We start from the raw sequence: 56,562 nt of genomic DNA on the forward strand, positions 1-56,562 counted from the left end.
GTCGTCAAACAGGCCCTTCAGGTCATCCTCGCTGGCGGTCCCGACCGCGGACGCCTCGATGTTATGGAACACCCGTTCTAACGTCTCGTTGAGGTTTTCGTCGTCCTTGGCCCGCTTCCGGACATTTGAGAACAGTTCCGACGGCAGGATGTAGAAGCCCTTTTCCCTGACGGTCTCCCGGCGGGCCCCCTCGGCCTGATCGTCGCTGAGGGCGGCGTAGTCGAAGGGCTGTCCCGTGGCCTTGCGCTCCTGGGTGTCGATGTAGGCGGTCAGGTTTTCGGAGACGAACCGGTAGAAGAGCATGCCGAGCACATAGGCTTTGAAGTCCCAGCCGTCGACCGCGCCGCGGAGGTCGTTGGCGATCCGCCAGATGGTCTTGTGGAGCTCGGCGCGTTGGGCCTCGCTGGTGCTTGGGGGCATCAGGCGACCCCTTTCCCGAAAGCTCGTCGTTTCATCCCGGTTCCCGCGGGGGCGGCGGCGCCCCCGGCAAGGATTCTGGCAGACGAGGGGCGCGGTTCGTGCGCGGGGGGGTTGGGGGGGATAGGACGGATAGGACGGATAGGACGAGATAGGACGGATAGGGAGAGGGGAGGGAGAGCACCAGGGGCGGGAGAGCCCGGGGCGGGATGCCCCGGAAGGGGAGAGCCCCAGGGGCGGGAGGGCCCCCGGGGAGGGTCAGGCGGCCTTTTTCGGTGCTTTGCCGAGGCCGGGTTGGACGGCGAGGGCGACGGTGACGACGACGGGCAGGGTCTGGAGGGGCGAGGCTTGTCCGGTGGCGGTCTTGACGAAGCGGTAGGCGGCGGCGTAGTGGCCGGGGGGGACGGTGACGTTTTTGAGGCCGGTGTTGGTGAAGACGTGGAAGGCCTTGGTGCGGTAGCCCTTGGCGTTGGGGGTGCGGTTGGGCGATTTGAGGGATTGGAGGAGGAGTTCGGTGGTCACGCCGGCGGCGTTGGGGCCGCTGGAGGCGAAGGTGACGGTGACGGCGGCGGAGCTGGTGGCGGTGACGGTGACGCTGTCGCCGAGGAAGGCCCCGGCGGGGGGGTCGAGGGGGACGGTGCCGTTGGGGCTGACCTGGAGGAACTTGGCGGCGAGGGCCATGAAGGCGGTGTTGGCGGTGGGGTGGTAGACGCGGCCGTCGACGGGGTTGGTCTTGACGACGGTCTGGGCGTAGGCCTGCCACTCGTCGACCTGGGCGGGGGTGAGGTTCCGGTAGTTTTGGGCGGCCTTGGCGAGGGCGTAGCGGACGGACTGTTGGGGGGCGGTGCGGGGGTTTTTGCCGCTGACGCGGGGTTTGACGACGAGGCCGCTGCGGCCCTTGGTGACGACGACGGAGCCGGCTTTGCCGCGCATGTCTTCGAACGCGATGGAGAGCGAGGTCTTCATACCCCTAGTTTCGGGCCGTCGCGGGGGTTCCGCAGGGGGGTGTGAGCGAGGGGTGGGCGAACGGCTGGCCCGGGCTCTTAGGCGAGGATGCCTTTGACGACCTCGCCATGGACGTCCGTCAGACGGTAATTGCGGCCGTTGTGGAAATACGTCAGCTTGGTGTGGTCGACGCCGAGAAGATAGAGCATCGTGGCGTGGAGGTCGTGCACGTGGACCTTGTCTTGGACGGCGAAGAAGCCGTAGTCATCGGTGGCGCCGTGCTTGTGCCCGGCCTTGACGCCGCCACCGGCGAGGATTGTCGTGAAGCCGTGGGGGTTGTGGTCGCGCCCGTCGTCGCCCTGGGCGACGGGGGTCCGGCCGAACTCACCGCTGATCATGACGAGCGTGTCCTGCAGCATTCCGCGGGCCTTGAGGTCGGTGATGAGCCCGGCGATGGGTTTGTCGACCTCCATGGCGTTGCTGGCGTGGTCACGTCGGAGGTCGGTGTGCTGGTCCCACTTGTAGGAGTGGGTGACTTGGACGAACCGCACGCCTTTCTCGGAGAACCGGCGGGCGAGGAGGCACTGGTGGCCGAAGTTCTTGGTCTTGGGTTCGTCGATGCCGTAGAGCCTCTTGGTCTCTTCGCTCTCGCCGGTGATCTCTTGGAGTTCGGGGGCGGCCATCTGCATGCGGAAGGCGAGTTCGAAGGAAGTGAGGCGCCCTTCGAGGGCCGGGTCAGGCCCGAGGTGGCGGAGTTGTTCCTGGCTGAGTTTCTGGAGGAGTTCGATCTCGAGCTGCTGGGCGGCGCGGGGGGTCTCCTTGTTTTGGATGAAAGGGATTTTGGCGTTGCCGGCGGGGATGCTGGCGTTGCCGACGGGGGTGCCCTGGGTGTAGGCGGGGAGGAAGGCGGAGCTCCAGTTGTTGACGCCGCCGTGGCTGAGGGTCGGGCAGATGGTGACGAACCCGGGCATGTCCTGGTTTTCGGTGCCGAGGCCGTAGGTGACCCATGACCCCATGGAGGGCCGGACAAAGGTGTCGCTGCCGGTGTGGAGTTCGAGGAGGGCTCCGCCGTGGCGGGAGTTGGAGGCGTGCATCGAGTTGATGAAGCACAGGTCGTCGACGCAGGCGCCGACGTGGGGGAAGAGGTCGCTGACCTGGATGCCGCTCTGGCCGTAGTGCTTGAACTCCCAGGGGCTGCGGAGGAGGTTGCCGGTGGGGCTACTGACGATGCGGGGCATTTCGCCGGTGAAAGGTTTGCCGTGGTCGCGGGTGAGCAGGGGTTTTGGGTCGAAGGTGTCGACCTGGCTGGGGCCGCCGTGAAGGAAGACGAAGATGACGCGTTTGGCCCGGGCGGGGAACATGGGGGCCTTGGGGGCGAGGGGGTTGGTGGGGTCGGTCACGGCGAGGCCGCGTTCGGCCATCAGGCTGAGAAAGGCGAGGTTGCCGAAGCCCATGGCGCTGGCGCGAAGCAGGTCGCGGCGGGAGAGGAAGGAGCTATTCGACATAGATGAACTCATTGGCGGCAAGGAGGGCTTTGCAGAGACTCTGCCAAGCGCTGTGCCGGGGGTCGGGGGCCAGGGTGTAGGCGGCCTGGAACCGGGCGAGGTAGAGCTGGGCGTTGGAGACTTCCCAGTCGGTGGCGGGGCGTCCGTAACAGGTCAGGTAGAGGGAGCGGACGCGCTGGGCGTCGGTGGCGTCCTTTTCCGAAAGGGCGTGGGACGCGAGGGACTGGGCGGCTTTTGTGACGATGGGGCCGTTGAGCATGAAGAGGGCCTGGGGGGCGATCGTCGTGCTGGGGCGGTCGCCGTTCATGACGGTGGGGTCGCCAAAGTCGAAGGCCTGGTAGACGTCGTAGACGGCGGCCCTGACGACGGGCAGGTAGATGGCCCGGCGGGGGCTGTCGTATTTGATGGAGTCCGCGCTGTTGGTGTCGGTCACGTAGGAGCGGGGTTTCAGGTTGAGCATCGTGCCGCCCATCGTGCGGTCGAGCAGGCCGGAGACGGCCATGATGCTGTCGCGGATCTCCTCCGCTTCGAGGCGTCGGCGGGGGAACCGCCAGAGGAGGCGGTTGTCGCCGTCGGCCTTGGCGGCAGGCTCGCTGTACCCGCCGGACATCTGGTAGGTCGCGCTCAACATCATCCGGCGCTGCAGCTTCTTGAGGCTCCAGTGGTCGTCATCGACGAACGTCGTGGCGAGCCAGTCGAGCAACGCGGGGTTGCTCGGTTGTTCGCCCAGCATGCCGAAATTGTCGACGGAGCCGACGATGCCGCGGCCGAACCGCCAGCGCCAGACGCGGTTGACGAAGACGCGGGCGGTCAGGGCGTTCTGCGGCGAGGTGATCCAGCGGGCCAGCTCGAGGCGGCCGCTGTGGCCGGAGGGGATGGCCGGCAGTCCGGGCCCCGAGACGCAGGTCGGGAACCGCCGGGGGGCCGGCTCACCAAGGGTCAGATAGTTGCCGCGGACGCTGACCCTGAGGTCGGTCGGCGTCCCCTCCTCGACCGCCATCGCGAGGGGGAGGTCGGGCTTTTCCTTGGCGAGGGCGGCCATCTCGTCACCCAGCCGCTTCAGCCGGTCGGCGACCGGTTTGGGGAGCAACCGGTCGGGGTTCTCGGGGAGTCCGATGCTCACGGGGGCCTTGGCCTTGACCTGGTCGGCCACGGCGCGCAGGACATCGGGAAGGAGCTGGTGCCGGGCGGCGACCGCCCCAAGGCTCTCGGTCGGGGCGGCGCCGGGGCGCGGGACGAGCAAGAACTTGTCGATGTGGGGGAAGTAGGAGTCCCTTTCGAACTGGACGGTGTTGCTCCCGGCCCGGAGGACGACGACACCTTCGGCCGACCACCGTTGCTGGGCGGGATAGAACCCACCGGTGACCTGGCCGGCGGCGCTGGACAAGGCGAGTCCGCCGTTCACGAGGACCCGCACCGGCCGGGGGTCGCCGGAGGCGTAGCGGACGTCGAGCTGGTAGGGGCCTGCCGTCGGTACGGTGACGGAGTACTCCGCTTGGTTCGGAAAGGTGCCGACGTTGTAGACGACGCCGACGCCCTTGCCGTAGCCGGTCGTGTCCTTGCCGACGTTGCCGCGGACAAAGTCCTCCGCCTCGCTGACGACAGCGTCCTTCGGGGCCGCGCCGTCCGGTGTGGCGACCACGGGGTGAAGGACGGGCCGGGCCGCGTCGGCGGCCAGCAGTTCTCGGGCGGCGGCCTCGTAGGCCGCGGTCTTGGGCTTCAGTTCAGCGAGGAGCTTGTCGCCGGCTTCCTTCCGGAGGTCGTCGGCCTCTTTCTTCTTGGCGACCAGGGCCTTCTGGACCGCGGCCAACTTGGCCTTCTGTCCGGGCGTGCCCATGGGCCGCTCGTTCCACTCGGCGACGACCTTAAAGTTCTCCATCGTCTTGGTCGACTTGAAGATGCCGGCCATGGCGTAGTAGTCCTTCGTCGGGACCGGGTCGAACTTGTGGTCGTGGCACCGGGCGCAACCGACGGTCAGACCAAGGAAAGCCTTGCTGACCACGTCGACCTGCTCGTCGATGATGTCCATCTCCTGCTTGACGGGGTCGTCTTCGGCCAGCGTCTTGCCGCCGAGGGCGAGGAACCCGGTGGCGACCATGCCGTCGTCGCCGGCCCCGGGCAAGATGTCGCCGGCGAGCTGCTCCTGGATAAACCGGTCGACCGGCATGTCGGCGTTGAACGCCCCGACCACCCAGTCGCGGTAGCGCCAGGCGTTGGGAAAGACAAGGTTCTCATCAAGGCCGTTCGAGTCGGCGTACCGCGCCACGTCCAGCCAATGCCGACCCCACCGCTCACCATAGGCGGGCGAGGCGAGCAGGCGGTCGACGACCTTTTCGAAGGCACCGGGGCCCTTGTCATTGACGAAGTCTTCGACCTCTCGGGCGGTCGGCGGCAGCCCGGTGAGGTCGAACGTCGCCCGCCTGACCAGGGTGCGCCGGTCGGCCGGCGGTGCGGGCCGCAAGCCTTCTGCTTCGAGCCCGGCCAAGACAAAGAGGTCGAGCGGACCCTTGGCCCAAGCCTTGTCCTTGACTTCTGGAAGCGGCGGGCGCCGCGGCGCGACGAAGGCCCACCACTTGCCCTTTGGCTTGGCCGGCGCAGCCGCCGGCCACGGCGCACCGGCCTTGGCCCAGGCGGTCAGGGCGGCGACTTGGTCGGCGGGAAGCTTCCCCGAGGGCGGCATCTTCAGGTCGGTCTCGTAGGAGACCGCCTCGGCGAGCAACTTGGCCTGCACCGCCGTGATCGGTCTGTCCAGACGCAGGTCGCCGGACTGGAGTCGGGGTCCGTGGCAACCCACGCAGGTCGTCTCAAAGACCGGCCGCACCTTGGACTCGAACAGGGCCACCTGTCCGGGTGACGCCGTTTGCGTCTGGCCCTGGACCGGCGCGGCCTGCGCGCCGAAGACAACCAGGCCCAATCCGACGGTGAACAGGGCCGCGGTGACACGGGCTTTCACCCCGTTCCTCCGGGTCGGCGACCAGACAGACATCCCCAAGAGTATACAAAGGAACTCGGCTTCAAACATCCCCTGCTCACGGGGATTGGCGACCCATCCGCCGCATGGGTGCGGCGCACGGAGCCGGCTTTGCCGCGCATGTCTTCGGGCGCGACGTAAATCGAGGTCTTCATGCCCCTTGTTTTGATGGGCCGCGGGGGGTCCCGCAGGGGGGGTGTGAGCGAAAGGTGAGCGAAAGGTAAGCGAAAGGGTGGCATGGGTGGGCCGGGGGGCGGTTTTTGGCCGGTCGAAAGGCGGGGAAAACGGGTGGTGTCCGCGGGGGCCGGGGGAAACCTGTCAGAATGGGGGGACCATGCGCCTTCTCTGACCCTGTCGCCTCCCCACCGAGGGGGCGAGCCTGGACCGACCAGGCAGACGACCACCCGTCCCGCGCGGGGCCGTCAGGTCAGACCGTTGCTGTCCGCAGCACTTTCTCTCCCTTGGCCCGCGGGCACCCCGACGAACTGGAGAAACATCAAGGAAGGCTGTATGGCCGCACAAATCAACAACGAGACACCGAAAGAGAGGCTTTTCCTCGTGTATGTGAACGAGGACGAGTCGGAAGACCTGTATTGCGAGCAAGAGTTGGAGGGCCTGGTGGAGGCGGCGGGGGGCGAGGTGGCGGGCTCGACCCGGCAGCGTCTGGGCCGTCCGCACAAGGCGACGTGCGTGGGGAGCGGCAAGGTGGAGGAGGTGAAGGCCTACGCGGCGGAGACGCAGGCGGACGTCGTGGTCTTTGACTGCGAGCTGACGGGCATCCACATCCGGAACCTGGAGGAGCGTCTGGAGCGTCGGGTGATCGACCGGACGCAGTTGATCCTGGACATCTTCGCCCGCCGGGCGCGGACTCGGGAGGGCATGTTGCAGGTTGAGCTGGCGCAGTTGAGTTATTCGCTGCCTCGGCTGATGAGCGTCTACACGAAGTTCGAGCGTCAGCGGGGCGGCATCGGCATGCGGGGCCCGGGCGAGACGAAGCTGGAGAGCGACCGCCGTCTGGTGCGTGACAAGATCGCGAAGCTGAACGTGGAGATCGACGAGGTGCAGAAGCACCGCGAGCTTCAGCGGGCGGGGCGCCGGGACCAGCCGTACGCCTCGGTGGCGATCGTCGGCTACACGAGCGCGGGCAAATCGACGTTGATGAACCGGTTGTGCGACACCGACCTGCTGGCGGACGCGATGCCCTTTGCGACGTTGGACCCGACGACGCGGAAGGTGCAGCTGGCGGACGGGCACTCGTTCTTCCTGAGCGACACGGTCGGGTTCATCCGGAAGCTGCCGACAATGCTGGTGGCGGCGTTCCGGGCGACGTTGGAGGAGTTGTTGCACGCGGACTTGCTGTTGCATGTCGTGGACGTGAGCCACCCGGAGTGGGAGACGCAGATGGACGCGGTGACGGAGACGGTGGCGGCGTTGGGCGGGGCGGACATCCCGGTGCTGACGGTGTTCAACAAGGTGGACGCCCTGGCGGACGCGGGGGTGGCGACGGGACTGGTGGCGCAGTGGCCGGACTCGGTGGCGATCAGCGCCCTGACGGGTCTGGGTATGGCGGACCTGGCCGACGCGGTGGTGCGGATGGTGCGCGACCGGTTCGGTCTGGTGCGGGCGCTGGTGCCCTACGACCAGGCCCAGTTGGCGGAGAGCGCGTACCGGTTCGGGCGGGTGGTGCACAAGGAGTACCGTGACGACGGTATCTACCTGGAGGCCGAGGTCGTGGCGGAGATGCGGGGGAGACTGGCCCCTTACGCGGTGACATGACGGAGGGCCGGGTCTCTCTGGGCGCTTGGCTGACGAAGGCCGAGTACCGTCTGGCCCAGGCGGGGGTGGAGAGCCCCCGTCTGGAAGCCCAGGTGCTGGCCGCTCACGCGCTGGGGGAGAGCCGGTCGTGGGTGGTCACCCACACCGAGGAGCTCGTCGACCCGTGGGTGTTCGGGTGGTCGCTGTGGCGGAGGGCGGGCCGGGAGCCGCTGGCGTACATTGTCGGCGAGCGGGAGTTCTACGGGCGTCCGTTCGCGGTGGACCGGAACACTTTGGTCCCCCGGGCGGACACGGAGGTGGTCTTGGAGGAGGCGGTCGACGTCGCCGACACCATCGCCACGGGGCAGGGCGACTTGGCGGTCGACGTGCTCGACGTCGGCACGGGTAGCGGTGTGCTGGCGGTGTCGCTGAAGCTGGAGCGGCCGTGGCTCCAGGTCACGGGTTGCGACGTGTCGGCGGGCGCCCTCACGGTGGCGTGGGTGAACGGCGAGCTACTCGGGGCCGAGGTGGCCTGGGTCGAGTCGGACATGTTCGCGAACATCGACGGGGAGTTCGACCTGATCGTCTCCAACCCGCCCTACGTCGCCACCGCGTCGGCGCTTGAGCCCGAGGTCGCGCTGCACGAGCCGGCTTCCGCCCTGTTCGCGAAGGAGGAGGGGATGGAGTTCTATCGGCGGCTTGCGAAGGAGTCGCTCGGCCATATCCGCCCGGGCGGACAGATGGTGGTCGAGCTGGGGGATTTCATGCTCGGCCCTGCCCAACTGCTCTTCGAGGACCACGGGTGGGAGGTCGTGGCCTTCCGCAAAGACCTGACGGGGATGCCGCGGGCATTGACGCTCGCTCCGCCCGCGGGGGGCCCGCTCCACAGCTCCGGGCCAGGGAACTGACCTCGGCATCTGCCATAATTGAACCTTCCATGGACGTTGTCGTCCCGCCTGAGTACCAGCGGCTTTTCGTGACCGACGCGGAACATCCCATCGTCAAAGTTCCGGCCCCGGTCCTGCGTCAAGTCGCCGCGCCGATCACCAAGCTCACCGACCGCCATCGGCTCTTGGGCGACAATATGGTCCGCATCATGAAAGACGCCAACGGCGTCGGGCTCGCCGGGCCCCAGGTCAACGTCCTCGAAAGGGTGATCGTCATCAACCCGACGGGAAAGCCCATGGTGCTCTTTAACCCCGTCATCACCAAAGCCGAAGGCGAGCAAATCGGCGAGGAAGGGTGCCTGAGCATCCCTGGCCTCTATGGAGACGTCAAGCGGGCCGCGATCATCGAGGTCGAGGCGGTCGACCGCAAGGGGAAGGAAGTCGTCTACGAGATGGAGGGGTTCGCCGCCCGCGTCGTCCAGCACGAAGTCGACCACCTCGACGGGCGCCTCTTCATCGACACGGTCGATGTCACCACCCTCTACTGGAAGGACCCCGCCGCGCGAGACGCGGAATGAGGGTCGTTTACTTCGGTACCGCACCCTTCGCCGTGCCCGCGCTGGAGCGGCTGGCCCCCCATGTCGTCGCCGTCGTCGCCCAGCCGGACAGGCCGGCGGGCCGCGGGCTCGGGGAGCAGGTCACCCCTGTCCGTGCCAAGGCCCTGGAACTCGGCCTACCCGTGCTGACCCCGGCCAAGGCCCGTGCCCCAGAGTTTGTCGAGGCGTTCCGCGCCATGGCGCCGGACGTCGCCGTCGTCGCGGCCTACGGCCAGATCTTGTCGCAACGCCTCCTCGACGTCCCCTCCCAAGGTTGCTTTAACCTCCACGGGTCCGTCCTCCCACGTTGGCGAGGGGCCGCCCCGGTGCACCGTGCGGTCGAGGCGGGCGACCGGGAGTCGGGCGTGACCCTGATGAAAATGGACGCGGGCATGGACACGGGGGACATGGTGGCCGTCGAGCGCACCCCCGTCGGGCCAGACGAGACCGCCGGGGAACTTTACGCCCGCCTCGCGACGTTGGCGGGAGAGATGGCGGCACAGTGGATCGAAAGGCTTGCCCTCGGTGAGTTCACCCTCAGCCCCCAGGACGACAGCCTGGCCACCCACGCCCGCAAGGTCACCCGGGAGGACGCGTTCCTCGACCCGGGCTTGGACGGGAGGACTGCCTACAACCGCTTTCGGGGCATGACTCCTACTCCAGGTGCCTGGGCGCTCACGCCACGCGGTGTGCTCAAGGTCACGCAGGCCAGGTGGTCGGAGTCGTCCGGGGCACCAGGGACGGTCTTGGCGACGAGACCGCACGTCACCGTCGCCTTCGCCACCGGGTCACTGGAACTACACCAAGTCCAACCTGAAGGCAAGCCGCGCATGTCGGGCCTGGACTATGCCAATGGCGCGAGACTCGCCGTCGGTGACAAACTCTTGGAGGCCGGGCCGTCGGCCGTGTGACCCATGCAGAAGAAAATCGCCATCCGCCTGATCGTCGGACTGATCGTCCTGGCCGGCCTGTTCGTCGGGTTCCGGGTGCTCAAAGACCTTGAGACCGACCCCCTGAAAGTCGAGACCATGGACTCGGTGGGCTGGGTCGCCGCCACCGAGACCGAGGGTGACGGCTCGCGCGCCGTCGTCTTTGACACGACGGGCAAGAAGTACGTCGACAAGCAGTGGCAACCGAAGAACACGGAAGACAGCATCTCGTGGATGCCCGACGGCAACCGCCTCGTCTTCAGCAGCGACCGGGGCGGCCGTTCGCAGAACCTCTTCTACTGGATCCCCACCAAAGAGATCGTCGAGAAGTTCAAAGACCAGTCGAGGAGCATGTCGGCCCCGTGGTTCGCCCCGAACGACCCCACCCAGCAGTCCGGGCTCATGATGTCGGGAGGCAACGTGTGGGAGTTCATCCCGCGCAACAAGATCATCCGCCAGGTCTTGCCTCCGCTCTTGCGGGCTTCTTCGGGGTCAGAGGAGGGAGCGGGGGCGACCAGCTCGATGGAGGCCCTGTACAAGAACTTCGGTTCCAGCTTCAAGAGTGCGGTCTATGTCGGTGACCGGGCCGGCATCATGACCGTGATGCGGCGGGACGAGGGTGAGGTCGTGATCCAGAACTACACGGAGCCCGACATCTCTGGAAAGCCCCGGCTCCCCGTCCCCATCGTCGCGGGCACGCGGGTCGAGATCACCTCGAACGGCGGCGACGCCGCGGTCATCGCCATCCACGGCTACCAATGGATCGACCCCGAAAAGGTTCCCGAAGAGTTCCATAAGGACGGGCACATCACCCGTCCTTACAAGAACGCCGTCATTCTCATCCAAAACGCCGCGTCGGCGGAGCCCAAGGCCGTCATGATGGTCGCGACCCGCGAAGACTCCGTCGAAGACTTTGGCTATCCGGCGGTCTCTCCCGACGGCACCCAGTTGGTCGTCGTCGTCAGCCGGCAGACCGGCGAGAACAAGACCGAGCCGCTGGGGCTCGTGCTTGTCCCCGTGGAAGACAACGGCGGGTCCAAGGCCAGGCCGCTTGTCCAAGGCGACATCAGCCAGCCGAGTTGGTCGCCAGACGGCAAGAAGATCGTCTACATCAAGCGCGAGAACGGCAAGGGCAACTTGTACATCGTGAACGCGGACGGTTCGGGAGAGACCCGGCTGGCCGAAGGCGACTTCAGCAACCCGGTGTTCAGCCCGCAACGACCCAAGTCTTCATGACACCAGGCCGACGGCGAGGGCGGCGACCTCGTCTGGCTCAAGGGTCTGGCAATGGCTGATCTGCCGGTACGGGCAACTCCGTTCCGGCCGGGTGACCATGTAGAGCCCGACGCAGGGGGTGCCGAGGGCCGCCGCAATATGCGTGGTGCCCGTGTCGCCGCCCAGATGCAGCTTTGCCCCCGACATGAGACCGACCAAGTCACCGACCCCGGTCTTTCCGTGCAAGCTGGTGAGGGGGCAAGACGCCTCTGCCGCCACTTGGGCGAAGACCTCGGACTCTGCCGCCGAACCGATGTAGACCGAGGCGATCCCCTGTCTGTACAACGCTTCCGACACCCGGGCAAAGGCTCGGGGCGGCCACCGTTTCGTCGCCCAAGCACCCCCGGCGTTCACCACCGCATAGGGCATGGCGAGGCCAGAAAGCAACTCTGACGTCCTTGCCCGGTCTTCGTCCGTCGGTGCCAACGCAAAGTCCGACGAGGCCGTACCTCCGGCCGCCCGGGCGACGTCGACGTACTGGTCGACCACATGGACCGAAGTCGGGTCCGGACGGACCGGAGCCGCAAACCAGCCAGCGAACTCACGTTGCCGATGGTAGGCCAGTTTCAGGGCGGCCTTTGCCGCCCCGACGATCCTCCCGGACTTGAAGAGCCCCTGGAGGTCGATGGCGATGTCGAACTCACCGAGCCCGACGACCTTTGCCCGCCAATCCTTGTCCCGCTTGTCCAGGCCGACAGTCTGGTGGATGTTGGCGCACCTCTGCGGCAGGGCGGCGAAGCGGCTGTCGACGACCCAGGTGACCTCATGGCCGGCCTCGGCCAAGCTGGACGCGGCGGGCAGCCCACAGACGACGTCGCCCATCGCGCTCAGGCGGACGATCAGCGCGCGCACGCGGCCTTCTCCAGCGCGGTGACCGCGGCCTCGACGACCGTCTTCGGTGAGACCAGGCCCGCGCTCGCCCCGGCCTGGAGGACCGTGCCTTGGGTAGACCAAGGGCGGTAGACGCCGGGGTTGGTCGGGCCGAAGACCGACACGACCGGCACGCCGTAGGCGGCGGCGATGTGTCCGGTGCCGGTGTCGGCGGCGACATGCAGGGCGCTGGCGCGCACGACCTGCATCGTCTCGGTGAGCCCGAGCCGGCCGACCAGGTTTTCGACGCCAGGGACATCAAGGCCGGGGTCGCGGGCACCTCCCACGGCGACGACGCGGCACCCGGACTTGACCAGGCCCTCGGCGACGCGCCGCCATTGCTCGACCGGGTACGTCTTGTCCCGGCTCCCCGCCCCGGTCTGGATCGAGACGAACCCGCCGTCGTGCCAGGCGGGGAGCTCGGGCATGGTCGGGAGGTCCGGCAGGGTCATCGGCCAGATCTGGTTGAGAAACGCAAAGTTCGCCTCGACCTCGTGCAAGCCGTGGGCGACGGGGGAGACCGGGTTCAGCTTGCGGGCGAGGGCGTCGGTCGCCCGCCGGGCGTGCCGCTCGCGTGCCCCGGCCAAGCGGAGGCAGAGGGCCGTCTTCGAGTGGCCCTGGAGGTCAAATCCGAACTCAAAGGCGTGCCGACGCAAGGACGTGAAACGCCGGGTCTGGTTCCACCAAGTCGCTGGCGACCACCTTGTCTTCTTCCACGCGTCCCGGTCGGCGACCACCGTCTGGTCGACCATCGCCCCGTCGGCGACGACCGCGGCGCAACGCTCCTGGGCCGCCCACACGATATGCCCTTCAGGAAACGCGCGGCGGAGGGCCGTCACCGCCCACGCCGCCATGACGCAGTCGCCGATGGCGGAAAAGCGGACGACCAAGACCCGCGGCATTTCACTCATTGCACGAGACCCCTCTGCTTGGCCGCCCGCCACCGGTCGTGCATCCACAGCCATTGCTCGGGATGCTCCCGGATCGCACTCTCCAACCAGCGGTTCACGGCCAACATCAGCCCTTCCCCCTTTTTGCCTTCCGGCAAGTCGACCGGTTGCAAGAGCGGATAAAACTTGATGACGAACTTGCCCTCGCCCAGGTGGAAACATGCGGCGGGAAGCACCGCCGCACCGGTCCGGTCCCGGATCACCCCGGGGCCGAGGACCGTGCCCGCGGGCTGGCCGAAGAAGGGGACGAAGACTTCCTCAGAGTTCTGGTCGGGCAAGATGCCGATCATCCCGTTCTTGCGGAGGGTCGTGATGATCGGCCGGGCCGCGTCGCCCCGCGGAAGCACCTTGGTGCCACTGGCCCGCCGCATGTCGTTGACCATCTCGTTCACCCCTTCCTGGTTCGCGTCTCGGATGATCACGGTCAGGTCCACGCCCGAAAGAGACAGGTAGGCCGCCATCCGTTCCCAGTTCCCCAGGTGACCGGTGATGAGGAGCACGCCCTTACCCCCCGCGAACGCCTCGTCCAGATGCTCCTTCCCTTCGACCGTCGCGTCGGCCAAAAGAGACTCAAGCGTCCACCCGGCCGCGCACATGAAGTCGACGACCGACCCACCGAAGTGCATGGCCGACCGCCGGGCGATCTCCGTCCGCTCTGCTTCCGACTTTTCGGGAAAGGCGTAACCCAGGTTCGCCACCGCGACATGGCGGCGTCGCTTCCCTGCCGCCCACATCAGCCGGCCCACCATGCGCGCCCACCGGGCACGCCCCGACGGCGACGCGGCGACGACCCGCCGCTGGACAGCCCGGGCCAAGGCGACGACCACGTCGTCAGTCCAACGCTTACCCGCGGGCATCGGCCACCTTGGCCAGGAGCCAGGCACGAAAAGCGGGGGCCGGCTCCACGAAGGCCTCGTAGTCGGCGACAAAGACGTCGCGGTCGACCGGACGACGGCGGAGTTTGACCCAGTCTTTGGAGGTGGTGACGAGGGGCATGTCGGGGGGTAAGGAGGCGAAAAGCGTACCTTCGTCGAGTCGGTCGTGGTCGGGGAGCAGCCGGGTCTCGGCGACGTCTACGCCCAGTCTCTTGACGTCGGCCACGAACTGGCCTGGTTCGGCAAGGGCGCAGACGACGCAACAGGGGCCCTCGGGCTGGGCAGGCGTGCCGTCGGGCCGGGCCAACGACGTCGAAGCGCGACGCCACGTGAAGTCTGGCGGGACCACCGCGTCGGCCCGGCGCCTCCCGGACGACCGGGGTTCGCGGTAGGGCCCGACCGGCAAACAAAGGGTGTTCGCCCTCGGCGGGTCCAGCAGGATGCGGACGTCGGGGTCTACCCTCAGGTGCTGGTAGCCGTCGTCCATCAGCATCACCGAGTCCGGGTAGTGCTTGGCGACGACCTCTGCCGCGCGGACTCGGTCACGACCGACGACCAGGGGCACGTCAGGTCGCTTGAGCCGGAACAGGGCTGGCTCGTCGCCCCATACGGCAGGGTCGATCTCGCCCGGCGGGGCCAGTTCCGCGCCGTCCTGGTGTGGTGAACCGTAGCCCGACGCCGAGACGACCACATGGTGTCCCGCGCCCATGAGGACGTCCAGCACATGGAGCGTGGTCGGCGTCTTGCCCGCCCCGCCCGCCACCAGGTTGCCCACGCACACGATAGGGCGGTGAGGCTTCGCCGCCCTCTTGAGCCCTAGGGCATAGACCGCCTGGTACGACCACCAACCAAGGGCGTAGAGGCCCGACAGCGGCGACAGGGCCCAGGCGACGGGCCCCATGCCCGACCAAAGCCTCCGCCGCACGTCGTCCATGTCTGCCGTATTATTGCGAAGATGCCGAGCCCAGCCGAGACTTTGCTGGCCCAAGGGGACGTCGCCGCCGTCATCGCCTTGCTTGAAGCGATGCCGCTGGCCGAGGGTGTCGAGGCCGCCTTTGAGCTTCAGAAGCTTGCCTACAACGAGCACAAAAACGCCGCCACCAACGTCGCGGTCGGCGAGTGGATCATATCGAAGGACTCTCCGGACGCCGACCGTGACCTTCGCGGCCGCGTGAAGGGAGCGGCTTACAACCTTGCCTCTGCCGTCTGGCGGGGATGGGACGAGCCGGGCGTGACCTTGACCCCGGACCTGGAAGCAAAGGGGTTGCCGATGGCCAGGCTCAACCTCAAGTTGGCATACGAGCTGGACAAGCCGACCATCGCCAAGTCTCGCGGACACTGGTTGGTCGGGGCCCACCACTGGTCGGCGGGTGACACCGACTCTGCCGTCACCGAGTTCAACATCGCGGCGCGGCTCGCAAGGGAGGCCGACTCGCCGGACGAAGCCCGGCTCAGCGAAGCCTACGCCCTGCTGGCCCAGAGAGACCCGGCCTGGCGGCAGGCGGCTGAATCCCTGGGGAGCGTCGAGTACGGCGAGTTCTTTGTCGGCCAGTTGGAGACGGCGGCCCGCGTCTTCGGCGTGGCTTCATAATCACGACCAGATTGCCAAAGGCCGCGTTCACGACCCTGGGTTGCAAAGTCAACCAATACGAAACCCAACGCATCCTCGAGAGCTTCGAGGCGGCCGGGTTTGAGGTCGTGCCGTTTGACGCACCGTCCGACGTCTATGTCGTCAACACGTGCTCGGTGACCAGCCAGGCCGGGGCCAAGAGCCGCTATGCCGTGCGCAAGGCGGCCCGCACCAACCCGGGGGCGAAGGTCGTCGTGACCGGTTGCGAAGCCCAGATGTCCTTGATCAAAGGCGACGGGCTCGACGGTGCGGACGTGGTCGTCCCCAACCCCCAGAAGCTCGCCACCCTTGACCACCTCCTTGCCGCGTTCCCGTCCCTGCGGCCATCCCGCACCGCCGCCCCTCCCCCGCCGCCCCCGGGCCGGACACGGGCGACTCTCAAGGTCCAGGACGGCTGCGACGTCTTCTGCTCCTATTGCTCGATCCCCTACACCCGACCGGGCATGGTTTCCCGCCACGCCGACGAGGTCTTGGCCGAGGCCAGGGGCATGGCGGAAGCCGGATACCACGAGGCGGTGCTGACCGGGGTCCTCATCGGGGCGTACGGCCCCGGTTCAGGTTCCGGTGGGGCGACGTTCGAAGACTTGGTCACTCGCCTGGCCGAGGAGTCTGGCCTCGCCCGCTTACGCATCAGCAGCATCGAGATGCACCAGGTGACCCGGCCGATCATCGACCTGGCCCGGTCGGGACAGGTGGTCCCCCACTTCCACATCCCCTTGCAGAGCGGTAGCGACCGGGTGCTGGCCGACATGGGGCGCCGCTACCGACGGGCTGAGTTCATCGACCTGTGCCACCGTCTGCGCGGCGAGGTGCCCGACCTTACCGTCACGACCGACATCATGGTCGGCTTCCCGACGGAGGGCGACGAGGATTTCGACGCCACCCTGGCCCTGTGTGAAGAGGTGCGGTTCCTCAAGGCCCACGTCTTCCGGTTCAGCCCCCGCCACGGCACGCCGGCCGACGCGTGGGGCGACCCGGTGCCACCAGAAGACAAGCAGCGACGGGCCGTGGCCTTGGCCCAGCGGTGCGACGCCCTCGGCCGGGCGGAGGCACGCCGGTTCCTGGGCCGGACGATGCGTGTCCTGGTCGAGTCGAAGACCCATCGCGACGGTGCCCTGGAGGGGCTCACCGACAACTGGCTGACGGTCAGGTTCTACGGCCCAGAGCACCTCAAACGGTCTCTTCAGGCCGTCCGGATCGACGAAGAGGCCGACGGGACGCTCTACGGCGAATGGGTGTCGTCCGTCCCCACGGGCGGCCTACGCCTCACCTCGGCCTAAGCGCCGGTGACGTTGAGAAACGGGTATCCCTGGGCATGCCCACGCTTTTCACGCGGATCATTAACCGGGAAATCCCGGGCGATATCGTTTACGAGGACGAGCATGTCGTCGCCTTCCGCGACATCGCCCCTCAAGCTCCCCAGCACATCGTGGTCGTGACCCGCGAGGAGACCCCCGGACTCAACGATTTGCCTGCTTCAGGAGACCACCAACACCTCCTCGACGCCGTGGCCAAAGTCGCCAAGGCCGTCGGCCTGACCAGCTACCGGCTCGTCATCAACACCGGAGAGGACGCGGGGCAGACGGTGCCGCACTTGCACGCCCACGTGATCGGAGGAAGGAGTCTCGGCTGGCCGCCAGGCTAGGGACTGGAGCCCCCGACGAGAATTGAACTCGTGACCTCTCCCTTACCAAGGGAACGCTCTGCCGCTGAGCTACGGGGGCCAGATTTTATGGTCCAGGGTGGTGGGGAGTGCAGGATTCGAACCTGCGAAGGCGTTCGCCGACAGATTTACAGTCTGTTCCCATTGGCCACTCGGGCAACTCCCCAAGACCAGAGGCGGAATATACCCGTTGGGCCCTGGCCTTGCCGGGGTCCCGTACCTCCAAACGGTACATTCCACACACCGATGGCCAGGACACTCTTCGACAAGGTGTGGGACGCCCACAAAGTCACCGACCTTCCCGGTGGCGCAGAGTTGCTCTACATCGACCGCCACCTTGTCCACGAGGTCACATCGCCCCAGGCCTTTGACGGCCTGCGCGAGGCAGGGCGGAAGGTCCGTCGGCCCGACCTGACCTTTGCGACCGTCGACCACAACGTGCCCACCGACGGACGCCCCATCGACGAGGAGTCGTTGAGCGGCAAGCAACTGGCCGCGCTCGACCGCAACTGCCGGGAGTTCGGTGTCCCCTTGTTCGGTTACAACGACCCCCGCCAGGGCATCGTCCACGTCATCGGCCCCCAACTTGGCCTGACGCTCCCGGGCCTGACGATCGTCTGTGGCGACAGCCACACCTCGACACACGGTGCGTTCGGCGCGCTTGCGTTCGGCATCGGCACCACCGAGGTTGAGCATGTCCTCGCGACCCAGACCCTGCGCGCCGCCCGACGTCCCCGGACCCTCGGGGTCCGTTGCGACGGCGCCTTTGGCCCCGGTGTCACCGCCAAGGACCTGATCCTCGCCGTCATCCGCAAGCTTGGCGCCGGAGGCGGTACCGGCTATGGCGTCGAGTACTTTGGCGAAGCCGTCCGCACCATGGGCATGAGCGGGCGCATGACGGTCTGCAACATGTCCATCGAAATGGGGGCGCGCGCCGGCATGGTCGCCCCGGACGCGACGACGATGGACTACATCGCCCAAGGCGACCGTCCTTTCGCCCCCAAGGGAGAGGACTTCACCCGGTTGGCCGACTACGCCCTGAGCTTGGCCACCGACGACCCGGCCGCCTTCGACCGGACAGAGAGCGTCGAAGTGGACTCCCTCTCCCCACAAGTGAGTTGGGGCACCACGCCCGCCATGACGATCGACGTAGGGGGCCGCGTCCCCGAGCCGCGCGACCACGCCGAGGAACGGGCTCAGACGTACATGGGCCTGAAGCCCGGCACCTCCACCGAGGAGATGGTCGTCGACACCGTGTTCATCGGTTCGTGCACCAACGCAAGGATCGAGGACCTGCGCGAGGCGGCCCGGCTGGCCAAGGGGCGCAAGGTCAAAGAAGGCGTCCGGGCCATGGTCGTCCCCGGGTCTGCCGCCGTGCGCGGTCTGGCCGAGCAAGAAGGGCTCGACACCGTCTTCATGGAGGCCGGGTTCGAGTGGCACCGCGCGGGATGCTCCATGTGCCTGGGCATGAACGGCGACATCATGCGCCCGGGCCAACGCTCGGCCTCGACGTCAAACCGGCCGTATGAGGGTCGCCAGGGTCCAGGTGCCAGGACGCATTTGGTGAGCCCGCTGACCGCGGTCGCCACCGCCGTCGCCGGTCACATCGCCGACCCACGCCCCCTACTGTGACCGGGGGCAGTCCGGGACTCCCTACCGGGCTGGGGACAGAAGACCGAGGACACGTGGGGGACCTGGTACCATCACTCCCCTTGATTGCCCTATTTGGAGGCCAGACGTCATGAAAAGGACTTTCCAACCCAACAACCGCAAGCGCAGCAAGACGCACGGCTTCATGATCCGCATGAGGGACGGCGACGGCCGTAACGTGCTGAAGCGCCGCCGCCTCCGAGGCCGCAAACGTCTGGCCGCCTAAGGGGCCCGAGCAAAGCGAGGTTCGACGAACTGTTTGACCACGGCCTCCGCGTGTCGGGCCCGCTGCTCACCATCAACCTCCTACCCGGTTCAGGGCTGGTCGGGGTCGCCACATCGCGCTCGATCGGGTGCCACGCACGACGCAACCGCAACCGGCGCCGTGTCCGCGAGGCTGTGCGCCTCACGACAAGCCAAGACCCGGCCTTTGACATGGCGCTCGTCGCCAAGTCGACCGTCGACGGGTGCGATTTCCAAGCTTTGCGTGACGAGGTCGTCCGCCTGACCGCCGAGGCCAAACGGAGATGGGCCGCAAGTTCGGCGTCATGATGATCAGGGCCTACCAGCGGTCGACGCGGTGGATGCCGCCGACCTGCCGCTTCACGCCGTCCTGTTCGGCCTACACGCTTCGGGCCATCGAGGTCTACGGCCTGGTCAAAGGGTCCTGGATGGGACTTAAGCGCATCGCGCGGTGCCATCCTTTCAACCCAGGCGGCCACGACCCCGTACCTCTTCCGGCCGACCACCACGAAACACGACCATGAGCCAACCCACCAAGCCGCGCGGCAACTTCATGCAGTCGTTGCTCTTCATGATGGTCCTCTTCATGTGCTATCAGGTCTTTATCGGCCAGCGCCAAGGCGGCATGGCCAATGACACGCGCACGTCGCAGCAGGTCTGGGCCGAGATGGAGAAGCTCAACTCCGAAGCCAAGGACCTCTCCATCGCGAAGCTCCTGCCTGTCTACGAGCAGAAGTACAAGGACGAGGCGGCCAAGGCCAAGACCCCGCAAAAGCAGGTCGACGAGCAGTTATGGAAGGCGATGGTCCTCGTCGCCGACACCGAGGCCCGGAGCGCCCACGAACACCCCGAGCACGCGATCACCAAAGAGTCTCGCGCCTTCCAGACCCTCAAGGGCAAGTTCGAACAGAACCACGCGACGCCCATGTGGGACGTCACCGTCAAGGTCGCGCCGTACAAGGACGGGTGGCCGGTCCAGCAGTCGGCAGGCACCCTCTACCAGCAACTGGTCACCGACCTGAGCCTCCGCCACAAGACCGACTTGGTCTGGGGCCTCGTGCCGGGTTACAAACTGGTGGACTTCCTTGTCGGCATCACCGGAAAGGTCCCCGGGTTCAGCTATTGGTTCGCGGCGTTGTTGCTCGCCGTCGTTGTGCGCGGCACGGTCTGGCCCCTGACTCAAAAGCAGTACAAGTGGGGCCGCCAAATGCAACAACTCCAGCCCTACATGAAGGAACTGGAGGCCAAGCACAAAGACAAGAACGGCCATGTGACCGACCAAGCGGCCTACCAGGCGGACGTCATGAAGCTCTACAAGGAGTACGGGGTGAACCCGTTCTCCGGCTGCGCCCCCATGGCGGTCCAGTTGCCGTTCTTCTTCTTGGTCTACGCGTGCATGCTGCACTACCAGTTCGAGTTCACCAAGGGCACCTTCCTCTGGATCAACCCGGGGACCACGGGCAAGCTGTTCGGCCTTGTCCCGATCGCCCCGAACCTCGGCGAGCGCGACTACATCCTGATCGTCCTCTACGGCATCTCCATGGTGGTCAGCCAGATGCTCACGCCGGTCAGCGACATCAGCAACGCCAAACAGCAACGGATCATGGGGCTGGTGGCCGCCCTCTTCGCCGCCGGATACATGTTCTTCATCCCCCTGCCGTCGGCGTTCGTCCTCTACTGGTTCTTCACCAACCTGATGGCCACCGGCCAGTCTCTCCTCGTCAACCGCATGCACTTGCCCCCTCTCCAAAAGAAGGTCACCGTCTCCGGCGGGGTGGTCCCCGTCGACGCGGCGGCGGTGGGGCAAAACGGCATCGACCCCGGATTCTTCAGCAAGACGGGCACGACCAAGTCACATAAGCCCAAGAAGAAGAAGTAACCTGACCCTCTTGATTTGAGTTAACGATATGGACGCCATCGAAATCATCGCGACCAGTGAAGAAGACGCCCTGACCCAGGCCGCCACCGCCCTCGGCGTGGCCGCCGACGCGGTCAAACTGACCAAGCTCGAAGAGACCAAGGGTCTGTTCGGCAAGCCGGGGAAGATCAAGTACTCGGCCTCTGCGGCGAAGGCCAAGGCGACAAAGACCAAGGCCGCCAAGGCAGAGCCCGTCGTCGCCGAGGCACCCGCCGAGGCCGCCCCGGTCGAAGCGGAAAAGCCCGCCAAGCCGGCCCGCGGACGAGCCAAGAAGGCCGAAGAGGCTCCGAAGGCCGCGGCCGCCGAAGCGGCTCCCGAAGCCGAGCGTCCTGAAGTCGTCGCCACCCAGGAAGACGCCGACAACCTGATCGCGATCCTGAACGAGTTGATGGAAAAGGCCAACCTAAAGGCCGAGGCGACCCTGACCTCTCTGAACGGCCGCTACGTCAACTTGGACATCGACGGTAAGGACGTGTCGTATGTCGTCGGTCGCCGGGGTGAGGTCCTCAACGCCCTCCAGTACCTGCTCAACGTCATTGTCAGCCGCAAGATGCAAAACGGCGTCCGGGTCGTCCTTGAGGGCGACAACTACCGGCAACGCCGCGAGGCGATCCTGACCCAGATGGCCCTCGACATCGCCGCCGAAGTCAAGAAGCGGGGCGAGGAAGCCGTCCTGGACGCGCTTCCCGCCTTCGAGCGCCGGGTCATCCACCAAGCTTTGGTCGAGATGGACGGCATCTCCACCTACAGCGAGGGCGAAGAGCCCGAGCGCCGCGTCGTCATCGCCCCCGCCGTCTGAACGCCGCTCTGCCCTGGCCTTCAGTCCCCGCCTTGTCATGGTCGGAGGACGGAAGGCCGGGGACTCCAGTAAACTCCCCGGCCATGCCGATGACGAAGCCGAGGGCCTTGAGGCCAGGCGCGCATGTCCGAGTCGTCTCCCCGTCTTCTGGGCTGAACCCCGACCAAGTCGAACTGGGCGTCGAGACCCTTCGCGACATGGGGTACGTGGTCAGTTTCGGCGAGCACGTCTTTGACCGGCACTACTACCTCGCCGGCGCCGACGCCGACCGCGCCAAAGACCTCCAGGAAGCCTTCGCGGACCCGACCGTCGACTGCGTGATGTGCGCGCGGGGCGGCTATGGCGCGGCCCGGATCCTGAGCATGCTCGACCTGGACGCCATGGCAGCCAGTGGCAAGGCGTTTTGCGGTTTCAGCGACATCACCACTTTCCATCTGGCCCTAAACCGCCGGGGTCTGGCGACCTTTCACACCCCGATGATGATCACCCTCAGCGTCCCTCGCGAGCCGTGGGTCGTCGAGTCCCTCGCCCGGCTCCTTCGCGGTGAAGACCCCTTCGGGGTCGACTATCCGCGGGCCCAGACGCTCACCCCGGGACAGGCCGAAGGTGAGGTCACCGGTGGATGCCTGTGCCTGTTGGCCGACAGCCTGTCGACGCCCGACCCGCTGGAGACCGAGGGCAAAATCTTCGTCATCGAAGACGTCGACGAAAACCCTCACCGGGTGGACGCGCTCTTCACCCACATGCGCAACGCCGGGCTGCTCCAGCGTGCCGCCGGCATCGTGATCGGCGAGATGACGCGGACTGACGATCGGTCAGACCCTTCGATCGGGAGCTGGCCCTGGCGCGAGATCGTCGCCGACCGGGTGGCCGACCTGGGCGTCCCCGCCGTCGTCGGCTTTCCCTTCGGTCATATGCCCAACATGCTGTCTGTCCCCCTGGGCGTCCGGGCCCGCCTCGACGCTGACGCGGGTACGCTCACCCTTCTGGAGAACCCATGCGCCGACTAGCCGTCCTCATCGCCCTCCTGCCGCTCCCGGCGTGGGCCCAGATTCAGAAGTGGGAGAAGTTGGTCGTCCCCGGCCTCACGTACCGGATGGAGATCGATTACGCCGCGCCCCGCGTCGTCCACATCCTCCGCTGGTCGCCCAGCGCCGCCAAAACGTCGGCTAGGGCCGAGACGGCCGGAAAGCCAATGCTCGCCCCCAAGGCGGTCGACGCCAGCCAGGGACGGGCGAAGGTGTCGGCCATGGTCGCACGCGACAACGCTTTGGCCGGCATCAACGGTGACTTCTTCCCGTGGCAGGGCAACCCGCTCGGTTGCATGGTGCGCGACGGAGAGTTGGTCGCGCCGCCCCACCCGGCCCGGTCTTGCTTCGGCTGGGGGCCCGGCGGCACGTTTGTCAGCGACCTCACCTTCCGTGGGCTCGTCCAGTTGCCGAGCGGCGACACGATGAGCCTGGACGGGCTGAACAGCGAGGCTGGGGACAATTCCATGGTCCTGCAGACCGCCACCGCGGGCTACGCCTTGTCCAAGGGACCGGCCACCCACATCCTCTTCGAAGCGCCCCAAAAACTTGGCCCGATCGGTCTCCTCAAGGGCAAAGTGGTGGGCGTCGTCCACGACAAGCCCTACGTGGTCATCGGCCCGGGCCAGGCGGTTTTGACCGTGACCGGTTCAAAGGTCGCCAAGGCGACGACGGCCAAGGTCGGCGATGAAATCACCGTCAGCGTCGGCGTCGAGGGATTCGACTGGAACAAGGTCGACAATGTCATCGGCGGCGGGCCGCTTCTCGTCAAGGGCGGTCGGCCCAGCGTCGACCCGCTGAAGGAAAAGTTCGGCGAACAGTTCTCCACCGTGCGACACCCCCGGACGGCAGTGGGCTCGAATAAAGACGGTGACATCTTTTTTGTCGTCGTTGACGGTAGGCAGGCAATGAGCCGCGGCGCGACCCTGGCGGAGATGGCCGACCTCATGGTCCAGATCGGCTGCGACCAAGCCATCAACCTGGACGGCGGCGGCAGCTCGACGATGGTCGTCGGCGGGGTTGTGATGAACCGACCCAGCGACGGCAATGAGCGCGCGGTGGCCAACGGGATCGTCGTGGGCACGGCCGTGGCCGCAACCGACGTCCAGATGGTCTTGAAGGGCACGCGCTCGCTCGAAAACGGCAAGTCCAGCGTCTACACCGTCATCGACGAGTCGGGGCAGACCGTCCCCGACGGCGAGGTCCTCTGGTCCGCCCAGGGAGCCGGGTGGATCGACCAAAGTGGCACCCTGCGTGGGTTCAAACCCGGTCGGTGCACCATCCGGGCCTACGTGCGCGGCAAGATCGTGACCGGCGAAGTGACCATCGAGTGAACCGGCCGGGCCCCCGTCCCGTAGGTAAGTAGAATTCACTGGCGCGCCCCCCTCGGGGCGCGCCCGGACTCGCCTATGCTCATCACATCTATCTGCTTCGCCGCAGCGTTGCAACCAGGCGGAACTGAAGTGCGCCTGGCCCGATACCCGTCGGTCAGCGGCGACCATGTCGTCTTCGCCTACGCCTCCGACATTTGGCTCGCCGACCGGCGCGGTGGCCCCGCCCGGCGCCTGACTGCCCACCCGGGCTCCGAAGGACTTCCCAAGCTGTCGCCCGACGGCCGGCAGATCGCGTTCCTGGGGCAGTACGACGGCGGTCAGGACGTCTATGTCATGCCTGCCGAGGGCGGCGCGCCCAAGCGGCTGACCTACGACCCGAACAGCAAGATTTTGTTAGGCTGGACCCCCGACGGCAAAATCGCCTACAGCTCGACCGACGGCAGCCTGACCAACCGGATGCTGCGCCTGTGGCTCGTCTCTCCCGAGGGAGGCATGCCCGAATGGACACCGGTCCCCGAAGTCGCCAACGCCAGCTTTTCGCCCGACGGCACCAAGCTGGCCTACAACCGCGCCCTGTCTTTCAACTACAACTGGCGGCGTTACCGGGGCGGCACCCAGGGCCGCATCTCCTTCTGGGACTTCAAGACCGGGAGCTATTCCGAGATTCCTGCGGGCCGGGAGCAGAACTACTTCCCCATGTGGATCGGGGACTCGGTCTACTTCATCAGTGACAAGACCCAACAGAACCTGAACCTCTACCGGTACGACACCAAGAGCAAGCGGGTCGAGCAGGTCACCCGGTTCAGTGACGGCGACATCAAGTGGCCGTCCACCGACGGAAAGACGATCGTCTGGGAGCGCAACGGCCGGATCGAGAGCTTCGACGTGGCCAGCAAGACCGTTTCCGGGTTCACGCCGACCGTCCTCAGCGACGAGACCGCCTTACGGCCCCGCTATATGTCCGTCGGCGACCAAGTCGACAGCATGGCCCTCTCCCCCAGCGCCAAGCGGTTCCTCGTCACGGCACGCGGCGAGGCCTTCTCGGTGCCCGCCCGGAACGGCGAGACCCGCAACCTCTCGAACACCCAGGGCGCCCGCGAGACAAACGTCGATTGGTCACCCGACGGAGAGACCGTCGCCTACATCAGCGACCGGAGCGGTGAGGACAGGATCTATACCGAACCTCAGATGGGCGGCAAGGCCGAGGAACTCGCGATCCCCGCGGGGCACAGTGTCCGCAGGTTCAGCTTCTCGCCGAAGGGAGACTCGATCATCTACGTCGAGCGCAACAACGGCGTCTTCGTCCACAACCTGAAGTCGGGGGCAAACGAGCAGGTCATCCCCGACGAGGCCGAGGTCGCCAGCTTCGACATGTCGCCGGACGAGAAGTGGGTCGTCTACACCAAGACTGGCCCGAACCTCCTCGCCGACGTTTACTTCTACGAGGTCGCCACCAAGAAGACGACCAAGGTCTTCTCTGGTGACTTCAACTCGACACCGGTCACGTTCGACCTGAGCGGAAAGTACCTCTACCTGGTCTCTAGCCGCACCTTCGGCTACTTCCCGACGGACCTCGAAGTGACCCTGGCCCAAAAGAACACGGCCCGTGTCTACGCGGTGCCCCTGTCCGCCGACCAAACGAACCCGTTGGTGCCCGAAGGCGACGAGGAGCCCGGCAAGGAGAAGCCCGCCAAGGCCGAGCCGTCCGGCGATGTGAAGGTGGACCTCCAGGGCATGGAGCAGCGGATGTTCCCGTTGCCCTATCCGCCCGGAGAGTACGTCGGGTTGATCGGGATCAACAACGGCGTCCTCGTCTTCACCCCGTCGGGATCGACGATCTTCAACTTTGCCAGCCGCACGCCCCAACCGTTCATCCAGAACTTCCAGAACGTGACCGTGAACGCCAGCCGCACCAAGGCCCTCTACAGCCAAGGTGACAACGTGTTCCTCGTCGACGTCAAGCCCAACGTCCAGCCTGGCGAAGGCCGCACGAGCCTGGCCAACGTCGGCTATGTCGTCGACCCCGCCAAGGAATGGAAGCAGATCTTCTGGGAGACCTGGCGGTACGAGCGGGACGAGTTCTACGACAAGGACATGCTCGGCATTGACTGGGCTGCGATCGGCAAGAAGTACGCCGCCCTGCTGCCGTCCGTCGGACATCGGTCGGACTTGCAGTACATCCTCGGCCTGCTGATCGGCGAACTGGGGACCGGCCACAGCTACCTGCAGAACCCGCCCGAACTTGGCGCAGACCTGCCGCGACAACCCATGCCGAGCATGCTCGGCGCCGACTACGAAGTCGTCAACGGCAAGATCCGGTTCAAGAAGATCCTCCGTGGGAACAACTACATGCCGTCGGCCTATGGCCCCCTCGGGGCGACCGGCGTCCATGTCGCCGACGGCGAGTACCTCCTTGCCATCGACGGCGAGCCTGTCGACGCCAAGACCGGCATCGGCCCCGCCCTGCTCGGCAAGGCGGGCAAGCAAGTGGTCCTTTCCATCGGCAAGACGACCGACCTCGGCGCGGCCCGCCAGGTGACGGTCCGCCCCATCCCGTCAGAGTCGTCCCTGCGCTACGAGACGTGGGTCGAGGAGCGCAAGGCGCTGGTCGCCAAGCTCTCCGGTGGTCGGATCGGCTATATGCACGTGCCTGACACCAACCTGGCGGGGATCACCGGCTTTGTCCGCGGCATGACCTCGCAGGCCGGGAAGGAAGCCAACATCATTGACGAGCGCTACAACGGCGGCGGGTTCATCCCGACGTTCTTTGTCGAGTACCTTCAGCGGAGGGCGACCAACATCGTCGCTCCGCGCCACGGCAACCTCGCTCCCCTCCCGAACAGCCTCGAAGGGCCCATGGTGATGCTGATCAACCAGCACGCCGGCTCAGGTGGCGACCTGTTCCCCTACCTCTTCAAGAAGGCTGGGCTCGGCCCCCTTGTCGGCAAGCGGACATGGGGTGGACTCGTCGGCATCAACGGTTATCACGGCCTTGTCGACGGCGGCGGTGTCACGGCGCCCGGGTTCGGCATCTTCGACCCGGACACCAAGCAGTGGATCGCGGAGAACCGCGGTGTCGACCCTGACGTGGACATCGACGACCGGCCCGACCTCTTGGCCAAGGGTGAGGACCCGCAGTTGGAGAAGGCGGTAGAGATTCTGATGAAGAAGCTACCCGCCACACCGAAGAAGGCCGAACGCCCGCCGTTCCCCACGGTGGGTAAAGGCGGAAACTGAATCTGCCCAGGCGGGAATCGTCCTCAGGCGATTCCCGCCTTTTTACGAGGCTGACCCTGCCTTGGGACGCCGACAATCACACGGGGTCTCCATGGCGGAACAGTTTGATTGGTCAGCAGTGCTGGAGCGGATAAAGGGGGACGGCGAACCAGTCCCCGCCGTCAAACCAGTGGCGAGCAACGGGGTCGGTAAGGTCGACCCGGTGGTCGCTCCGCCAGCTCCGCCAGCCCCGCCGGCCACAACCGCCCCACCGGCACCGCCGGTTCCGATGCCGCCGGTGGCCGAGACACCGCCGCCGCCCGTGGCCGTGGAGCCGTCTCTAGAGGCCGGCCCCCTCGCTTGGGACGAGGACGACATCCCCGCGCCGGTCGAGGTCCAGCCGGAACGGCCGAGGGAGTTCGCCCCGGACCCTGTGATCGCCCTGGACTGGGACGACGAGACACCTGCCACCCCGGAGCCACTGGGCACCGCCACCGTCGCCGACGTACCGCCAATGGAAGTCGTGGAGGGCCCGCCGATGCCGCCGGTCCCGGCCACGTCGGTCGAAAACCCGTCCTCTGACGAGACACCCGCCGCACCGGAACCATTGGGCACCGCCACCGTCGCCGACGTGCCGCCGATGGAAGTCGTGGAGGCCCCGCCGATGCCGCCAGTACTAGCCACGTCAGTAGATGAACAGTCCTCCGTGGTGGTCGAGGCACCTCCGGCCCCGGTATGCCCGCCCGAGGCTGCCCTTGAGGCCGAGCCGGTCATGGCCCCGCCGGCCCAGCCCGCCGACGAACGGCCCGCGATCAAGCTGTTGCCCACGGCCTTTGACCGGGAACTCGGCACCGAAGCGGAGGCTGAGCCGGTGGCGGACGACGCCCCGACAGCCCCGGCCACTTTTTCGATGTCCGACCTTGACGCGCTGAAGTCCGGGCCGGCCCCAGCGGTCGAGCCGGGGCCCGCAGTCGTGGCGGAGTGCTTGGAAGCGGCCTCCGATCTGGACGAAACCAGCACCGTGCCTGTCGAGGAAGCCTTGCCGGACTCGGCGGAGCCGGCCGTCGCCGAAGTCAAGGCCGAGACAAAGCCGACGCCCAAGAAGCCCGCCAAGGCCAAGGCCGAAGACGCTCCCAAGGCTCCCGAACTCAAGCTGGTCAAGCGAGACGGCCCGACGAGCTTCGGGTTGTCGGACAAGCGGCTGGGCGCCGCCTTGCTCGACGTCAAGGCAGTGACGCGCAAGCAACTCGAGGAGGCCCTCGCCCAACAGGTCGAGACCGCCGAGCCTCTGGGCAAGATCCTCGTCAGGAAGGGTTTGGTCACCGTCGCCAAGGTCCTCCAGGTCGTCGCGATGCAGCGTGGGCTCGACGCCTGGGACTTGGAACTTGACCCGCCGAAGCCAGATGCGACGGGGCTGGTCCAAGGCGAGACGTGTCAGCGGCTCGGCGTCCTTCCCGTCGCCGTCCGTGGCGACCTCCTCGTCCTCGCAATGGTCGACCCGGACGACACCGCCGCCGTCGACGAGGTCAGGAAGGAGGCCGGGTTACGGGTCCAGCCGGTGCTGGCCGACCCCGAACGTCTCGCCGCCCTCGTCCAACGGAACTATCACCTCGACGCACGCTCGTCGTCGGTCATGGACACCTTGGTCGACCAAGCCTTGAAGACAGCGAAGGAGAGCGGCCATGCCAACACCAAGGAGCGGGCCACCGTCACCGAGGAAGAGACCCGGCCCGTCGTCGGGTTTGTCAACCAGATCATCCACGACGCGATCCGGATGCACGCGAGCGACATCCATATCGAACCGCGGTTCGACCGCGCGGAGATCCGCTACCGGCTCGACGGCCAGCTGATGACGATGCGCGAAGTGCCCCAGGCCCTGGTCCCCATGGTCACGACCCGGCTCAAGATCATGGCCGAGCTTGACATTGTCGAATACCGTGTCCCGCAGGACGGACGCATCTCGTTGCAACTTGGCAAGAACACGATCGACCTGCGTGTCAGTTGCCTGCCCTCGCTGCACGGACAACGCATCGTCATGCGTGTCTTGGACAAGAGCATCGGCCTGCGCCGACTGGACGAACTCGGGTTCGACGCCGAGAACCTGACCATTCTCCGCTCTCTGGTGGAGAAGCCCTACGGCCTTCTCTTTGCCACCGGGCCCACGGGCAGCGGCAAAACGACGACGCTCTACGCCGCCATCCAGGAAATGCGCCGCGACGGGCAGAACGTGATGACGTGCGAAGACCCCGTCGAATACGACCTCGAAGGGGTCAACCAGTCTCAGGTGAACGAGCGGGTGGGCCTGACTTTTGCCGAGCAGTTGCGCGCGATCCTCCGACAAGACCCGGACATCGTCCTCGTCGGCGAGGTGCGCGACCACGAGACCGCCGAGACCGCCGTCCGCGCCGCGATGACCGGACACATGGTCCTCAGCACCCTGCACTGCAACGACGCGCCCAGCGCCATCGCCCGGCTCCTCGACCTCGGCGTGGACCCGTTCCTGCTCAGCACGTCGCTGATCGGCTCGATGTCACAGCGGCTGGTCCGGCGTCTTTGTGCCGTGTGCCGGCGTGAAGAGGCCCCCACCGACGAGGAGTCGGACATGATGGAACGCCACTTTGGCGTCCAAGGGGTGGACAGCATCTGGCACGCGGTCGGCTGCGACAAATGCCACAACACCGGCTACAAGGGCCGGGTGGCGGTCAGCGAGATCATGCCGGTGGTCGAAGAGATCGCCGCCCTCATCGCCGCCCGCGCCTCCCTGGAGCAGATCCGGGCGTCCGCGGCACTGTATGGCTACCTGCCCATGCAGAGTGACGCCATGGTCCGTGTCGCCCGGGGCGAGACGTCTCTGGAGGAGGCGCGACGCACCGTGTTCTTCGACACGATCCAGAGGAGGGACAAGCCGCGGAGCATCGCGGTCTGAGGCAGTCGGCGACCGGAGCCACCTGCTACCATTGAGAGACCATGGCCGAAGAGCCCGTCGCCCACCCGCCAGTTGTCAGCCGTGACGAGTGGCTGGCCCTGCGGCGCGAGCACCTCGTGAAAGAAAAGAACTTGACCCGGGCCGCCGACCGGCTCCGCGCGGAGCGACGCCGCATGCCTATGGTCGAGGTCGCCAAGGCATATGAGTTCGACGGTGCGGAGGGCAAGGTCGACTTGCTGGGGCTGTTCCAAGGCAACCGCCAACTGATCGTCCAACACTTCATGTTTGGGCCGGACTGGGAGAAAGGGTGCCCCGCGTGCACCGGACACGTCGACCAACTGGGCGACCTTTCCGACCTCGGCCAACGAAGCACCCGCTACGTCATCGTCGCCCGGGCGCCACTTCCGAAACTCCAGGCCTATTGGGCCGAGCGAGCCTGGGACTGGCCCGTCTACTCCAGCTTTGGAAGCGACTTCAACTATGACTTCCAGGTGACCCTCGACCAAAAGCGAGGCCTGAGGACCTACAACTACCGGGAGTGGGACGACCTGGAAGGCGAGATGCCCGGGTTCAGCGTGTTCTTCCAAACGAACGGTGTCGTCTACCACACATACTCCACCTTCCAGCGAGGGGTCGAGTCGCTCACCGACTCGTACGGGCTCCTCGACATCACACCGTACGGCAGGCAGGAAGACTTCGAAGACTCCCCGGCAGGCTGGCCCCAGCGGCCGACCTACGGATAGCGGCGAACAACGGAAACGGGGCCGCGAGAGGGGGAGCCGGCCTATAAGCCGGATTCTGTCTTTGTGCGACGATTTGACTGATGCGGCCAACCCGGAGGGTCTGCGGGCCACGTCGTCCCCTCCCTATGAGGCCTTGCTTCCGGTGGGGTTTGCCAAGCCGACCCAGTCACCCGGGCCGCTGGTGCGCTCTTACCGCACCGTTTCACCCTGACCCCGGTCAAGCCGAGGCGGTCTGCTTTCTGTTGCACTTTCCGTCGGGTCGCCCCGCCCCCGCTTGCGCGGGGCACCGTGCCCTGTGAAGTCCGGACTTTCCTCCCCGGCCCCGAAGGGCCAAGGCCGTCGCCCGGCCGACTCCCGGCCCATTAAACCCGCTGGTACCATGGCTCCGCAGTGATAGGCCCGGCGCAGATTGTCCGGCTGATCCAGGCAGGGCACCTGGACGAGGCGGTGCGCGCCGCCCGCCAATGGGCGGGGACCGCCGCGGACGACCCGGCCGCCTGGCAACATCTTGGCGTCGCCCTCGCCCACGCTGACAAGACCGACGAGGCGCTTGAGGCCTTCGACAAGGGTCTCACCGTCGCGCCGCACCATGCCGAACTCCATGCCGAGAAGGGCTTCGCCCTCGTCGCCGCCGGCCGCTTTGACGAGGCGGCGGACTGTTACCGGAGGGCCATGGAACTCGGCGACCATCCCGTCTTTCGCAACGGCCATGGCAACGCCCTGCTCCAGTCAGGAAAGCCGTTCGCCGCGGCACGCGAACTTGAAGTCGTTGTCCGCGAGCACCCCGACTTCCCTCCGGCCTGGTTCAACCTTGTCCAGGCCCGGCTCCAGGGCGGAGACAGCGCCGGCGCCCGGCGGACCGCCCAAGAGCTTGTCCGACGCGCCCCCCGCGACTACCACGTCCGAGACGCGGCGGTGTGGCCGCTCCTTTATAGCGACGACGTCACTCCCGAGGAACTTGCCGCGGGGCACCAGGTCTTCGCCGGCCTCCTTCCCCGACAACGTGACCCACGCCAGTTCCCCAACAACCGCGACCCCGAGCGCCGGCTCCGAGTGGGGTTCGTCTCCCCCGACTTCCGCGAACACTCGGTCTACCGCTTTGTCTGGCCCGTCTTCGAAGCGTTGGCCTCCCAACCGGTCGACGTCTATGCCTACGCATCGAGCTCGAACGAGGACCGCGGCACCCAGCACATCGCGTCGTTGGCCAAGAAGTACGTCGATGTCACCGCGATGCGCCCGGAGCAACTCGCGCGGCAAGTGGCCGCAGACAAGATCGATATCCTGGTCGACCTCGCCGGGCACACGTTTCTCAACCGTTTGGTGGACATGTCGGTTCGTCTGGCCCCAGTGCAGGTGACGTGGGTCGGTTACCCGTGCTCGACCGGAGTGCCGGCCATCGACTTCCGCGTCGTCGACCACCTCACAGACCCGCCGGGCTCATGGATGACCGAGTCCCCGCTTGTCCTGAACCCATGCTTCCTGTGCTTCGGGCCACCGGCCGACGCACCTGAGCCTCGTGACGAGACCGAGGGCCCCACCTTCGCGTCGTTCAACGTCCTTGCGAAAGCGACGCCCACAACCATCGACCTCTACGCCCGGTGCCTCCAGGCGTCGCCAGGATCTAAGCTGATCCTCAAGGCCCCCGTCCTCGGCGAAGAGGAGTGCCGGTCCAACCTTTTGGCCAAGTTCGCCGACCGCGGCGTCGACCCTCGCCGCGTCGAGTGCCTGGGCCGCCTTGAGCGCTATGCCGACCACCTCGCCTTGTACAACAAGGTCACCGTCGCCCTCGACCCCTTTCCCTACCACGGCACGACGACGACCTGCGAGGCGTACACGATGGGCGTACCGGTCGTCAGTCTGGTCGGCCAAACCCATCATTCCCGTGTGGGGCTGAGCCTGGCCCACGCGGTCGGGCGGCCCGAATGGGCCTGCGCCGACGCTGACAGCTACGTGGCCACGGCGGTGCGCCTGGCGACGACCTGGGGCGAAAGCGACCGCAAGAAACTCCGGGCCGACCTTGCCGAGTCTGTCCTGACCGACGCCGACGGCATGGCCGAGCGACTCATGACGGGCTTCCGTGCCGTCTGGCGCATGTGGTGTGGTCTCCGCTAGACGATCCGATGGGGGACAAACGCCGAGAGGTTGTCGGTCACCAGAGTGGCCGACTCACGGAACCCCAGACCACAGGCGGCATGGTCGACCACCCAACTGCCGACCACCGGCCGGAAGCCGTCAAATGCCGGCGTTTCAAAGTAGGCCTGGTACACAAACGGCCCTTCGTCATATTCGCCGCCCGTCTCGTGGACGACCTTGCCGCCTCGGACGACCTGCACGTTGGCCCCCTCCCGGCCCAGCATCGGCTTGCGGACGTAGTCCGTCATTCCGTTGGGATCGTCCAGATAGGCCGGCAACAGGTACTCATGGTACGGGAACATCTCCCACAGGACCGGAAGTAACCCTTTGGTGGAAAGGAGCATCTTCCACACGGGCTCGATCCAGTCCATCGACCCGGCCAAGCGAAGGGCGTGCTGACCGAACTCCTCCCGCACCATCCACTCCCAGGGGTAGAGCTTGAAGATCGAGAGGATCGGCCTCTCCTCCATGTCGACGAACTGCCTCTTGCCGCTGTCCCAGCCGATGTCGGCCATCGTGATCATCTCGGTCCGGACACCGGCCTCCTCGGCGGTGTCCCGGAGCACCGTGATCGTCATGACGTCCTCGACCGAGTCTGCGCAAGCAAAGTAGACCGGACTTCCCTTGAGGGCACCGGGTTCGGCGGCCAAGGCCTTCCACTTGGCGACGAGGGCCTCCCATATCGAGTTGAACTGGTCGGCGCCGGGAGAGGTTTCCTGGAGCCAATGCCACTGGACCACCGCCGCCTCGAGTAGCGCGGTCGGCGTGTCGGCGTTGTATTCGAGGAGCTTGGCGCTATGCCCGTCGTATGCCAAGTCGAACCGGCCGTAGATCGAAGCAGGGTCCTTCTCCCAGGCGTAACGGACGGCGCCCTCCTCCAGAGGGCCGAGGCCCAGACGGCCAAAGAGGTTCTTCTCGATGATGTGGTCGACCGCCTTCAGGCACATCTGCGCCAGGGTGTTGGTCGCGTTCTCGAGGAGGGCGACGTCCCTGGACCCGATCTCATAACTGGCCGACTCCTTCCAGTAGGGATGGCCGTCCGGGGTGGTGTGGAAGACCAGGCCAAGCTCCTCCACCTTGGCGACCCAGTCCACCCGCGGCGGATGCTCGACGCGTCGCATCAGCCGCCGAAGCCGCCCCAACCTGAAGCTGAACCACCAAATCCTCCCCGGGTGACGCCGCCCGACCGGGGAGCAGAGGAGGGCGACGCGGACGGCGCGGTCGAAGGCCCCGCGCCGGCTGTGCCTCGGCTTCCGCCAAAGACGGGGAAGTACCCACCGACCCGGCTGGAGGACGACCGGTGGTAGACCCAATGAGGTTCGGCGGTCGGCCCCCCGCCGTTGGCGACGCACTCACTGTCAGGGCGGCGGACGCCGAGCCGCGACTCGCAGACCCGGGTAGACCCGGAACCACAGCCGGCGGCGAGCAGGGCCGCACCCATCGCCGCCACAAGTTTGGCGGGGACCTCACGAGAGCGTTTCATAAGACTATTGTGATACACGTCGGCTGCGGTCACCACGTTGTGGCCTTCAATGTGCCCTTGGCCCGTCGCCGACCAAAGCCTCTCCTTGCGTGGTGGTTTCAGGATCGGAAAGGTATGGTTCAACCCATGCTTGACCCCCGCGTGACGCGGCTGGCGGAGAACATCTGCTCCCGCTCCACCCACCTCTCCTCAGCGGACAACGTCCTTGTCCATGCCGTCGACATTCCCGACGAAGTCGTCGCCGAGTTTGTCCGTGTCGCCCAAGCGACCGGCGCTAACGTCGTCGTCAGGCTGGAGAGCAACCGGATCAAGCGTCGGCTCCTCCTTGGAATGACCGAGCAAAACGCCAAACTGATCGCCGCCGCCGAACTCGCGGAGATGCAGAAGATGACCGCTTACATAGCACTGCGCGGAGGAGACAACACCAGCGAACTCGGCGACGTCCCCACCGAAACCCTGAACTTGTGGGAAAAGCATTACACCACCCCAGTCGTCTTGGAGTGCCGCGTCCCCAACACCAAGTGGGTCGCGATGCGGTGGCCGTCGCCCAGCATGGCGCAGCTCGCCAAGCTGCCTACCGACGCCTTTGAAGACTTCTACTTCGACGTCTGCACCCTGGACTACTCGAAGATGGCCAAGGCCGCCGAGCCGCTTGTCGATTTGATGGACCGCACCGACCGCGTCCGGCTTGTGGGGCCCGGCACCGACTTTTCATTCAGCATCAAGGGCGTCGGAAGCAAGAGCTGCCACGGCGAGCGCAACATTCCGGACGGCGAGTGCTTCAGTTGCCCGGTCGCCGGCTCGGCCAACGGCACCGTCCAATACAACACGGTCAGCCTGTACCAGGGGACTGAGTTCAAGGACATCAGGTTTGTGGTCAAGGACGGGAGGATCATCGAGGCCGAGGCAGGCGAGCAGACCGCCAAGGTCAACGCCATCCTCGACACCGACGAGGGTGCCCGTTCGTTTGGTGAGTGGTCGCTCGGCTACAACCCCTACGTCCTGCATCCGATGAAGGACACCCTGTTCGACGAGAAGATCGCGGGTTCCTTCCACCTGACTCCCGGCAACGCCTATGAAGGCAAGGGAGGCGGCCAAAACAAGAGCGCCGTCCACTGGGACATCGTCTGTATCCAACGCCCCGATTACGGCGGGGGTGAAGTGTGGTTTGACGACGTCCTCGTGCGCAAGGACGGTCTGTTCACCTTGCCTGAACTCCAAGGCCTCAACCCCGACCGACTCCGTGACGCGTAAAGAAGGCCCAGGAGATTTGACGGGCGACCCTAAGTAGGCCGGGGACGACCGTCCGACAATCCTTGTAGGGTCGGTCACCCTGCTAGGAGTACGCCAGGATGCCTCAGTTTGCTTACGTCGCCGTTGACAACACCGGCAAGGAGATCAAATCGGTCCTCGACGCGGAGAACGAGTCGGCGGTCATCGGCCGTCTGCGCGAGCTCTCCCTGCAGGTCGTCGAGGTCAAGGAGACCAAGCGTAAGGTCCAGACGGGCAAAGCCCGGGGCAAGATGAAGCCCAAGGCGCTGGTCGTCTTCTCGCGGCAGTTCGCCACGATGATCGACGCGGGTATCCCCATCCTGCGCTGCCTGGAGATCCTGTCTTCGCAGACCAAGGACCCGTTCATGCGTCCGGCCCTCGAGCAGATCACCGCCGACGTCAAGGGCGGTTCGACCCTCAACGAGGCGATGGCCAAGCACCCGGTGGTGTTTGGCAAACTCTACGTCAACATGGTGCGCGCCGCCGAGATCGGCGGCATCTTGGACGTCATCCTCGACCGCCTCAGCGGCTTTCTTGAGTACGAGAACGAGGTCCGGGCGAAGATCAAGTCGGCGATGATGTACCCGGTCTTGGTCATCTGCTTCAGCCAGTTGATGCTGTTCGTCCTCTTCAGTTTCGTCCTGCCGAAGTTTAAGGAGATCTTCAACGGCATGGACGTCAAGCTGCCGTTCGTCACCGCCATGCTCTTCGCGATGGGTGACTTCATGGCGGCGTATTGGTGGGTCATCCTGCTCGTCTTGGGCGCGATCTTCTTCGGCATCAAGTCGTACGCCAAGACACCCAAGGGCAAGCACCAGTTGGACTACATCAAGCTGAAGTTCCCGATCATCGGAGAACTAGCGCTCAAGATGAGCGTCGCCCGGTTCTGCCGCACGTTCGGCACCCTGATCAACAGCGGCGTGCCGATGATGCGGAGCCTCGAGATTGTCGGCGAGACCCTCAACAACGCCGTCCTCACCGAGGCGATCGACCACACCCGCAACAGCATCCGCGAGGGTAGCAAACTCAGCGCCCCGCTAGCCCAGAGCGGCCTCTTCCCCAGCATGGTCACCCACATGATCGACGTCGGTGAAGAGTCGGGCCGCCTCAGCGAGATGATGGTCAAAGTGGGCGACTTCTACGACGCCGAAGTCGAGTCCACCGTGAAAGGTTTGACATCGATGATCGAGCCCTTGCTCATCATCTTTCTTGGCCTGGTCGTCGGTTTCATCGCCATCTCGGTCATGACTCCGGTCTTCACCCTGGTCAACGGCGTCAAGTGACGCGAGCCTAGAGACAACTGCATAACAACTGAATATCAGGCCGGCGCCGCAGGATGCGGCGCAGGGCCAATCAAAGCCAAGGGTCACGGCAGGACGCCGGTCAGCCCTTGGGCGCGGGAAAGGATTTCCGCGTGACGGTCACGGAGCGAACATGTCGGAAGCATTGGCAAAGAGGAACGCAGACGCCGAACAGTTGATCCTTGAGTACCTGGCGGATCCCAGGCCAGACCTCAAGGACCTGGTGATCCTGCATTACGCGGGCATGGTGGAGCGCATCGCGAGAAGGTTCAGTGGGGTCGAGTCGGTCGACGACCTCGCCCAAGTCGGCTACATCGGCCTGCTCAACGCGCTCAGCAAGTTCGACCCCGCCGCCGGCGTCCGCTTCAACACGTACGCCACCCACCTGGTCGCCGGAGAGATCAAGCACTACCTGCGCGACCGGGCCCAGACGATCCGCCACCCAGCCTGGCTCCAAGAGCTCCGTCACAAAGTCAACCGCGCCACCACCGTCCTCCAGGCCGAGTTGGGGCGGGTCCCGACCGACCGCGAGGTCGCCGAACGGATCGGCGTGAGCGAATCGGCCGTCCAAGAGGTCAACGCGACCCACGACATGCTCCGGGTCGCCAGCCTAGACGCCACGCCCAATGACGACGACGAGGCGGACAGCGACGTCGAGCGCTTGGACGGGAGCCTCGTCCAAGGCGCCCAGACCAGCGTCGAGGACCGCGTCGTGCTGGAGACGGCGATGCAACAACTCCGTGACCTTGAGCGCGAGGTCCTCGTTCTCTTCCACTTCGACGCCCTCAGCCAGACCGAGATTGCCGCCCGGCTGGGCATCTCCTGTAACTACGTCTCCCACATCCTGCGCCAGTCGCTCTCCAAGCTACGCCGCATTCTCACCGCCGAGGAAGACCAGGACCGCCTGCTCCGCCTCGCCCGCCCCGACCAGTCTGACCAGGTGATGGACCCTGAGACCAGCGCGTACACCGAGGCCTACTTCAAATCACGCCTGACAGAGGAGCTACACCGGGTGTGCAGCCACAACGGGGTCGTCAGCATCGTCATGGTCGAGATCACCGGCGTCCAAAACATGCGCGGGTTCTTCGGCGAGCAGGGAGTCAAGGAGTTCGTCACAGACGCGGCCGAGTTCTTCCGGTCCAGCGTGCGCGCCCTCGACATAGTCTGCCGCCACGGGCAGCACGGGTTCGGCATCATCTTGCCGTCGACCGGTGACACTGCCGAGACGGTCTGCCAACGCCTCGAGACGAAGTTCGGCCGGTGGGCCGTCGGCCGCATCGCGCCGAACAGCCCGATGAAGGTCCGCTTCGGGTTCGCCACGGGCCCGGACAGCGGCCGCTCGGTGGCCGACCTTGTCAAGGCCGCCCTGCCCGACGACGAGACCTTAGCCCAAGCCGCCTAAGCCGCGCCGCCACAATCGTCCATGTGGCGGATGGTGTTTATCCCGGCCTGACCTTCGGGCCCGCGCCTTCGGACCGGCCTTACGTCGTCATCAACATGGTGGCGACGATCGACGGGAAGACGGTCAGCGGGCGGCGCGACGAGACCGTCGAGGACCTAGGCTCGGCCATCGACCACGCCACGATGCGCCAGATCGAGGTCGCGGGCGACGCGGTGCTCGTGGGAGCCGGCCTCATGCGCGCCACTCCGGGTCTCTGGTACCCGCGGCAACTCAAGCGGTACGTCGCCACCCGCGGCGGCGCACTGGACTGGCAGTCCCGGTTCTTCACCGACGCACCCGACCAAGCCTGGGTCGTCGGCCCGGCGTCCGCTTTGCCTGCGGGCACCCAATGCGTCGACACAGGTGGAGCGACCGACTGGTCGCGGGTCCTCGGCACGGTCCGGCGGGAGCATGGCATCGAACGGCTTGTGGTGGAAGGTGGCAGCGAACTGAACGCCGGGTTGCTCCAGGCAGGGCTCGTCGACGAACTGTTCCTTACCCTTGCCCCCAAGATCAAGCTCGGACGCGACGTCCCCACCTACGCTGGCGGCGAGCCCTTGCCTCGGTCGTCACTGCTCCGTTTCCGCCTCGTGAGTTGCCAACCAGTCGGCGACGAAGTCTTCCTCCGTTACCGACGGCCGGAGGCCGGGTAGCGCCGTGCGGACGCGGGGGCCGCTGCGGTCGGCCACCTACCTCCTGCGGAACAAGGGCAAGTCCCTCCCGCTCGTCGGTGTCATCGTGCTCGCCGTCATGCTTGTCAGCGGCATCGTTTCGATGATGGACTCGATCCCCCTGAGCATCCGGACCATCTACAGCTACTCGCGCCACTACGCCGGCCTGACCCCGCGGGGCGACCCCACCCAGACCGAACGCATCAAAGAGACGGTGGAGCAGGAGAGCCCGGTCAAACCCGACCGGATCATGTACGTGAGGGGTCTGGACCTGAACGTCATGAGCATCGTCGGCAAATGGCCGTTCGTGATCATCGCCCTGAAACCGGAAGACTTCCCCTACTACATGGAGCATGTCGGTCCGGGAAAGCTCGACGGGCGCCTGCCCAGGCCGGGTGAGGCCGCCGTCGTCTTGAGCGAACCGGTGATGCGCAACCTTCACGTCAAGCTTGGCGACATCATCCTCGGGCCGGACAAGCCGGAGGCGTACTCGCCCAACGAGGTACGCGTCGTCGGCATGGTCCACTCGCCGGAATGGGTCGCGGCCATGCCTTACGACTACGTCGCCGAGAACCACTTCCCCCCGGTCGACGCCCTTCTTGTCTTCGCCAAGGACGCCGACGAGCAACGCCAGTTTGACCACTGGGCCGAGAAGCGCTTCACCGGCGAGCGGGCGCGTGTCTTTGCCTACCACAAGCTGGAAAAGGACACGGCAGAGATGTTCAACATCCTGTACAAGATCCTCGACGTCGTCATCGGTCTGCTCGTCGTGGTCATCACGATCATGATGGGCATGCTCATCAGCATCTTCCTGGCCCAGCGTGTCCAAGAGTTCGGCCTGCTCCAGGCCCTCGGATACACGAAGAGGGCGATCTTGGGCCGGGTGATGGGAGAGATGACCGCCGTCGTGGTCGGCGGCTGGGTCGCCGGAGTGCTGGTGGCCTACGCGCTCCTCAACGTCGTCAAGGCGTCGCTCATGGATCCCCGGGCGTTCATGCTCGACCCGCTTGACCGTACCGCCTACATGTACACCCTTCCCGTGCCCGTCGCGATCTACACCGTCGCCTTGGCGACGGTCTTGCACCGGTTCCGCACCTTTGACCCTGTCGCGGTGGTCGAAAGGAGGGTCGTGTGACGGCCCTGGAGCAGGCGTCCCTGGTCTATCGCGACAAGGAGGGCGACGTCTACGCCTGTCGGGAGGTGGACCTGGAAGTCCGGCCGGGTGAGTTCCTGGGCATCTTGGGGCCAAGCGGCTCGGGAAAGTCGTCGCTCCTCTACATGCTCAGCGGCCTGAAGGTGCCGACTTCCGGCCGTGCCCTCTACCGTGGTCGTCGTCTCGACGAGCTTTCCGACGCGGAACGCAGCAACCTGCGCCTGAGGACCTTCGGGTTTGTCTTCCAGCACCCGTTCCTGGTCGGCTACCTCTCCGCGCTGGAGAACATCCTTGTGGCCCGCCCCGACGCCGACGCCCGGGACGAAGCCGCCGAGCTTCTTCATGCCGTGGGCCTGTCAGAGAAATCGCACCGCCTACCCCACGAACTCAGCGGCGGCGAGAGGCAACGCGTGTGCGTGGCGCGGGCGCTCTTGGGGCGGCCCGAGGTCGTCTTCTGCGACGAACCGACCGCGGCGCTCGACCACGCGACGGGGGTGCGCGTCATGGACCTTCTCCGACGGCACCGTGGCGACGGCAGTTTGGTGGTGGTCACCCACGACCCCACGATGCTCGACGGGGTGGACCGGGCCGTCCATATGGCCGAAGGCAGGGTCCTTTAGCGACAGGGATCGTGTTTGGCCAGAAAAGTGCCGTCTAACAAACTGTGGTGCCGGGCGGTCAGTGACAACCTTCCCGTCATGGGCCCCATCGCTTGATTTCGAACCTAGCGTTTGGTATCATGCGTCCGCGCGGCAGACGTCGGGTGACCGGTAGCTGGCGCCGAAAGCTGAGGACCATCCTGTCTTAATCGAGGCGGGAACAGGTCAGGAGGACAGGTGCTCTCAAAGCGGCGGTCCCCTGGTTTGTCGGGTTACGAACGGCCTGCAGGGCCTCAGTTTTGTCGTTCGGTCGGGTTTCTCCACCGACCTCGCCCCACGGGGCGGAGTCGGTCGAGACCAACGTGAGGGAAACTTGATTGGCTACCACAGTACTGACTCCATTGTTCGCGGCCTGTGCCGCGGTCGTTGTTCCGTTGGCTAGCGCCCAACGCCAGGCCTGGTTCCGGCGCATGCTGGGCCGCAAAAACCGAAAGGACATGGTCGCGGCTCCGCCGCGGATCGAAAACGAGGCCGGTTGGCAGCTCGTGCACAGCGAGGACGCCGACGACTTCAACCACTGGCTCGGGCGAGACTCCCAAGGTCTGCCCCCCACCCAAGGGGAGGAGCCCTCACTCGGGTCCCATCTCCTGATCGAGTTGTTCGATTGCGACCACGAGGCGCTTGAGAAGGAGATGTCCGTCGGTGCCGCCATGCTGGACGCCGCCCGCGCCAGCGAGGCGACGATCGTCACGCATTCCTTCCACGAGTTCAAGCCGTTCGGCGTCTCGGGCGCGGTGATCATCCAGGAGTCGCACTACACCGTGCACACCTGGCCGGAACACGGCTACGCGGCGGTCGACCTCTTCTATTGCGGCGGCACGATCCATGTCGACCGGGCTATCGAAGTCCTACGCGACCGGTTCAAGCCGGGACGGATCAAGTTCCTTGTCGTCCGCCGCGGTATCCAGAGCGAAGTCGACCTCTGATCCCAACCTTCGGTCCCCGACCAGACGTCGGGGACCGAAGTCTGCCGACCCCCGACGTCTGGTGCTATCCTCTCGCGGACTTCCATGAGTGAGAAGCTGTTCTCCCAAAGCACCGGCATGTTCATCGCCGAGACGCACACCGAGGGCGTCACGTGGTTCTTCTCCATCGACCGCTTCCTTGTCGAAGGCAAATCGAAGTACCAGCAGTATCAAATCGTCGATGTGCCGGTTTGGGGCAAGACGCTGTTCCTAGACTACAAGATCCAGTCCAGCCTCCTTGACGAGTACGTCTACCACGAGTCCATGGTCCAGCCCGCCATGACCGTGCACCCCAATCCCAAGAAGGTCCTTGTCGCGGGTGGTGGCGAAGGTGCCACCCTGTGGCAAGCCCTGCAGCACAACACGGTGGAGCACGCCGACATGGTGGACCTCGACGAGGAGTTGGTCCAGTGGGTGAAGGTCCACATGAAGGAGTGGCACCACGACTGCTTCGACGACCCGAGGGCCCACCTCTACCACCTTGACGCACGCAAATGGATCGAGGACCACAAAGGGTTCGGCTACGACGTCGTCCTCAGTGACCTGCCCGGTCCGCACGAGGGGAGCCCGGCCCGTATGCTGTACACCAAGGAGTACTTCCAGCATGTCGCCGCGTCCCTGTCCGACGACGGCGTCTTCGTCCTCCAGTCCGGCGCGTGCAACGAGACCTACCCCTACCTCTTCAGCCAGATCTTCGCGACCCTGGACTCCATGAAAGACACGTTCGCCTACGTGCGCGGCTACTACGGGTTAGTGACGACGTTCCAAATGCCTTGGGGCTTCATCCTCGCCAGCAAGAAGCACGACCCGCTGGCTCTGAGCCAGGAAGAAATCGCCCGGCGCCACGCCGACCGGGGCGTCGCCAACCGCTACTACACCCCGCGTTTCCACCAGGCGATGTTCACCCTGCCGGAGTACATGTTGCGGGCGATCGAGCAGCACGGAAAAGTGCTCACCGACGCCGAGCCGTTCCTGTGGACTGCGTGATTTCGGTACAATAATGACTCAGTAAGGGTTTGAAACGATGAAGTTTCGTAAGCTGTACTGGGTCACCGAAGTTCTCGGCGACAACGGCCGTTCACAAGTGGGCGGCGTTTACACTTCCATCCACGACCTCTTGGAACGCGGCCTCCATTGGACCGGCGACCAAGAATTGCAGGCAGGCTTCCGCGTGACCTTGGTCAAGCTGGACTCTGACAAGGCCCCCCTGGGCCGCTGGGTCTCGCCCGACTTCGCCGGGATGCACGACGCCTTGCAGGAATACGTCGCCACCGACGAGTTCAACGCGCAGGACTGCGACCTCCTCCTGGAGAACCTCGCCAAGTTCGCTCAGGCGAGTTGACCTCGGCCCCGACACAAAGACGCGGGCCCCGTCCGGTGTGGACGGGGCCCGCTTTTTTTTCAGGGCGGCTGGATCAGCCGCCGGTCGTCGTCGTCGGCTGGGGCCCACCGCTGCCCGAGGTGTTGGGCGGCGTGGGGGTGCCGGTGGTGTTACCCGTAGTCGTACCGGTCGTCGAACCCGTCGTCGGCAGCGGGGTCTCGCCAGAACCGCCGGTGGTCGTGGCGGGCAACTTGGTGTCCTTGGCCGATTCCTTGAGGCGCTCCTCAAACTTGGCCCACATATCCTTCAGCGACGGATCGGAGACTTCGATCTTGGCCGCCTTCAACTTGTCAGCCACGCGGCGGGTCAGGTCACTTGCCGCACTGCCGCGCTGGATGGCAAGGCGGCGCCGCAGGAGTTCCTTCTTCTCCTTGGTCATCTCGATCGGCTTCGCCGACGTCTTGGAGTTGACAAAGAACTTCACATAGCTCGTGCCGGCCTTGATCCAGTCGGTCGCCTTGCCCGTCTCGGTGCTTTCGATCGGGCCACGGATTTCCGGGCTCAGCTTGCTCAGGTCGGTGTCGCCGGTGGCGTTGGTCGCACCTTGAATAGCAAAGCGCCCTTCGTTCTCGGCGGCGTTCGGTGCCTCACTGAACTGGCGGGCCGCCATCTTGAACAACATGCCGCTGTCCAAGGCCTTCTGCGCGGCGGCTTTCTTTTCCTCGCTCTTGGCAAAGATAAACGTCAGGTTCGCCTTGGCTGGTTCGATGAACTGCTTCGGGTTGTCCTTCATGTACTGGTCGACGTCGGCCTCGGTGACGGTGATGCCCTTCGTGATGATCTTCTCTTGGGCCAGCTCGGACATGATGTTCTGGCGGATACCTTGCAGGGTGAAACCGATGGCTTGGAGGTTCTTGATGAACGTGCCGTCCAGTTTCGTGCGGAAGGCGATTTCGTCATCGACCTCTTTTTCGGTCGGCGCGACGCCCTCGTCCTTGGCCAACTGCATGATGATCTTGCGCGTCACCAGTTCTTGCATGGCCTGAAAGGCGAGAGTATCGGCGACAGGCACCTCGGCGATGCGGCCGTTCACGTTCACGCGGACGGTCCGTTTCGTCTGAAGCTGTTCCATGAACTCGTCGCGGGTGACGGTGTCACCAGCGACATTGGCGACGCTGGAATTGTTGTTGCAGCCCGCGAGCAAGGTAAGGCCGGCGATCACCGCCAGTCCGGCAAAGGAGCGAGTCCTAGTCATCATGTCTATCCTAAGTATTCGGTCTCGAAAGCCCTCCAACTGAGGGTCGCGGGACGCCGACATTCCCTGTCGAACAACAAGGCCGCGTCAAGTGTGCCACAGCCCTAGGCCGAAATATCGACGTCATGGTGTTCGGATGAGTCTTCTTGGGGCTCGATGTCAAGAACTTCCTCATGGATCTCGACAACGTCATGGTGGCTTTCTTTGGGTTCGTCCCGGCCTTGGCTGGGGCGCTCTTTTCGGTCGCGGTCCACGCCGTAGGTGTGGGCTGCTTGGTTAAGGTTGACTTGAACGATCCGGTTGATTTGGTCCATGGCCGCCGCTAGGCGACGTGTGCCGCCCCCTCTTCGCGCATAAAGTTGCGCAACCGACCCATCGCTTGCGTGTGCAGTTGGTACACACGGCTCTCACTCACTCCCAAAACCTTGCCGATCTCTTTGAAGGTCAGCCCCTCGAAATAGTAGAGGGCGATGACCAGTCTTTCGCGTTCGGGCAGGCGGTCGACCCCGGCCGCCATGATGCGGCGCAGTTCTTTGCCCTCCACCTCGACGCCCGGGTTGGCCTCTTCGTCGACGATCATCTCGACAAAGTGGATGTGGTCGTCGCCGTCCTGACTGCCGCCACCGACCACGTCGTCCAAACTGTAGACGTTGGTGCGCCCCATGCGGACGAGGAGGTCGTTCACCTCTTGGTCGCTCAGGCTCAGGTAGTCGCCCAGTTCGCGCACTGTCGCCGGACGACCGAACTCGGTCTCCAGCTTCGTCTGGGCGCGGTCTAGGGCCTTGAGCTTCTCGCGGATCGACCGCGGCACCCAGTCTTCGTCGCGGAGCATCTCCAAGATCGCGCCGCGGATGAGGGCGATGGCGTAGGTTTCAAACTTGACGTCCCGGGTGGGGTCGTACTGGTCCACGCTCTTGATCAACCCGATGACGCCGGCGCTCACCAGGTCGTCACGGTCGAGACCGCCCGGGACGCTGGTCACCAGGCGGCCGGACGTGATCTTGACAAGATACGAATAGTGGTTGATCAGGTCGACCCGTGCCGACGGGTTCTTGTAGACCTTGTAGTCGATCCAGGTCCTCTGGAGCAGGTCGGGTGACAATGGCATTCTAAAAAGGGCTCCCAGATTGTTCAGGCGGCGATGTCCTCATAGTCATATTCCGCCTCTTTGTCTTCAGCCTGTTTGACGACCTGCGGGACCCGCTTGGCGAGCGCCTCCCAAAACGCTCCCGCGACGTGACCCACGACGTAGGCGATCCCGCCCCGGGCCAAGCATGTCCAGGTCTCTGCACCCGAAACCACACTCGCGCCCAAGGCGACCAAAGCCATCAAGCCGGCTATGACCTTCGCCATACCCACGCCCAGTAGCTCTGATGACAGGCTGCCACGGTATGAATACTGGCAAAGTTCAGGACGCTCTGTAGGGCAAACTTGACGCGCCGTCTTAAGTATTTCTACCTGGACGTCTCAAGTGGAATATCAAGGCCGTCGTACGCCAACTTGATCTGAGCGGGGAGCCTCGCCTCCGTCTCCGCGTGGTCGTAGTCGTCGCACAAGTGGGTGAAATAGGTGGTGCGGGCGCCCAGTTCCAAGGCGACCTCGACGGCCCGGTCGAAATGAAAATGGTTAGGGTGCGGACGGAACCGCACGGCGTCGAGGACCAGGGTGTCCAAGCCGCGCAGGCGCCCCATCGACTCCTCCGGGATCCGGCTGACGTCGGTCAGGTACGCGAATCCGCCCACCTTGACGGCCAGGCACTCCAACGGCCCGTGTTCGACGGGAAAGACCTCGATGCGCATCCCGCCCGCCTCCAAGACGTCGGGGGCGTCACGCAACTCGAACCGCGGGACGAAGACCCCGTCGGGAAAGGCGGCGAAGGCGTACGGGAAGATCCGGCGGACGTCCTCTTGGGTCGCCTTGTTCGCGTAAACCGTCATCGGCTCTTGGTACTTCAGGCAAAACGCACGGAGGTCGTCCATCCCCATGATGTGGTCGGCATGGCCGTGGGTGACAAGGACGCATTCCAAGTCAAGGCACCCGGCGCGCAGGAGTTGGGTGCGCAGGTCCGGCCCGCAGTCCACCAACACGTTTCCGGTCGGCCCGCGCAAAAGCAGCGAGGACCGCAAGCGGTGGTTGCGCGGGTCGGCCAAGAACGCGGCGGGATACTCCTTGCCTAGGCTCGGGACGCCGTTACTGGTGCCGCTGCCCAACACCGTCGCGACCGCCGCCGTCATCCGCTGAAGGTCTTCTCAAGGACCAGCATGGCGACCATCGTGCTGGGCACTTCGCTGTACTGGGCGATCCGCTCCAGACACCGCGCGTAGTTCCGTTCCGCCAGCTCGTCGTTCACCGGTGTCTCCGTCAAGGCGTCGGCGACGATGGCGATCGCAGACTGCAGGAACTTGGCCCGGTTTTGGGGCAGGCTCCGGTTCGGCGTCGCTGAATACTCCCGGCTCAACTGCTCGTAGATCTGTTCCCAACTCTTGCCCGCGAGGACTTCGGCACGGCTCCGGGCCAGGGCCGCCTCTTGCAACCGACGCTTCTCCGCGTCGCGCTTCTTCTCGAGCTCCCAGTCGTGGGCCGTGGTTCCGGCAATGACCCGGAGGACCACCGCACTCCCCAGCTTTTGGCTGACGGTGTCCTCGACCTTCTTGCGCGGGGCGGCGAGGCGCAGGTGGCCGGCCAGCTCGTTGGAGCCGTCGTCAAGGCCAAGGATGAGGACGCCGTCCTCGACGGCGATCGGGGTCGCCGCTTTGAGCGCGGTCCACACGCCGACGCCCGTCACGCCGCCCATGATCTCGGGCAACGCCTCGTGCCATACCGCAGCAATGTCGGCCATCCAGGTCATTATGGTTCCTGGACCGGCGGTCAGGCTAGGTTCCGCGGACGAAGCCTGACCCGCCCCGGCGTTAGCCCTGGCGCTTCGAACCCGACACGATGACGTCGGCGACGGCATATGACCGTCGGATGTCCTGCAGGACGATCTTCGCCCGTTGGCCGATCAAGTCGCGGCCGTCCAGGAGTTCGACATAGAAGCCTTGGTCGGTCCATCCGATCGCCTTGTCCGTGCCCTCGACCGCCGACCGGCGGATGTTCGCTTCCAGCACTTGGGCCCGTCGATAGCCCATGTGGGTGGAGTCCATCTCTTCGATGCTGCCGCCGATGATCTCGAACTCGTCGATCTCGAAATCCACGTTGGCGCGGATGTAGAGCCCTCGCTTGAGGTCGTGCTCCAACTCCTCGATGAACTCTCCGTCGCCTCCGATCAGGGCCTCGACGACGGCCGGATGGCATTCGACGTAGAAGGCGTTGCCCGGCTCGCGCAGACGACGGCGCATCTCGCGCTCGATCCAGACGCTGACCGTGTCGGTGCTGGGGATGCGGCCCCGGCCTTCGCACGTCGGGCAGGTGTGGGTGATCGCCTCGGTGACGCTTTCACCGGTGCGTTTGCGGGTGATCTCGACCAGGCCCAGCGACGAGATGCGCCCCACGCGGGTCCGGGCGCGGTCTTTGGCAAGCACTTTCTCGAAGTGGTCGAGGACCTTCTTCTTGTCGTCGGCACTCTCCATGTCGATGAAGTCGACGACGATGATGCCGCCCATGTCGCGCAGCCGGAGCTGGCGGGCCGCCTCGTCGGCCGCCTCCATGTTGGCCTTGAGGATCGTGTCGCTCAGCGAAGTCGAGCCGACCTGCTTGCCCGTGTTGACGTCGATCGCGGTCAGCGCTTCGGTCTCGTCGATGATCAAGTACCCGCCGCTGCGGAGCCAAACCTTGTGCTCCAGCAGTTGGTCCAGGTCCTTCTCGATGTTGTAGTGGTCAAAGATCGGTTGCTCCTTGTCGTAGAGCGCGATCTTGTCAAGCAGTTTGGGGGCGACCATGCCGGCGACCAAGCTGACCTTCTCGTACTCCTCGGGGTCGTCGATGACCAGCTTGTCGATCTCCTCGCCAAAGATGTCGCGGATCGTGCGGTAGAGCAAGGTCTGGTCGCGGTGGACCACCGCGGGCGCCCGAAGGCGCTTGGCCTGCTCCAGCACTTGGCTCCACAACTGCTGGAGGAACTGGATGTCGGCCCGAAGTTCCGCCTCGGTGCGCTGCTCGCACTCGGTGCGCAGGATCAGCCCGAAGCCGTCGGGGATCAGCGCGTCGCCGAGCTTCTTCAGCCGGTCGCGTTCACGTCTGTCCTCGATCTTGCGGCTGACCCCGACGTGGTTGCCCTCGGGCATCAGCACGACGTAACGGCCCGGCAGGCTGATGCGGGTGGTGACACGCGCGCCCTTGGTGCCGCGCGGCCCCTTGGTCACCTGGACCATCAGTTCCTGGCCCGGGCGGATCAACTCCTTGATCTTCCGGCGGCGCAACTCAGACCGGCGCACGCTCGCCGGGCTGTTGTCCGTGTTGTCCTCGGGGATGATGTCGCCGACGTACAGGAAGGCGTTGCGCTCCAGGCCGATGTCGACGAAGGCGGCGTCCATCCCCGGGAGGACGTTCTGGACGATGCCCTTGAAGATGCTGCCGACCACGCGTTCTTCCCGCTCGACCCGGTACTCCATGAGCTGGCGGTCCTCAAGGACGGCGATGCGGGTCTCGCGGGAACTGCAGTTGACGAGGATTTCGATCTCGTCGGGTCGCTTGGAGGCGTCGCGCTTCGCCGCGACGGTCTTGGATGTGCGCACGGAGGGCTTCTTGGCCCTCGACGATGGTTTTCTCATTTTCGGTTGGGAATCCTTGCTGTAATTCACCCGGCGGGCCAGCGGGTTTGGCGGACGGTCAGTTCGACGCGACTCCCCACGGCTCTCGACAACCAGGTCTGCCCAGTGTACCAAGCCTGGCCCCTGGGTCCCTTTCCGGCCCAGAGAGGGGAAACTAGCGGCATGTTCGCCGCGCTCGTCCTTCATCAAGTGTCAACCCTGCTCCAAGCCCACGCCCACAACGACTACATGCACGCCAAGCCCCTGGCCACGGCGATGAGCTACGGATACGGGAGCGTCGAGGCCGACTTCTACCTCGTGGACGGCGAACTACTCGTCGCCCACGACCGTGACCAAGTCAAGGCGGGCCGGACTCTCGACGCCCTCTACCTGAAGCCGCTGGCCGAGGCCGTCCACCGCCACAAGGGTTCGGTGTACGGCGACGGCAAGCCGGTAGTCCTCCTGCTCGACGTCAAAGCCGACGGCAGCGCGGTCGTCCCGGTGCTCAAGCGGCAGCTGAAGCGGTACCCGGACGTCTTCGGCCGGGGAAAGCCCGTCCTCCCCGTCGTCAGCGGCGACCGCGACATCCCGGCCATCACCAAGGACCCGGAAAAGGTTCTGGCCCTGGACGGGCGGCTCGAGAACATCGGGGACGCGGCCGACGAGGTGCCCCTGGTCAGTGCGGACTGGGGTCGTGTGTTCACCTGGTCCGGCCGAGGCGACATGCCCGCGGACGAGACGGCCCGGCTCAAGGACATTGCCGACCGATGCCACAAGGCGGGCCAGAAACTGCGGTTCTGGGGCGCACCCGACATGGAGAAATCGTGGGGTTACCAACTCGCCGCCGGATGCGACTTGGTCGGCACCGACCGGCTCGAAAGCCTGGCGACGTACCTGCGGCACCGAAAGACGGGAACGCCGGACGGTCGTTGATGGCCCCGTCCGTGGACTTGAGCCTGCGGTCTCGGCCACCGCGACCGGTCGGCGAGGCTCCCGTCATGTTCCAACGGTGGGTCGATCTGACGTTCCTCCATTGGGAAGTCCCGGCGGACGACCTCCGCCGCGTGCTCCCGCCCGGGCTTGACGTCGACACCTTTGAGGGCAAAGCCTACATCGGGGTCGTGCCGTTCCGGATGGTGGACGTGAGGCCCCGTCTCTGTCCTGCGGTCCCTGGCCTGAGCCACTTCTTGGAGACTAACGTCCGCACCTACGTCCATCGGGCGGGCCAGGCGCCCGGCGTGTGGTTCTTCAGCCTCGACGCCGCCAACCGCGTCGGGGCGTGGCTGGGTCGCCAATGGTTCAAGCTGCCGTACCATTACGCCCGTCTGTCCATGGAAAGCGTCTCCGACGGTGGTCTGGTCTACCGTGGCAGGCGGGCTGCCGCGCCCTCGGCCCGTTACGAGGTGCATGTCTCCGGCGACGGGCCGGTGCGGCCAGCCCAGGTGGGGACACTGGAGCAGTTTCTCGTCGAGCGCTACCTCCTTTACACCCACCAAGCGGGCCGGCTGGTGTCCGGCCAGGTGTGGCACGAGCCGTACCGCGTCCGGCAAGTGTCGGCGGACCTGGTCAGCGAGACCCTGGTGCAATCAGCCGGCCTGGCCCATCCCGAGACGACACCCCTGGCCCACTACTCTCCCGGGGTCGACGTGGAGGTCTTCCGTCTGAGACAGGACGGCCCCACGGCCAGGTGAACGGGCTAGACGATGGACGTCGACAAGGCGCTGACCAACTCAGGGACGAAGTCGGGCCCGCCGTAGACCCAGCCGGTGTAAACCTGCACCAGGGACGCGCCAAGCTCCAGCTTCCGGCGGGCATCCGCCGGGCCCATGACGCCACCGACCCCCATGAGGACGGCGTCCGGCAACAAGTTTGCGAAGCGGGCCAGGGCGTCGTCGGCAAGCGGCCGCAACGGCTCCCCGCTCAGCCCTCCTTCGGTCGGACATTCCGGCGGCATCCCCGGCCGGGCCACCGTGGTGTTGGAGACGACGAGGCCGGTCAACCCGAAGTCGTGGACCACTTCGGCGATGTCGTCATAGGCGCCGTCGCCCAGGTCCGGGGCGACCTTGACAAAAAGCGGCTTCGCCCCGTCGATCTCGCGGAGCCGCCACAATATCCGGGTCAGGGGCTGCTTGTCCTGCAGTCCGCGCAGGCCCGGCGTGTTGGGAGAACTGACATTGACCACGACGTACGCGGCAAAGTCTTTGAGGCGGCGGAACGAGAACGCGTAGTCCTCGGCCGCCTCGTCAGCCGGCGTCACCTTGGACTTGCCGATGTTGATGCCCAGAGGGATCCGGGGGTCCGCCCGCTCCAGCCGGTTGGCCATCGCGTCCGCCCCCTCGTTGTTGAACCCCATCCGGTTCACGAGGGCCCGCTGTCCGGGGAACCGCCACAGGCGCGGCTTCGGGTTCCCCGGTTGGGCATGGCGTGTGACCGACCCGACTTCGACAAAGCCAAACCCGAGCTTGTGCCAATGGTCGACGGCCCGGGCGTCCTTGTCAAACCCGGCGGCCAGACCGACGACGTTGGGGAAGTCAACGCCGAACAGGCGGCGCGGGGACGCAGGGGCCTGGGGGGCACGCACCAGCCCCGACTCGACCGCCCGCACCGCCAGGTTGTGGGCGGTCTCGGGGTCAAGCCGGAACAGCAAGGGGCGCAACAGACCCTGATAAAGCGACATCGGCGGTCGGGATTATCCCACTTGACGGATTTTCGGACCTAGCTCTTGTTGCGGATATGGAGCAGGTCACCGTCCTGGATGACGTACTCCTTGCCTTCCAGATGCATCTTGTTGGCCTTGTACGCGGCATCCAGAGAGCCCGCCTCCACATAGTCGGCGTAGTGCACGACCTCGGCGCGGATGAAGCCCTTGGCGATGTCGTTGTGGATCGTGCCTGCCGCCTTCAGGGCGTTCGAGCCACGTTTGAGCGGCCATGCGCGGGTGTCGTTCTCACCCGCGGTGAAGAACGTGAGGAGGCCCAAGGCGTCGTACACCGCTTGGACGACGCGGTGGCTGGCCGGCTCCTCCAGGCCGAGGCTCTCCAGGAACTCAGGTTGGTCGGCGGCGTCGAGTTGGGCGATCTCCTCCTCAATGGTCGCGGACACGGCAAACGCCTGCGTCCCCTTGGCCATTTGCTCGGCGATCAGCTTGGCGACTGCCGGGCCCGGCGTGGCCGCCTCGTCTTCCCCCACGTTGAAGGCGAGGACCGTCGGTTTGGCGGAGAGGAACTGGTAGTTGCGGACGATCTTCAGTTCCTCCTCGTCGAACTCCATGTCCCGCATGGGGGTGCCGTTCTCCAGGGGCTCTTTGATCCGGCTGAAGAGCACCTGCTCCTGCATGTCCGGATGCCCCGAGGTCTTCACGTTTTGCGACTTCTTGAGCCGCTCCAAGCGGTTCTCGACGACGCCGAGGTCGGTGACGATCATCTCGACGTCCACCGCCTCTAAGTCTCGCTGGGGGTTGACGTCGTCGTGGTAGGCCGAGGTGGGCGACTCGAACGCCCGGACCACGTGCAGGTACACGTCCGCCTTTCGCGCCTCGTCCAAGAAGCGCTGGCTGAACATCTTCTGCGCTCCGCCCTGCACCGGATCCAAGTCGTCGTGAAGGATCACCGTGGCCGGGGTCTGCTTCTTTGGCTTCACCTGGGCGACGATCGTGTCGAACCGTGGGTCGGGCACCGGGACGGCGGTCACGTCACCCTTGGCCTGGCCTCGGCTGGCGGCGCGGTAGAGCGTCGTCTTCCCCGACTGGCTGAATCCGATCACCGCGACTTTCACTTGGCCTGCTCCTCAAAGACGACGCCCACACCGCCTTCGGGCAGGAGGCGGGGGACTCCCCAGAACGCACCCAACGACAAGACCAGGAGCGCCAGCGCGAGCCATGGGAACGGGGGTGCGGTGCGCTTCACGGGCAGGGAGTTTAGCAGAGGGACGGCGGCGTCAACGGGCCCGCGCTGGTAATCTCCCCGGCGTCCCGATGGCCCTCGCGCCCGCCAACCCGGTTATGTCCGCGCTGACCTTCGTCGGCGAGTGCGCCATCATGCTCGGCGACGTCGCGGCCAGACTCTTCCGCCGTCCGTTCGAAGTCGGAGAGACATTCAACCAAATGGCCTTTGTCGGGGTCCGCAGTGTGCCCATCGTCGCCCTGACCTCGATGTCCAGCGGCGCGGTCATCGCCCTCTACTCCGCCCAACTCCTCGTCCGCTACGGGGCGAGCAGCCTGGCCGGGGGCACCGTCGCCCTCGCCGTCATCCGCGAGCTGGCGCCCGTCCTCGCGGGGATCATGGTCGCCGCCCGGTGCGGCTCAGCAATGGCGGCCCAGATCGGCACGATGGCGGTCACCGAGCAGGTCGACGCCCTCCGAAGCCTTAACGTCCACCCCACCAACTACCTCGTCATCCCGCGGATCGTCGCAGCGGTGACGATGCTTCCCGTCTTGGCCGTCGTCGGCATGTACGCCGGGGTCGCGGGCGGCTACCTGGTCGCCGTCCCCCTCGGTCAAGTCGCCGACGGGGCGTTCTGGTCGTCGGTCCGCCAGTTCACCGAGGTCAGCGACATCACCGGCGGCATGCTCAAGACGGTCGTGTTCGGGTTCATCGTCGCGGTCGTCGCCTGCCAGCAAGGCTTGCGCACGTCGGGCGGAGCCGTCGGCGTAGGCAAGGCGACCACCAACACCGTCGTCATCACGATGGTCCTGATCTACGTCGCCAACTACTTCCTGACCGCGGCCCTGTTCACCCGGTGAGCCGGTCATAATCCCCCCATGCCAGTCGGCAGGTTCATGCTCGTCCTCCACTCGCACATGCCCTATGTGCTGAGCCACGGCAAGAGCCCCCACGGCACGGACTGGTTGAACGAGAGCGCGGTCGAGTGCTACCTGCCCATCCTTGACGCCCTCGACCGCCTGCGAAACCAAGGGGTCAAGCCCCGATGGACGATCAATGTCACGCCGATCTTGGCCGAGCAGTTGGACGACGAGGCGTTCAAGGCCGGTTTCGAGGAGTACTGCGAGGAGAAGATCCAGTACGCCATCCGCGACCAGGAAGACTTCCGCGCCAAGAACGAGCTCTGGATGGAGGGTCTTGCCGCGATGTGGCAGCGCCTGTTCACCAAGGCCCTGGTCGCGTTCAAGCACCAGTGGTTCAGGAGCATCACCGGGGCCTTCCAGAGTTTCGAGGAGGACGGTTGCGTCGAGCTCATCACCTGTGGCGCGACCCACGGCTACTTTCCCTTGCTCGGCACCGACGAGAGCGTCCAAGCCCAGGTCAAGCTGGCGGTCGCCTCACACGAGAAACGGTTTGGCAAAAAGCCTCGCGGCATCTGGCTGCCTGAATGCGCATACCGCCCGGGATACGCCTGGAAAGCTCCGGCGGGGACGGACGAGTCGGTCTGGGACCGCAAGGACGTCAGTGAGTTCCTGAAAGAGAACGGGATCGAGTACTTCTTCGTCGACAGCCACATGATCCGGGGCGGCGAGCCCCTGGGGACGTACTGGCAGAAATTCCCCCAGCTCGCCGAGTTGTTCGCCCGCAGCAAGCAGCTGTTCACCCCACCCGCCGAGTACCGCAGCGAATACGAACACTACGCGCTGCCCAACGGGACGGTGTGCTTCAGCCGCGACCCCGAATCGACGGTCAAGGTCTGGTCAGGCGACGTCGGTTACCCGGGCGACGAACATTATCTGGAGTTTCACAAGCAGCTCTATCCGGGAAGGCACCGCTATTGGCGTATCAGTCCGGAGAAGGGCGACCTCGGCAAAAAGCAGCCGTACGACCCGTGGGCGGCGTTCGAGAACATCGGCGACCATGCCGCCGACTTTGTGAACATCGTCAAGGGCACGCTTGGCCATTACCGAGGCCAATCGGGGCGCCCGGGGACCCTGGTGGCGATGTACGACACGGAACTCTTCGGCCACTGGTGGTGGGAAGGGCCGGAGTTCCTCTACGAGATGGGCCGCCGGATGGCCGCCGACCCCGACATCCAACAGGCTAGCGGGGGCGACGTGCTCGACGAGGAACCGGCCCGGCATATGATCCACCTTCCCGAGGGCAGTTGGGGCGAAGGGGGTTACCACTCGGTGTGGCTGAACCCCGACAACCACTGGACGTGGGACAAGCTCTATCCGGCCCAAAAGACGATGCGGACGATGGCCCAGACCATGGCCCACGGGCCGGCCAAGGAGATCGTCACCCAGGCGGCACGCGAGCTCCTGCTCGCCGAGGCTTCGGACTGGCAGTTCCTCATTTCGACCTGGGCCGCACGTGACTACGCCGAAGTCCGCTTTGACGACCACATCGAACGGTTCACTCGGCTCGCCGGCATGGCCGAACGTGTCCATAAGGGCGGCGTGTTGACCGGCGAGGAAGATGCTTTCCTTGCCGATTGCCAGCACAAAGACGCCCCGTTCCCCGACCTGGACCTCTCGTACTGGGCCAGGCTTGACCACCCGCTACCGGCGACGACCGTCCCGTTCTCATGACCGTCCCGAACGTCCGCCCGGCCCAATCCGTCTGGGCATTGATGTCGCGCGTCACCCTCTCCGCCGTGGCCCTGGCCCTGTTGGCCCTGACCGGATGCCAAGGCAACAAGGAACTGACGCCCAACCCGGAACCACCGAAGCCGTCCTCCAACGCGACGAACTCGACGGACCCGCCTAAGCCGGCCAACCTGCCGCCCGTCACCGGTCCGGTCACCAACCCCGACGTCTTCAAGGTCAAACCCGGTAAGGACCTCGGCTACAGCCCGTCGAAAATGGGCTTCGCCGATCTCGGCGCGAAAACAGACGCGGGGATCCAGCAGCTCAAGAACGGCAAGGGCGTCGTGGTCATGGAGTACGAGAGCCCCAAGGGCAAGTCCCATGGCAACATCGACATCTTTGTCCGTGACAAGTCGACCTACAAGGTCGAGTACCTCCTACCCAAGACCGAGGGGACGCCCAACCGGCTTGCGGGGGACGGGAAGCGGAACATGGTCTACGAAGGCTATGTGTGGACTAAGCCGACGCCCCGCAAGACGAGCGGCCCGATGTCACGGGCTGACGTCGACGCCTGGATCGCCCGGTTCCCCGCCGAGATCATGTCGGGCCTGCAGGACGGCGCC

At 65.8% G+C, this 56,562-nt stretch carries 53 protein-coding genes, 2 tRNA genes and 1 other RNA gene (1 of these 56 only partly in view); 34 read left to right on the top strand and 22 right to left on the bottom strand.

Annotated elements, in window-relative coordinates; genetic code table 11:
• From KF857_11890 to KF857_11905, 4 genes are all read right to left on the bottom strand, one after another.
• A partial coding sequence (locus tag KF857_11890; GenBank protein ID MBX3112697.1) for a type I restriction-modification system subunit M N-terminal domain-containing protein occupies nucleotides 1-420 on the bottom strand: 420 nt, incomplete at its 3' end.
• A 255-nt stretch (nucleotides 421-675) separates the two neighbouring features.
• Nucleotides 676-1,383, bottom strand: a complete 708-nt coding sequence (locus KF857_11895; GenBank protein ID MBX3112698.1) for a hypothetical protein — start codon at nucleotides 1,381-1,383, stop codon at nucleotides 676-678.
• 77 nt (nucleotides 1,384-1,460) lie between these two features.
• A complete protein-coding gene (locus KF857_11900; protein ID MBX3112699.1) occupies nucleotides 1,461-2,867 on the bottom strand; it encodes a DUF1501 domain-containing protein in 1,407 nt (468 codons plus the stop codon).
• Complete coding sequence (locus KF857_11905; GenBank protein MBX3112700.1) at nucleotides 2,857-5,853, bottom strand: DUF1549 domain-containing protein; 2,997 nt, start codon at nucleotides 5,851-5,853, stop codon at nucleotides 2,857-2,859. Before KF857_11905 ends, KF857_11900 begins: the two co-directional genes overlap by 11 nt.
• A 495-nt stretch (nucleotides 5,854-6,348) precedes the next feature.
• On the opposite strand from KF857_11905, the gene hflX reads away from it, so the two are divergent.
• From hflX to KF857_11930, 5 genes are read left to right on the top strand one after another with little or no spacing between them, the layout of a single operon-like run.
• Nucleotides 6,349-7,614: a GTPase HflX gene (gene hflX / locus KF857_11910; GenBank protein MBX3112701.1), complete on the top strand. Its 1,266-nt coding sequence runs from the start codon at nucleotides 6,349-6,351 to the stop codon at nucleotides 7,612-7,614.
• Entirely contained in the window at nucleotides 7,611-8,501 is an 891-nt protein-coding gene (gene prmC, locus KF857_11915) for a peptide chain release factor N(5)-glutamine methyltransferase (protein MBX3112702.1), read from the top strand. Before hflX ends, prmC begins: the two co-directional genes overlap by 4 nt.
• 29 nt (nucleotides 8,502-8,530) lie before the next feature.
• Complete coding sequence (gene def, locus KF857_11920; protein MBX3112703.1) at nucleotides 8,531-9,058, top strand: peptide deformylase; 528 nt, start codon at nucleotides 8,531-8,533, stop codon at nucleotides 9,056-9,058.
• Entirely contained in the window at nucleotides 9,055-9,987 is a 933-nt protein-coding gene (gene fmt, locus KF857_11925; protein ID MBX3112704.1) for a methionyl-tRNA formyltransferase, read from the top strand. Before def ends, fmt begins: the two co-directional genes overlap by 4 nt.
• A gap of 3 nt (nucleotides 9,988-9,990) precedes the next feature.
• Nucleotides 9,991-11,241 (top strand): PD40 domain-containing protein, encoded by a 1,251-nt coding sequence (locus KF857_11930; GenBank protein MBX3112705.1) that lies wholly within the window; start codon nucleotides 9,991-9,993, stop codon nucleotides 11,239-11,241.
• On the opposite strand, the gene KF857_11935 is transcribed toward KF857_11930, so the two are convergent.
• From KF857_11935 to KF857_11950, 4 genes are read right to left on the bottom strand one after another with little or no spacing between them, the layout of a single operon-like run.
• Nucleotides 11,236-12,132, bottom strand: coding sequence for a glycosyltransferase family 9 protein (locus KF857_11935; GenBank protein ID MBX3112706.1), 897 nt, complete (start codon nucleotides 12,130-12,132; stop codon nucleotides 11,236-11,238). The two genes, KF857_11930 and KF857_11935, sit on opposite strands and share 6 nt — an antisense overlap.
• Entirely contained in the window at nucleotides 12,120-13,052 is a 933-nt protein-coding gene (locus tag KF857_11940) for a glycosyltransferase family 9 protein (GenBank protein ID MBX3112707.1), read from the bottom strand. Before KF857_11940 ends, KF857_11935 begins: the two co-directional genes overlap by 13 nt.
• 5 nt (nucleotides 13,053-13,057) lie before the next feature.
• A complete protein-coding gene (locus KF857_11945; GenBank protein ID MBX3112708.1) occupies nucleotides 13,058-13,957 on the bottom strand; it encodes a lysophospholipid acyltransferase family protein in 900 nt (299 codons plus the stop codon).
• Nucleotides 13,944-14,909 carry a tetraacyldisaccharide 4'-kinase gene (locus KF857_11950; protein ID MBX3112709.1) on the bottom strand — a complete coding sequence of 322 codons (966 nt, stop codon included), beginning with the start codon at nucleotides 14,907-14,909 and terminating at the stop codon, nucleotides 13,944-13,946. Before KF857_11950 ends, KF857_11945 begins: the two co-directional genes overlap by 14 nt.
• Nucleotides 14,910-14,930: 21 nt before the next feature.
• Here KF857_11950 and KF857_11955 point away from each other — a divergent pair, with 21 nt between their 5' ends.
• The 3 genes from KF857_11955 to KF857_11965 are packed head-to-tail and all read left to right on the top strand — an operon-like array spanning nucleotide 14,931 to nucleotide 17,250.
• Entirely contained in the window at nucleotides 14,931-15,566 is a 636-nt protein-coding gene (locus tag KF857_11955; GenBank protein MBX3112710.1) for a hypothetical protein, read from the top strand.
• A gap of 11 nt (nucleotides 15,567-15,577) precedes the next feature.
• Entirely contained in the window at nucleotides 15,578-16,885 is a 1,308-nt protein-coding gene (gene mtaB / locus KF857_11960; GenBank protein ID MBX3112711.1) for a tRNA (N(6)-L-threonylcarbamoyladenosine(37)-C(2))-methylthiotransferase MtaB, read from the top strand.
• 29 nt (nucleotides 16,886-16,914) lie between these two features.
• Nucleotides 16,915-17,250: a histidine triad nucleotide-binding protein gene (locus KF857_11965; GenBank protein ID MBX3112712.1), complete on the top strand. Its 336-nt coding sequence runs from the start codon at nucleotides 16,915-16,917 to the stop codon at nucleotides 17,248-17,250.
• Between the two features lie 4 nt (nucleotides 17,251-17,254).
• On the opposite strand, the gene KF857_11970 is transcribed toward KF857_11965, so the two are convergent.
• Nucleotides 17,255-17,329: transfer RNA gene (locus KF857_11970), tRNA-Thr, on the bottom strand.
• Between the two features lie 19 nt (nucleotides 17,330-17,348).
• A tRNA-Tyr gene (locus tag KF857_11975) sits at nucleotides 17,349-17,434 on the bottom strand.
• Nucleotides 17,435-17,514: 80 nt separating this feature from the next.
• Between KF857_11975 and leuC the strand changes: the two genes are divergently transcribed.
• The 11 genes from leuC (at nucleotide 17,515) to KF857_12030 (ending at nucleotide 31,125) form a co-directional block, all read left to right on the top strand.
• Entirely contained in the window at nucleotides 17,515-18,900 is a 1,386-nt protein-coding gene (gene leuC / locus KF857_11980) for a 3-isopropylmalate dehydratase large subunit (GenBank protein MBX3112713.1), read from the top strand.
• 109 nt (nucleotides 18,901-19,009) lie between these two features.
• Complete coding sequence (rpmH, locus tag KF857_11985; GenBank protein MBX3112714.1) at nucleotides 19,010-19,144, top strand: 50S ribosomal protein L34; 135 nt, start codon at nucleotides 19,010-19,012, stop codon at nucleotides 19,142-19,144.
• A gap of 29 nt (nucleotides 19,145-19,173) precedes the next feature.
• A complete protein-coding gene (locus KF857_11990; GenBank protein ID MBX3112715.1) occupies nucleotides 19,174-19,470 on the top strand; it encodes a ribonuclease P protein component in 297 nt (98 codons plus the stop codon).
• The gene (gene yidD, locus KF857_11995; GenBank protein MBX3112716.1) at nucleotides 19,446-19,685 is read left to right on the top strand and encodes a membrane protein insertion efficiency factor YidD; all 240 of its coding nucleotides are present in this window, start codon (nucleotides 19,446-19,448) and stop codon (nucleotides 19,683-19,685) included. The genes KF857_11990 and yidD overlap by 25 nt, the downstream gene beginning before the upstream one ends.
• Nucleotides 19,682-21,040, top strand: coding sequence for a membrane protein insertase YidC (locus KF857_12000; protein MBX3112717.1), 1,359 nt, complete (start codon nucleotides 19,682-19,684; stop codon nucleotides 21,038-21,040). The genes yidD and KF857_12000 overlap by 4 nt, the downstream gene beginning before the upstream one ends.
• A 28-nt stretch (nucleotides 21,041-21,068) precedes the next feature.
• Nucleotides 21,069-21,878, top strand: a complete 810-nt coding sequence (locus KF857_12005; protein ID MBX3112718.1) for a KH domain-containing protein — start codon at nucleotides 21,069-21,071, stop codon at nucleotides 21,876-21,878.
• Nucleotides 21,879-21,967: 89 nt separating this feature from the next.
• Nucleotides 21,968-22,888, top strand: coding sequence for an LD-carboxypeptidase (locus tag KF857_12010; GenBank protein ID MBX3112719.1), 921 nt, complete (start codon nucleotides 21,968-21,970; stop codon nucleotides 22,886-22,888).
• Entirely contained in the window at nucleotides 22,876-24,240 is a 1,365-nt protein-coding gene (locus KF857_12015) for a phosphodiester glycosidase family protein (GenBank protein MBX3112720.1), read from the top strand. Before KF857_12010 ends, KF857_12015 begins: the two co-directional genes overlap by 13 nt.
• A gap of 75 nt (nucleotides 24,241-24,315) precedes the next feature.
• Nucleotides 24,316-27,477, top strand: a complete 3,162-nt coding sequence (locus KF857_12020) for a PD40 domain-containing protein (protein ID MBX3112721.1) — start codon at nucleotides 24,316-24,318, stop codon at nucleotides 27,475-27,477.
• A 91-nt stretch (nucleotides 27,478-27,568) separates the two neighbouring features.
• Entirely contained in the window at nucleotides 27,569-30,382 is a 2,814-nt protein-coding gene (tadA, locus tag KF857_12025) for a Flp pilus assembly complex ATPase component TadA (GenBank protein MBX3112722.1), read from the top strand.
• Between the two features lie 41 nt (nucleotides 30,383-30,423).
• On the top strand, nucleotides 30,424-31,125 hold the full coding sequence (locus tag KF857_12030) for a DUF899 domain-containing protein (GenBank protein ID MBX3112723.1): 702 nt from the start codon (nucleotides 30,424-30,426) through the stop codon (nucleotides 31,123-31,125).
• 28 nt (nucleotides 31,126-31,153) lie between these two features.
• On the opposite strand, the gene rnpB is transcribed toward KF857_12030, so the two are convergent.
• Nucleotides 31,154-31,480, bottom strand: an RNA gene (gene rnpB / locus KF857_12035) — RNase P RNA component class A.
• A 35-nt stretch (nucleotides 31,481-31,515) separates the two neighbouring features.
• Between rnpB and KF857_12040 the strand changes: the two genes are divergently transcribed.
• Entirely contained in the window at nucleotides 31,516-33,237 is a 1,722-nt protein-coding gene (locus tag KF857_12040) for a tetratricopeptide repeat protein (GenBank protein ID MBX3112724.1), read from the top strand.
• Here the strand turns inward: KF857_12040 and KF857_12045 are convergent.
• Nucleotides 33,234-34,379, bottom strand: a complete 1,146-nt coding sequence (locus tag KF857_12045) for a glutathionylspermidine synthase family protein (protein ID MBX3112725.1) — start codon at nucleotides 34,377-34,379, stop codon at nucleotides 33,234-33,236. The genes KF857_12040 and KF857_12045 overlap by 4 nt on opposite strands.
• A complete protein-coding gene (locus tag KF857_12050) occupies nucleotides 34,379-34,741 on the bottom strand; it encodes a hypothetical protein (protein MBX3112726.1) in 363 nt (120 codons plus the stop codon). Before KF857_12050 ends, KF857_12045 begins: the two co-directional genes overlap by 1 nt.
• Before the next feature lie 126 nt (nucleotides 34,742-34,867).
• Between KF857_12050 and KF857_12055 the strand changes: the two genes are divergently transcribed.
• The 9 genes from KF857_12055 (at nucleotide 34,868) to KF857_12095 (ending at nucleotide 43,545) form a co-directional block, all read left to right on the top strand.
• Nucleotides 34,868-35,995: an aminopeptidase gene (locus KF857_12055; protein MBX3112727.1), complete on the top strand. Its 1,128-nt coding sequence runs from the start codon at nucleotides 34,868-34,870 to the stop codon at nucleotides 35,993-35,995.
• Nucleotides 35,996-36,093: 98 nt separating this feature from the next.
• Nucleotides 36,094-37,296, top strand: coding sequence for a type II secretion system F family protein (locus tag KF857_12060; protein ID MBX3112728.1), 1,203 nt, complete (start codon nucleotides 36,094-36,096; stop codon nucleotides 37,294-37,296).
• A 151-nt stretch (nucleotides 37,297-37,447) separates the two neighbouring features.
• Nucleotides 37,448-38,716 (top strand): sigma-70 family RNA polymerase sigma factor, encoded by a 1,269-nt coding sequence (locus tag KF857_12065; GenBank protein MBX3112729.1) that lies wholly within the window; start codon nucleotides 37,448-37,450, stop codon nucleotides 38,714-38,716.
• Nucleotides 38,717-38,739: 23 nt separating this feature from the next.
• Nucleotides 38,740-39,408, top strand: coding sequence for a RibD family protein (locus KF857_12070; GenBank protein ID MBX3112730.1), 669 nt, complete (start codon nucleotides 38,740-38,742; stop codon nucleotides 39,406-39,408).
• Between the two features lie 4 nt (nucleotides 39,409-39,412).
• Entirely contained in the window at nucleotides 39,413-40,561 is a 1,149-nt protein-coding gene (locus tag KF857_12075; GenBank protein ID MBX3112731.1) for an FtsX-like permease family protein, read from the top strand.
• Nucleotides 40,558-41,199 carry an ABC transporter ATP-binding protein gene (locus KF857_12080; GenBank protein MBX3112732.1) on the top strand — a complete coding sequence of 214 codons (642 nt, stop codon included), beginning with the start codon at nucleotides 40,558-40,560 and terminating at the stop codon, nucleotides 41,197-41,199. The genes KF857_12075 and KF857_12080 overlap by 4 nt, the downstream gene beginning before the upstream one ends.
• A 449-nt stretch (nucleotides 41,200-41,648) precedes the next feature.
• Nucleotides 41,649-42,164 (top strand): adenosylmethionine decarboxylase, encoded by a 516-nt coding sequence (speD, locus tag KF857_12085; protein MBX3112733.1) that lies wholly within the window; start codon nucleotides 41,649-41,651, stop codon nucleotides 42,162-42,164.
• A gap of 84 nt (nucleotides 42,165-42,248) precedes the next feature.
• On the top strand, nucleotides 42,249-43,190 hold the full coding sequence (locus tag KF857_12090; protein MBX3112734.1) for a hypothetical protein: 942 nt from the start codon (nucleotides 42,249-42,251) through the stop codon (nucleotides 43,188-43,190).
• A gap of 37 nt (nucleotides 43,191-43,227) precedes the next feature.
• On the top strand, nucleotides 43,228-43,545 hold the full coding sequence (locus KF857_12095; GenBank protein MBX3112735.1) for a hypothetical protein: 318 nt from the start codon (nucleotides 43,228-43,230) through the stop codon (nucleotides 43,543-43,545).
• Nucleotides 43,546-43,618: 73 nt separating this feature from the next.
• Here the strand turns inward: KF857_12095 and KF857_12100 are convergent, their stop codons facing one another.
• The 7 genes from KF857_12100 to KF857_12130 all read right to left on the bottom strand — a co-directional run bounded on the left by KF857_12100 (nucleotide 43,619) and on the right by KF857_12130 (nucleotide 49,488).
• Nucleotides 43,619-44,782, bottom strand: coding sequence for a SurA N-terminal domain-containing protein (locus tag KF857_12100; protein ID MBX3112736.1), 1,164 nt, complete (start codon nucleotides 44,780-44,782; stop codon nucleotides 43,619-43,621).
• 101 nt (nucleotides 44,783-44,883) lie between these two features.
• Nucleotides 44,884-45,093, bottom strand: coding sequence for a hypothetical protein (locus KF857_12105; protein MBX3112737.1), 210 nt, complete (start codon nucleotides 45,091-45,093; stop codon nucleotides 44,884-44,886).
• An 8-nt stretch (nucleotides 45,094-45,101) separates the two neighbouring features.
• The gene (locus KF857_12110) at nucleotides 45,102-45,887 is read right to left on the bottom strand and encodes a FliA/WhiG family RNA polymerase sigma factor (GenBank protein MBX3112738.1); all 786 of its coding nucleotides are present in this window, start codon (nucleotides 45,885-45,887) and stop codon (nucleotides 45,102-45,104) included.
• Nucleotides 45,888-45,910: 23 nt separating this feature from the next.
• The gene (locus tag KF857_12115; protein ID MBX3112739.1) at nucleotides 45,911-46,108 is read right to left on the bottom strand and encodes a hypothetical protein; all 198 of its coding nucleotides are present in this window, start codon (nucleotides 46,106-46,108) and stop codon (nucleotides 45,911-45,913) included.
• 125 nt (nucleotides 46,109-46,233) lie between these two features.
• Nucleotides 46,234-47,013 carry an MBL fold metallo-hydrolase gene (locus KF857_12120; GenBank protein ID MBX3112740.1) on the bottom strand — a complete coding sequence of 260 codons (780 nt, stop codon included), beginning with the start codon at nucleotides 47,011-47,013 and terminating at the stop codon, nucleotides 46,234-46,236.
• The gene (locus KF857_12125; GenBank protein MBX3112741.1) at nucleotides 47,010-47,618 is read right to left on the bottom strand and encodes a hypothetical protein; all 609 of its coding nucleotides are present in this window, start codon (nucleotides 47,616-47,618) and stop codon (nucleotides 47,010-47,012) included. Before KF857_12125 ends, KF857_12120 begins: the two co-directional genes overlap by 4 nt.
• Nucleotides 47,619-47,688: 70 nt before the next feature.
• On the bottom strand, nucleotides 47,689-49,488 hold the full coding sequence (locus tag KF857_12130; GenBank protein MBX3112742.1) for an Rne/Rng family ribonuclease: 1,800 nt from the start codon (nucleotides 49,486-49,488) through the stop codon (nucleotides 47,689-47,691).
• A 162-nt stretch (nucleotides 49,489-49,650) separates the two neighbouring features.
• Here KF857_12130 and KF857_12135 point away from each other — a divergent pair, with 162 nt between their 5' ends.
• Nucleotides 49,651-50,400 (top strand): hypothetical protein, encoded by a 750-nt coding sequence (locus KF857_12135; protein ID MBX3112743.1) that lies wholly within the window; start codon nucleotides 49,651-49,653, stop codon nucleotides 50,398-50,400.
• On the top strand, nucleotides 50,400-51,158 hold the full coding sequence (locus KF857_12140; GenBank protein ID MBX3112744.1) for a DUF2071 domain-containing protein: 759 nt from the start codon (nucleotides 50,400-50,402) through the stop codon (nucleotides 51,156-51,158). The genes KF857_12135 and KF857_12140 overlap by 1 nt, the downstream gene beginning before the upstream one ends.
• A gap of 5 nt (nucleotides 51,159-51,163) precedes the next feature.
• On the opposite strand, the gene KF857_12145 is transcribed toward KF857_12140, so the two are convergent.
• Together KF857_12145 and KF857_12150 are read right to left on the bottom strand one after the other, a co-directional pair.
• The gene (locus tag KF857_12145) at nucleotides 51,164-52,144 is read right to left on the bottom strand and encodes a quinone-dependent dihydroorotate dehydrogenase (GenBank protein MBX3112745.1); all 981 of its coding nucleotides are present in this window, start codon (nucleotides 52,142-52,144) and stop codon (nucleotides 51,164-51,166) included.
• A gap of 38 nt (nucleotides 52,145-52,182) precedes the next feature.
• Nucleotides 52,183-53,241, bottom strand: coding sequence for a YchF family ATPase (locus KF857_12150; protein ID MBX3112746.1), 1,059 nt, complete (start codon nucleotides 53,239-53,241; stop codon nucleotides 52,183-52,185).
• 199 nt (nucleotides 53,242-53,440) lie between these two features.
• On the opposite strand from KF857_12150, the gene KF857_12155 reads away from it, so the two are divergent.
• The 3 genes in view from KF857_12155 to KF857_12165 are tightly spaced (at most 41 nt apart) and all read left to right on the top strand, a layout consistent with a single transcriptional unit that may run on beyond the window.
• Nucleotides 53,441-54,208, top strand: a complete 768-nt coding sequence (locus KF857_12155; GenBank protein ID MBX3112747.1) for an ABC transporter permease — start codon at nucleotides 53,441-53,443, stop codon at nucleotides 54,206-54,208.
• 18 nt (nucleotides 54,209-54,226) lie between these two features.
• Nucleotides 54,227-55,942: a DUF1957 domain-containing protein gene (locus KF857_12160; protein ID MBX3112748.1), complete on the top strand. Its 1,716-nt coding sequence runs from the start codon at nucleotides 54,227-54,229 to the stop codon at nucleotides 55,940-55,942.
• 41 nt (nucleotides 55,943-55,983) lie between these two features.
• On the top strand, nucleotides 55,984-56,562 hold the 5' portion of the coding sequence (locus KF857_12165; GenBank protein ID MBX3112749.1) for a hypothetical protein. The gene runs 300 nt beyond the window's last position; the window shows 579 of its 879 coding nt (coding positions 1-579); its start codon is at nucleotides 55,984-55,986; its stop codon lies off the right edge, out of view.

Source organism: Fimbriimonadaceae bacterium, from assembly GCA_019638795.1.
Classification (GTDB): domain Bacteria; phylum Armatimonadota; class Fimbriimonadia; order Fimbriimonadales; family Fimbriimonadaceae; genus JAHBTB01.

What these genes read in the sequence shown, in the direction of transcription:
- KF857_11895 (MBX3112698.1), bottom strand. Translation starts at nt 1,383, where the DNA reads ATGAAGACCTCGCTCTCCATCGCGTTCGAAGACATGCGCGGCAAAGCC.
- KF857_11900 (MBX3112699.1), bottom strand. Translation starts at nt 2,867, where the DNA reads ATGTCGAATAGCTCCTTCCTCTCCCGCCGCGACCTGCTTCGCGCCAGC.
- KF857_11905 (MBX3112700.1), bottom strand. Translation starts at nt 5,853, where the DNA reads ATGTCTGTCTGGTCGCCGACCCGGAGGAACGGGGTGAAAGCCCGTGTC.
- hflX (MBX3112701.1), top strand. Translation starts at nt 6,349, where the DNA reads ATGGCCGCACAAATCAACAACGAGACACCGAAAGAGAGGCTTTTCCTC.
- prmC (MBX3112702.1), top strand. Translation starts at nt 7,611, where the DNA reads ATGACGGAGGGCCGGGTCTCTCTGGGCGCTTGGCTGACGAAGGCCGAG.
- def (MBX3112703.1), top strand. Translation starts at nt 8,531, where the DNA reads ATGGACGTTGTCGTCCCGCCTGAGTACCAGCGGCTTTTCGTGACCGAC.
- fmt (MBX3112704.1), top strand. Translation starts at nt 9,055, where the DNA reads ATGAGGGTCGTTTACTTCGGTACCGCACCCTTCGCCGTGCCCGCGCTG.
- KF857_11930 (MBX3112705.1), top strand. Translation starts at nt 9,991, where the DNA reads ATGCAGAAGAAAATCGCCATCCGCCTGATCGTCGGACTGATCGTCCTG.
- KF857_11940 (MBX3112707.1), bottom strand. Translation starts at nt 13,052, where the DNA reads ATGCCGCGGGTCTTGGTCGTCCGCTTTTCCGCCATCGGCGACTGCGTC.
- KF857_11945 (MBX3112708.1), bottom strand. Translation starts at nt 13,957, where the DNA reads ATGCCCGCGGGTAAGCGTTGGACTGACGACGTGGTCGTCGCCTTGGCC.
- KF857_11950 (MBX3112709.1), bottom strand. Translation starts at nt 14,909, where the DNA reads ATGGACGACGTGCGGCGGAGGCTTTGGTCGGGCATGGGGCCCGTCGCC.
- KF857_11955 (MBX3112710.1), top strand. Translation starts at nt 14,931, where the DNA reads ATGCCGAGCCCAGCCGAGACTTTGCTGGCCCAAGGGGACGTCGCCGCC.
- leuC (MBX3112713.1), top strand. Translation starts at nt 17,515, where the DNA reads ATGGCCAGGACACTCTTCGACAAGGTGTGGGACGCCCACAAAGTCACC.
- rpmH (MBX3112714.1), top strand. Translation starts at nt 19,010, where the DNA reads ATGAAAAGGACTTTCCAACCCAACAACCGCAAGCGCAGCAAGACGCAC.
- yidD (MBX3112716.1), top strand. Translation starts at nt 19,446, where the DNA reads ATGGGCCGCAAGTTCGGCGTCATGATGATCAGGGCCTACCAGCGGTCG.
- KF857_12000 (MBX3112717.1), top strand. Translation starts at nt 19,682, where the DNA reads ATGAGCCAACCCACCAAGCCGCGCGGCAACTTCATGCAGTCGTTGCTC.
- KF857_12005 (MBX3112718.1), top strand. Translation starts at nt 21,069, where the DNA reads ATGGACGCCATCGAAATCATCGCGACCAGTGAAGAAGACGCCCTGACC.
- KF857_12010 (MBX3112719.1), top strand. Translation starts at nt 21,968, where the DNA reads ATGACGAAGCCGAGGGCCTTGAGGCCAGGCGCGCATGTCCGAGTCGTC.
- KF857_12015 (MBX3112720.1), top strand. Translation starts at nt 22,876, where the DNA reads ATGCGCCGACTAGCCGTCCTCATCGCCCTCCTGCCGCTCCCGGCGTGG.
- KF857_12020 (MBX3112721.1), top strand. Translation starts at nt 24,316, where the DNA reads ATGCTCATCACATCTATCTGCTTCGCCGCAGCGTTGCAACCAGGCGGA.
- tadA (MBX3112722.1), top strand. Translation starts at nt 27,569, where the DNA reads ATGGCGGAACAGTTTGATTGGTCAGCAGTGCTGGAGCGGATAAAGGGG.
- KF857_12030 (MBX3112723.1), top strand. Translation starts at nt 30,424, where the DNA reads ATGGCCGAAGAGCCCGTCGCCCACCCGCCAGTTGTCAGCCGTGACGAG.
- KF857_12045 (MBX3112725.1), bottom strand. Translation starts at nt 34,379, where the DNA reads ATGCGACGCGTCGAGCATCCGCCGCGGGTGGACTGGGTCGCCAAGGTG.
- KF857_12050 (MBX3112726.1), bottom strand. Translation starts at nt 34,741, where the DNA reads ATGAAACGCTCTCGTGAGGTCCCCGCCAAACTTGTGGCGGCGATGGGT.
- KF857_12055 (MBX3112727.1), top strand. Translation starts at nt 34,868, where the DNA reads ATGCTTGACCCCCGCGTGACGCGGCTGGCGGAGAACATCTGCTCCCGC.
- KF857_12060 (MBX3112728.1), top strand. Translation starts at nt 36,094, where the DNA reads ATGCCTCAGTTTGCTTACGTCGCCGTTGACAACACCGGCAAGGAGATC.
- KF857_12065 (MBX3112729.1), top strand. Translation starts at nt 37,448, where the DNA reads ATGTCGGAAGCATTGGCAAAGAGGAACGCAGACGCCGAACAGTTGATC.
- speD (MBX3112733.1), top strand. Translation starts at nt 41,649, where the DNA reads ATGCTGGGCCGCAAAAACCGAAAGGACATGGTCGCGGCTCCGCCGCGG.
- KF857_12090 (MBX3112734.1), top strand. Translation starts at nt 42,249, where the DNA reads ATGAGTGAGAAGCTGTTCTCCCAAAGCACCGGCATGTTCATCGCCGAG.
- KF857_12095 (MBX3112735.1), top strand. Translation starts at nt 43,228, where the DNA reads ATGAAGTTTCGTAAGCTGTACTGGGTCACCGAAGTTCTCGGCGACAAC.
- KF857_12100 (MBX3112736.1), bottom strand. Translation starts at nt 44,782, where the DNA reads ATGATGACTAGGACTCGCTCCTTTGCCGGACTGGCGGTGATCGCCGGC.
- KF857_12105 (MBX3112737.1), bottom strand. Translation starts at nt 45,093, where the DNA reads ATGGACCAAATCAACCGGATCGTTCAAGTCAACCTTAACCAAGCAGCC.
- KF857_12110 (MBX3112738.1), bottom strand. Translation starts at nt 45,887, where the DNA reads ATGCCATTGTCACCCGACCTGCTCCAGAGGACCTGGATCGACTACAAG.
- KF857_12115 (MBX3112739.1), bottom strand. Translation starts at nt 46,108, where the DNA reads ATGGCTTTGGTCGCCTTGGGCGCGAGTGTGGTTTCGGGTGCAGAGACC.
- KF857_12120 (MBX3112740.1), bottom strand. Translation starts at nt 47,013, where the DNA reads ATGACGGCGGCGGTCGCGACGGTGTTGGGCAGCGGCACCAGTAACGGC.
- KF857_12125 (MBX3112741.1), bottom strand. Translation starts at nt 47,618, where the DNA reads ATGGCCGACATTGCTGCGGTATGGCACGAGGCGTTGCCCGAGATCATG.
- KF857_12130 (MBX3112742.1), bottom strand. Translation starts at nt 49,488, where the DNA reads ATGAGAAAACCATCGTCGAGGGCCAAGAAGCCCTCCGTGCGCACATCC.
- KF857_12135 (MBX3112743.1), top strand. Translation starts at nt 49,651, where the DNA reads ATGTTCGCCGCGCTCGTCCTTCATCAAGTGTCAACCCTGCTCCAAGCC.
- KF857_12140 (MBX3112744.1), top strand. Translation starts at nt 50,400, where the DNA reads ATGGCCCCGTCCGTGGACTTGAGCCTGCGGTCTCGGCCACCGCGACCG.
- KF857_12145 (MBX3112745.1), bottom strand. Translation starts at nt 52,144, where the DNA reads ATGTCGCTTTATCAGGGTCTGTTGCGCCCCTTGCTGTTCCGGCTTGAC.
- KF857_12155 (MBX3112747.1), top strand. Translation starts at nt 53,441, where the DNA reads ATGGCCCTCGCGCCCGCCAACCCGGTTATGTCCGCGCTGACCTTCGTC.
- KF857_12160 (MBX3112748.1), top strand. Translation starts at nt 54,227, where the DNA reads ATGCCAGTCGGCAGGTTCATGCTCGTCCTCCACTCGCACATGCCCTAT.